The organism is Ensifer adhaerens (assembly GCF_002940685.1).
GTDB lineage: Bacteria > Pseudomonadota > Alphaproteobacteria > Rhizobiales > Rhizobiaceae > Ensifer > Ensifer adhaerens_E.
Window position 1 is genome coordinate 452,301 of record NZ_PNFP01000004.1, and the last position, 55,501, is coordinate 507,801.

Annotated in this window: 53 protein-coding genes, 1 pseudogene and 1 riboswitch (1 of these 55 running past the window's edge); of the genes and pseudogenes, 28 read left to right on the forward strand and 26 right to left on the reverse strand. The window is 63.4% G+C overall.

The genetic code is table 11. The features are described from left to right. The 3 genes from C1A35_RS10735 to C1A35_RS10745 form a co-directional block, all read right to left on the reverse strand. Window positions 1-620, reverse strand: partial view of a cobyrinate a,c-diamide synthase gene (locus C1A35_RS10735; protein ID WP_104664299.1) — the 5' end (the start) only. Its footprint begins 685 nt before the window's first position; the window shows 620 of its 1,305 coding nt (coding positions 1-620); its start codon is at window positions 618-620; its stop codon lies beyond the left edge, outside the window. Further along, entirely contained in the window at window positions 617-1,456 is an 840-nt protein-coding gene (gene cobA / locus C1A35_RS10740) for a uroporphyrinogen-III C-methyltransferase (protein WP_440271519.1), read from the reverse strand. Before cobA ends, C1A35_RS10735 begins: the two co-directional genes overlap by 4 nt. A gap of 130 nt (window positions 1,457-1,586) precedes the next feature. Next, complete coding sequence (locus C1A35_RS10745) at window positions 1,587-2,051, reverse strand: cobalamin biosynthesis protein (protein WP_104664301.1); 465 nt, start codon at window positions 2,049-2,051, stop codon at window positions 1,587-1,589. A gap of 457 nt (window positions 2,052-2,508) precedes the next feature. Between C1A35_RS10745 and C1A35_RS10750 the strand changes: the two genes are divergently transcribed. The 4 genes from C1A35_RS10750 (at window position 2,509) to C1A35_RS10765 (ending at window position 5,821) form a co-directional block, all read left to right on the forward strand. After that, on the forward strand, window positions 2,509-3,294 hold the full coding sequence (locus tag C1A35_RS10750) for a TSUP family transporter (protein ID WP_104664302.1): 786 nt from the start codon (window positions 2,509-2,511) through the stop codon (window positions 3,292-3,294). A 247-nt stretch (window positions 3,295-3,541) separates the two neighbouring features. Continuing rightward, window positions 3,542-3,766 carry a hypothetical protein gene (locus C1A35_RS35885; RefSeq protein WP_158665044.1) on the forward strand — a complete coding sequence of 75 codons (225 nt, stop codon included), beginning with the start codon at window positions 3,542-3,544 and terminating at the stop codon, window positions 3,764-3,766. Window positions 3,767-4,734: 968 nt separating this feature from the next. Beyond that, window positions 4,735-4,950 (forward strand): hypothetical protein, encoded by a 216-nt coding sequence (locus C1A35_RS10760; protein WP_104664304.1) that lies wholly within the window; start codon window positions 4,735-4,737, stop codon window positions 4,948-4,950. Between the two features lie 277 nt (window positions 4,951-5,227). Next, on the forward strand, window positions 5,228-5,821 hold the full coding sequence (locus tag C1A35_RS10765; protein WP_104664305.1) for a methyltransferase family protein: 594 nt from the start codon (window positions 5,228-5,230) through the stop codon (window positions 5,819-5,821). 656 nt (window positions 5,822-6,477) lie between these two features. Here C1A35_RS10765 and C1A35_RS10775 read toward each other — a convergent pair. The 5 genes from C1A35_RS10775 to cobU form a co-directional block, all read right to left on the reverse strand. Then, the gene (locus C1A35_RS10775; protein ID WP_104664307.1) at window positions 6,478-6,903 is read right to left on the reverse strand and encodes an EamA family transporter; all 426 of its coding nucleotides are present in this window, start codon (window positions 6,901-6,903) and stop codon (window positions 6,478-6,480) included. Further along, a complete protein-coding gene (gene cobO / locus C1A35_RS10780) occupies window positions 6,903-7,547 on the reverse strand; it encodes a cob(I)yrinic acid a,c-diamide adenosyltransferase (RefSeq protein ID WP_104664308.1) in 645 nt (214 codons plus the stop codon). Before cobO ends, C1A35_RS10775 begins: the two co-directional genes overlap by 1 nt. 148 nt (window positions 7,548-7,695) lie before the next feature. After that, window positions 7,696-11,505 carry a cobaltochelatase subunit CobN gene (cobN, locus tag C1A35_RS10785; RefSeq protein ID WP_104664309.1) on the reverse strand — a complete coding sequence of 1,270 codons (3,810 nt, stop codon included), beginning with the start codon at window positions 11,503-11,505 and terminating at the stop codon, window positions 7,696-7,698. Window positions 11,506-11,607: 102 nt separating this feature from the next. After that, the gene (gene cobW, locus C1A35_RS10790; RefSeq protein ID WP_104664310.1) at window positions 11,608-12,672 is read right to left on the reverse strand and encodes a cobalamin biosynthesis protein CobW; all 1,065 of its coding nucleotides are present in this window, start codon (window positions 12,670-12,672) and stop codon (window positions 11,608-11,610) included. Between the two features lie 3 nt (window positions 12,673-12,675). Next, the gene (gene cobU / locus C1A35_RS10795) at window positions 12,676-13,200 is read right to left on the reverse strand and encodes a bifunctional adenosylcobinamide kinase/adenosylcobinamide-phosphate guanylyltransferase (RefSeq protein ID WP_104664311.1); all 525 of its coding nucleotides are present in this window, start codon (window positions 13,198-13,200) and stop codon (window positions 12,676-12,678) included. A gap of 136 nt (window positions 13,201-13,336) precedes the next feature. Continuing rightward, a riboswitch (cobalamin riboswitch) is annotated at window positions 13,337-13,742 on the reverse strand. A gap of 53 nt (window positions 13,743-13,795) precedes the next feature. Here cobU and C1A35_RS10800 point away from each other — a divergent pair. Next, a complete protein-coding gene (locus tag C1A35_RS10800) occupies window positions 13,796-16,174 on the forward strand; it encodes an adenylate/guanylate cyclase domain-containing protein (protein WP_234822846.1) in 2,379 nt (792 codons plus the stop codon). A gap of 49 nt (window positions 16,175-16,223) precedes the next feature. Here C1A35_RS10800 and C1A35_RS10805 read toward each other — a convergent pair whose 3' ends face one another. From C1A35_RS10805 to C1A35_RS36365, 3 genes and pseudogenes are all read right to left on the reverse strand, one after another. Further along, entirely contained in the window at window positions 16,224-16,850 is a 627-nt protein-coding gene (locus C1A35_RS10805; protein ID WP_104664313.1) for a class I SAM-dependent methyltransferase, read from the reverse strand. 98 nt (window positions 16,851-16,948) lie between these two features. Further along, the gene (locus C1A35_RS10810) at window positions 16,949-18,406 is read right to left on the reverse strand and encodes a cobyric acid synthase (protein ID WP_104664383.1); all 1,458 of its coding nucleotides are present in this window, start codon (window positions 18,404-18,406) and stop codon (window positions 16,949-16,951) included. Window positions 18,407-18,986: 580 nt separating this feature from the next. Further along, window positions 18,987-19,631, reverse strand: a pseudogene (locus tag C1A35_RS36365) (alpha/beta fold hydrolase); the annotation flags it as partial. A 791-nt stretch (window positions 19,632-20,422) separates the two neighbouring features. On the opposite strand from C1A35_RS36365, the gene C1A35_RS10820 reads away from it, so the two are divergent. From C1A35_RS10820 to C1A35_RS10830, 3 genes are all read left to right on the forward strand, one after another. Next, window positions 20,423-21,421 (forward strand): ABC transporter substrate-binding protein, encoded by a 999-nt coding sequence (locus C1A35_RS10820; protein ID WP_104664315.1) that lies wholly within the window; start codon window positions 20,423-20,425, stop codon window positions 21,419-21,421. 293 nt (window positions 21,422-21,714) lie between these two features. Then, window positions 21,715-22,626, forward strand: a complete 912-nt coding sequence (locus C1A35_RS10825) for an ABC transporter permease (RefSeq protein ID WP_104664316.1) — start codon at window positions 21,715-21,717, stop codon at window positions 22,624-22,626. Beyond that, on the forward strand, window positions 22,619-23,665 hold the full coding sequence (locus C1A35_RS10830; RefSeq protein WP_104664317.1) for a quaternary amine ABC transporter ATP-binding protein: 1,047 nt from the start codon (window positions 22,619-22,621) through the stop codon (window positions 23,663-23,665). The genes C1A35_RS10825 and C1A35_RS10830 overlap by 8 nt, the downstream gene beginning before the upstream one ends. Before the next feature lie 300 nt (window positions 23,666-23,965). Here the strand turns inward: C1A35_RS10830 and C1A35_RS10835 are convergent, their stop codons facing one another. Further along, window positions 23,966-24,832, reverse strand: a complete 867-nt coding sequence (locus C1A35_RS10835; protein ID WP_104664318.1) for a D-alanyl-D-alanine carboxypeptidase family protein — start codon at window positions 24,830-24,832, stop codon at window positions 23,966-23,968. Window positions 24,833-25,199: 367 nt separating this feature from the next. Here C1A35_RS10835 and C1A35_RS10840 point away from each other — a divergent pair, with 367 nt between their 5' ends. Next, entirely contained in the window at window positions 25,200-26,543 is a 1,344-nt protein-coding gene (locus C1A35_RS10840) for an O-antigen ligase family protein (protein WP_104664319.1), read from the forward strand. Window positions 26,544-26,626: 83 nt separating this feature from the next. Next, the gene (gene bmt, locus C1A35_RS10845) at window positions 26,627-27,643 is read left to right on the forward strand and encodes a betaine--homocysteine S-methyltransferase (protein ID WP_104664320.1); all 1,017 of its coding nucleotides are present in this window, start codon (window positions 26,627-26,629) and stop codon (window positions 27,641-27,643) included. A gap of 89 nt (window positions 27,644-27,732) precedes the next feature. On the opposite strand, the gene C1A35_RS10850 is transcribed toward bmt, so the two are convergent. The 3 genes from C1A35_RS10850 to C1A35_RS10860 form a co-directional block, all read right to left on the reverse strand. Beyond that, entirely contained in the window at window positions 27,733-29,700 is a 1,968-nt protein-coding gene (locus C1A35_RS10850; RefSeq protein ID WP_104664321.1) for an acyltransferase family protein, read from the reverse strand. Between the two features lie 170 nt (window positions 29,701-29,870). Next, window positions 29,871-31,001 carry an aminotransferase class I/II-fold pyridoxal phosphate-dependent enzyme gene (locus tag C1A35_RS10855; RefSeq protein ID WP_104664322.1) on the reverse strand — a complete coding sequence of 377 codons (1,131 nt, stop codon included), beginning with the start codon at window positions 30,999-31,001 and terminating at the stop codon, window positions 29,871-29,873. A 102-nt stretch (window positions 31,002-31,103) separates the two neighbouring features. Then, window positions 31,104-31,739, reverse strand: a complete 636-nt coding sequence (locus C1A35_RS10860; RefSeq protein ID WP_104664323.1) for a helix-turn-helix transcriptional regulator — start codon at window positions 31,737-31,739, stop codon at window positions 31,104-31,106. A 242-nt stretch (window positions 31,740-31,981) separates the two neighbouring features. Between C1A35_RS10860 and C1A35_RS10865 the strand changes: the two genes are divergently transcribed. After that, the gene (locus C1A35_RS10865) at window positions 31,982-32,329 is read left to right on the forward strand and encodes a hypothetical protein (protein ID WP_104664324.1); all 348 of its coding nucleotides are present in this window, start codon (window positions 31,982-31,984) and stop codon (window positions 32,327-32,329) included. Window positions 32,330-32,616: 287 nt separating this feature from the next. Here C1A35_RS10865 and C1A35_RS10870 read toward each other — a convergent pair whose 3' ends face one another. The 7 genes from C1A35_RS10870 to C1A35_RS10900 form a co-directional block, all read right to left on the reverse strand. Continuing rightward, entirely contained in the window at window positions 32,617-34,659 is a 2,043-nt protein-coding gene (locus C1A35_RS10870; RefSeq protein WP_440271515.1) for a vWA domain-containing protein, read from the reverse strand. Window positions 34,660-34,661: 2 nt separating this feature from the next. Continuing rightward, window positions 34,662-35,189 carry an RNA polymerase sigma factor gene (locus C1A35_RS10875; RefSeq protein WP_104664325.1) on the reverse strand — a complete coding sequence of 176 codons (528 nt, stop codon included), beginning with the start codon at window positions 35,187-35,189 and terminating at the stop codon, window positions 34,662-34,664. A gap of 126 nt (window positions 35,190-35,315) precedes the next feature. Beyond that, window positions 35,316-36,065, reverse strand: coding sequence for a phosphodiester glycosidase family protein (locus C1A35_RS10880; RefSeq protein ID WP_104664326.1), 750 nt, complete (start codon window positions 36,063-36,065; stop codon window positions 35,316-35,318). 331 nt (window positions 36,066-36,396) lie between these two features. After that, a complete protein-coding gene (locus C1A35_RS10885; protein ID WP_234822847.1) occupies window positions 36,397-36,834 on the reverse strand; it encodes a DUF805 domain-containing protein in 438 nt (145 codons plus the stop codon). A gap of 46 nt (window positions 36,835-36,880) precedes the next feature. Beyond that, window positions 36,881-37,432, reverse strand: a complete 552-nt coding sequence (locus C1A35_RS10890; RefSeq protein ID WP_158665045.1) for a hypothetical protein — start codon at window positions 37,430-37,432, stop codon at window positions 36,881-36,883. Window positions 37,433-37,561: 129 nt separating this feature from the next. Then, window positions 37,562-38,266 carry a 4Fe-4S dicluster domain-containing protein gene (locus C1A35_RS10895; RefSeq protein ID WP_104664329.1) on the reverse strand — a complete coding sequence of 235 codons (705 nt, stop codon included), beginning with the start codon at window positions 38,264-38,266 and terminating at the stop codon, window positions 37,562-37,564. Window positions 38,267-38,373: 107 nt separating this feature from the next. Next, window positions 38,374-39,948: a trimethylamine methyltransferase family protein gene (locus C1A35_RS10900; protein ID WP_104664330.1), complete on the reverse strand. Its 1,575-nt coding sequence runs from the start codon at window positions 39,946-39,948 to the stop codon at window positions 38,374-38,376. A gap of 336 nt (window positions 39,949-40,284) precedes the next feature. Here C1A35_RS10900 and C1A35_RS10905 point away from each other — a divergent pair, with 336 nt between their 5' ends. Further along, a complete protein-coding gene (locus C1A35_RS10905) occupies window positions 40,285-40,980 on the forward strand; it encodes a corrinoid protein (protein WP_077960905.1) in 696 nt (231 codons plus the stop codon). A gap of 171 nt (window positions 40,981-41,151) precedes the next feature. Here C1A35_RS10905 and C1A35_RS10910 read toward each other — a convergent pair whose 3' ends face one another. Beyond that, complete coding sequence (locus C1A35_RS10910) at window positions 41,152-41,310, reverse strand: entericidin (protein ID WP_104664331.1); 159 nt, start codon at window positions 41,308-41,310, stop codon at window positions 41,152-41,154. Between the two features lie 39 nt (window positions 41,311-41,349). On the opposite strand from C1A35_RS10910, the gene C1A35_RS10915 reads away from it, so the two are divergent. Then, window positions 41,350-41,970, forward strand: a complete 621-nt coding sequence (locus C1A35_RS10915) for a DUF1638 domain-containing protein (protein ID WP_104664332.1) — start codon at window positions 41,350-41,352, stop codon at window positions 41,968-41,970. Here the strand turns inward: C1A35_RS10915 and C1A35_RS10920 are convergent. Beyond that, complete coding sequence (locus C1A35_RS10920; protein WP_158665046.1) at window positions 41,953-42,660, reverse strand: hypothetical protein; 708 nt, start codon at window positions 42,658-42,660, stop codon at window positions 41,953-41,955. The two genes, C1A35_RS10915 and C1A35_RS10920, sit on opposite strands and share 18 nt — an antisense overlap. Before the next feature lie 119 nt (window positions 42,661-42,779). Here C1A35_RS10920 and dmeF point away from each other — a divergent pair, with 119 nt between their 5' ends. From dmeF to C1A35_RS10995, 14 genes are all read left to right on the forward strand, one after another. After that, window positions 42,780-43,760 carry a CDF family Co(II)/Ni(II) efflux transporter DmeF gene (dmeF, locus tag C1A35_RS10925; RefSeq protein WP_104664334.1) on the forward strand — a complete coding sequence of 327 codons (981 nt, stop codon included), beginning with the start codon at window positions 42,780-42,782 and terminating at the stop codon, window positions 43,758-43,760. 25 nt (window positions 43,761-43,785) lie between these two features. Beyond that, window positions 43,786-44,061, forward strand: coding sequence for a metal/formaldehyde-sensitive transcriptional repressor (locus C1A35_RS10930; RefSeq protein WP_043619696.1), 276 nt, complete (start codon window positions 43,786-43,788; stop codon window positions 44,059-44,061). Window positions 44,062-44,110: 49 nt separating this feature from the next. Beyond that, window positions 44,111-44,881 (forward strand): pyrroline-5-carboxylate reductase, encoded by a 771-nt coding sequence (locus tag C1A35_RS10935; RefSeq protein ID WP_104664335.1) that lies wholly within the window; start codon window positions 44,111-44,113, stop codon window positions 44,879-44,881. A 389-nt stretch (window positions 44,882-45,270) separates the two neighbouring features. Beyond that, complete coding sequence (locus C1A35_RS10945; RefSeq protein WP_158665047.1) at window positions 45,271-45,438, forward strand: hypothetical protein; 168 nt, start codon at window positions 45,271-45,273, stop codon at window positions 45,436-45,438. A 56-nt stretch (window positions 45,439-45,494) separates the two neighbouring features. Then, the gene (locus C1A35_RS10950) at window positions 45,495-46,295 is read left to right on the forward strand and encodes a formyl transferase (RefSeq protein ID WP_104664338.1); all 801 of its coding nucleotides are present in this window, start codon (window positions 45,495-45,497) and stop codon (window positions 46,293-46,295) included. A 238-nt stretch (window positions 46,296-46,533) separates the two neighbouring features. Continuing rightward, on the forward strand, window positions 46,534-46,836 hold the full coding sequence (locus tag C1A35_RS10955) for a virulence factor (protein WP_060520592.1): 303 nt from the start codon (window positions 46,534-46,536) through the stop codon (window positions 46,834-46,836). Further along, window positions 46,829-47,431: a methylenetetrahydrofolate reductase C-terminal domain-containing protein gene (locus tag C1A35_RS10960; RefSeq protein ID WP_104664339.1), complete on the forward strand. Its 603-nt coding sequence runs from the start codon at window positions 46,829-46,831 to the stop codon at window positions 47,429-47,431. Before C1A35_RS10955 ends, C1A35_RS10960 begins: the two co-directional genes overlap by 8 nt. Next, window positions 47,428-48,519: a methylenetetrahydrofolate reductase gene (locus C1A35_RS10965; protein WP_104664340.1), complete on the forward strand. Its 1,092-nt coding sequence runs from the start codon at window positions 47,428-47,430 to the stop codon at window positions 48,517-48,519. Before C1A35_RS10960 ends, C1A35_RS10965 begins: the two co-directional genes overlap by 4 nt. A gap of 94 nt (window positions 48,520-48,613) precedes the next feature. Beyond that, a complete protein-coding gene (locus tag C1A35_RS10970) occupies window positions 48,614-49,579 on the forward strand; it encodes a methyltetrahydrofolate cobalamin methyltransferase (protein ID WP_104664341.1) in 966 nt (321 codons plus the stop codon). Between the two features lie 36 nt (window positions 49,580-49,615). After that, window positions 49,616-49,918, forward strand: a complete 303-nt coding sequence (locus C1A35_RS10975; RefSeq protein ID WP_104664342.1) for a hypothetical protein — start codon at window positions 49,616-49,618, stop codon at window positions 49,916-49,918. Between the two features lie 47 nt (window positions 49,919-49,965). Then, window positions 49,966-50,298 (forward strand): hypothetical protein, encoded by a 333-nt coding sequence (locus C1A35_RS10980; protein ID WP_104664343.1) that lies wholly within the window; start codon window positions 49,966-49,968, stop codon window positions 50,296-50,298. Window positions 50,299-50,452: 154 nt separating this feature from the next. Then, complete coding sequence (locus C1A35_RS10985; protein ID WP_104664344.1) at window positions 50,453-52,525, forward strand: ASKHA domain-containing protein; 2,073 nt, start codon at window positions 50,453-50,455, stop codon at window positions 52,523-52,525. Between the two features lie 358 nt (window positions 52,526-52,883). Beyond that, complete coding sequence (locus C1A35_RS10990) at window positions 52,884-53,195, forward strand: hypothetical protein (protein ID WP_058327027.1); 312 nt, start codon at window positions 52,884-52,886, stop codon at window positions 53,193-53,195. Window positions 53,196-53,416: 221 nt separating this feature from the next. Then, window positions 53,417-53,626 carry a hypothetical protein gene (locus tag C1A35_RS10995; RefSeq protein ID WP_104664345.1) on the forward strand — a complete coding sequence of 70 codons (210 nt, stop codon included), beginning with the start codon at window positions 53,417-53,419 and terminating at the stop codon, window positions 53,624-53,626. A 170-nt stretch (window positions 53,627-53,796) separates the two neighbouring features. On the opposite strand, the gene C1A35_RS11000 is transcribed toward C1A35_RS10995, so the two are convergent. Beyond that, the gene (locus C1A35_RS11000) at window positions 53,797-54,282 is read right to left on the reverse strand and encodes a BA14K family protein (RefSeq protein ID WP_104664385.1); all 486 of its coding nucleotides are present in this window, start codon (window positions 54,280-54,282) and stop codon (window positions 53,797-53,799) included. A gap of 219 nt (window positions 54,283-54,501) precedes the next feature. Between C1A35_RS11000 and C1A35_RS11005 the strand changes: the two genes are divergently transcribed. Then, window positions 54,502-54,879, forward strand: a complete 378-nt coding sequence (locus tag C1A35_RS11005) for a hypothetical protein (RefSeq protein WP_104664346.1) — start codon at window positions 54,502-54,504, stop codon at window positions 54,877-54,879. Between the two features lie 10 nt (window positions 54,880-54,889). On the opposite strand, the gene C1A35_RS11010 is transcribed toward C1A35_RS11005, so the two are convergent. Beyond that, window positions 54,890-55,357, reverse strand: coding sequence for an SRPBCC family protein (locus C1A35_RS11010; RefSeq protein WP_104664347.1), 468 nt, complete (start codon window positions 55,355-55,357; stop codon window positions 54,890-54,892). Window positions 55,358-55,501: the final 144 nt, after the last annotated feature.

The window sequence follows — 55,501 nt, forward strand, 5'->3', positions numbered from 1 at the left end:
TCGGCGGCGGCTTCGATGAAACCTTCCAGCGCCCCATGTTCGCCGGCCTGGACCAGCCCGAGATGGCGTTCCGGCAGTTGCAGCGCCTTGTCCTGCCGGAGCACACCGAGGACAGGCATGCGCACCTTGCCGAGCGCATCGCGCAGCATCATTTCATGCCGGTCGCTGCCGACCTTGTTGAGGATGACGCCGACGACCCGGATATCGTCGCGATGATCCGCATAGCCGCGCACGAGCGCGGCGACCGATTGGGACATGCGGGCGCAGTCGACGACCAGAATGACCGCGAGGTTCAGCGTTGCGGCAAGGTCCGCGGGCGTGCCGGAGCCGTCGGCAGCGCCGTCATGCAACCCCATCATCGCTTCGACGATCAGGGTGCGCCCTCCGGAAGCGGCGTGCGACGCATTGGCAAGCAGCAGCTCCGGCCGCATAGCCCAGGGATCGTAGTTGAAGCAGGGCTCCCCGGTCGCAGCCGCGTGGAACGCGGGGTCGATGTAGTCAGGCCCCGCCTTGCCGGGCGCAATCGCGACGCCGCGCTTCTTCAAGGCACGCATCAGCCCCAGCGTCACCGTCGTCTTGCCGGAGCCCGACGAGGGGGCGGCGATCAAAAGACCGCTCATGCCGGGTTCCTGAGAATGCGATTGGCGAAGGGATCGGCTGCAAGCTTTTTCCCGTCAAGCGCGCCGATCCAGTCGAGAGCCGCGCGAAGCCGCACCACCTCGCCGACGACGACGATCGCCGGCGGCTCAAGGCCCGCCGCCGCGACATCGGCCTCGGCGCGCGAAAGCGTCGTTTCGAGCACCGCCTGGTCCGCCGTTGCCGCGTTGCAGACGAAGGCAACCGGCTCGTCCGGCGAGCGGCCGCCGGCAATGAGATTGGCGGTGATCGCGCCGATGTGCTTCATCGCCATGTACATGACGATCACCGGCGAGCCGCTGGCGATGCCCTGCCAGTTGATGCGGTCCGGCACCAGACCGGAGGAATCGTGCCCTGTCAGGAAGGTGACGGCGTGGTTGACTTCGCGATGCGTGACCGGAATGCCGGCGTAGGCAAGGCCACCGATGCCGGCGGTGATGCCCGGCACGATGCGAAACGGCACCTGGTGCTCGACCAGCGTCAGTGCCTCCTCGCCGCCGCGGCCGAAGACGAAGGGATCACCGCCTTTGAGCCGCAGCACGCGGTTGCCGGCGCGTGCGAGCTCGACGAGGCGAAGCGAGATGTCGCGCTGCTTCGGCGATGGCTTGCCGCCGCGCTTGCCGGCAAATTCGAGCACCGCGCCCGGCCGCGCCAGCTTCAGGCAGTCCTCGTTGACCAGCGCGTCATGCACGATCACATCCGCCTGGCGCAGTGCGTTGGCCGCATGCAGCGTCAGAAGGCCTGGATCGCCCGGCCCGGCACCGACCAGCCAGACCGAACCTTTCTCGAGCGCCGGCAATCCGGCAAAGAGGTCGTCGATCATGCGTGCTGCCTCACCCTTACACCGGCGCCGCCCGAAGGTGCGCCTGACGCGATCCCTGAACATCCGGATTCCCCTTCAGAGCAAACCCGGACAAAATATTGATTCAATTCAATAACATGGAAGCCCATCAGACGATCTCCGCCGCCTGGGTGCGCTTCTCGACGCGCAAGCTCGCCGGTCCGGCAAGTGCGGCCGTTGCGTGCGCGGAGACGATCTTCGGCACGATCAGCACGGCTGCGCTGCCGGCGCCGACCAGCGCCGCCCCCTCGGCAACCCCATGACAGCCCGTATGGGCAAAGACGATCTTTGAGGGCGTGGCGAGGCGCGCGGCCTCGGCTTCGAGCGTGGCGGCATCGTAGAAGGCCGCCGGCACCGCGAAATGTCGGGCCGCAGCCAGGATCGCCGGCTCCCTGGCGCGCGCATCGAGCGAAGCGACCAGCCCAAGGTCCCCCGCGCTCGCCCCGGCATCCGCGAGCGCGCGCTCGGCAAGGGCGATCACCTCGTCGGCGGGCGTGCCGCGCTCGCAGCCGAGCCCGAGGACCAGTCCGGTTCCTGCTCTTGTCGTCTGTGCAGATTGTTGGCCCGATGCCATCGGCGGCCGGCTCCCTTCGTCGGTTTTCCTTAACGAAGCGCCGGCCGGAACGGACGTCCCGGGCCGATCTGGACAGCACCGGCTGGAGGCCCCCTACTTGGGTCGGCCGCACCGGACGCTCTTTCAGTCCGCCAAAGCGGACGCCGTCGCATGTCCGTCATTTTTACCGGAGCGCGCAAGACCGGTCAAACCGGATTGCGCCATGGCGATGTCGCCTTTGGGGAAGACGGTCACTAGCCCGCCGTACCGTTACAACCGCCTTTTCCGGCCATCACGCGATAGAAAGCGCCTCTATCCGGAAACACAGCGACTCAGGGCAAGATTTTGAATCCTTGAAAGATTTGACCTCTTCCGGCCCCACTCCTCAACCACGCCGCGACAGAAGGCTTTGCAAATCGCGCCCGGCTCTGACACAAGGCGCCAAAGCCCCAAACCTCTCCCTCCCTTGAGTCCTCCCGTGCAAGACCTCGCCTTCCACCTGCTCGCCTTCCTGTTCGTTGCCGCCTTCATCGCCGGCTTCATCGATTCGATTGCCGGCGGCGGAGGCATGATCACTATTCCGGCCATGCTGATCGCCGGCATTCCGCCGCTACAGACGCTCGGCACCAACAAGCTGCAGGGATTGTTCGGCTCCGGCTCGGCAACGCTCTCCTATGCGCGCAAGGGCCACGTGAACCTGAAAGAGCAATTGCCGATGGCATTGATGTCGGCGGCGGGTTCGGTGCTTGGCGCGCTGCTTGCCACCGTCGTTCCCGGCGACGTGCTCAAGGCGGTGCTTCCCTTCCTCTTGATCGCGATCGCGCTCTATTTCGGCCTGAAGCCGAACATGGGCGATGTCGACCAGCACCGCCGCGTCACGCCCTTCGTCTTCACGCTGACGCTGGTGCCGCTGATCGGCTTTTACGACGGCGTCTTCGGCCCCGGCACCGGCTCCTTCTTCATGCTCGGCTTCGTCACGCTCGCCGGCTTCGGCGTCCTGAAGGCGACGGCACACACGAAGTTCCTGAACTTCGGCTCGAACGTCGGCGCCTTCGGCGTCTTCCTCTTCTTCGGCGCCATCCTCTGGAAGGTTGGCCTTTTGATGGGCCTCGGCCAGTTCCTGGGCGCTCAGGTCGGCTCGCGTTACGCCATGGCCAAGGGCGCCAGGATCATCAAGCCGCTGCTCGTCATCGTCTCGATCGCACTTGCGATCCGCTTGCTTGCCGACCCGACGCATCCCTTGCGGATCTGGCTGGGGCTCTGAGGCGAGGCGCCTTCAACCAGGCCACAAGAAGTCAGCGATATCCGCCGGCAGGGCGAGGAACGGTGCCGGCTGTCCCGCCCGCGGACCGAAGATCGTCTGCTGACCCTGCCCTTTCTGCCTATTCCTTTTTGACTGCCACCCCTACCACCGAAGGGCTATCGACACTTCTCCGGGGCCGCACGATGTAGGTTTTCAGACCGCATCGGAATGTTTCGTTTCGCCATAGCCACGCCCAAGCCCCGTCAAAATGACCTCAGAAGACGCAGAACCCCGCAGGAAATACACTGTCCGCTACCCGAGCGGCGTGACCGCCGAGGAAGGCATCGCCCTCCTGGAGCAGACATGCGCCGATATCGCCCCGCATCTCACCCTGAGCGAGATGGCCGACGGCGCCACGATCGAAGGCGAGCCATGGCAGGTCCTCTCCCTCTGCCTCGCCCTGCCGCTCTTCGAGATGAACGAGGTGCGTTAGGCCAGCCGAAACTGGCGGGTGGCCTGGATTGCGGACCGGCGGCGCGTTGGCACCCTTCATTGGCAACCTGAAGCTTCACCCAATTGGGGGATGCAAGCGCTCTACACTCCAGGTGTATCATACTCAAAACTCAACCATTAAGTGAGGCGGATAGACCGCAAGGGAGCGATCCCGTCACAACAACAAGCCCGGAGGCGTTACATGAAGACGTGGCAAGCACTTCTGATTTCTGCATCCCTAATCGCCGGCGGAATACTCGCGTCAGCAAAGCCTGGCATGACAGACGCAGGGGCCTGGGAAACCGTTTCCGGGGGTGCCGGATTCTTTTACAACACCCAAACAAGAGAAATGATCTGGTGCGAGGTCAAGACGTCAAAGGGCTATTGCGGGAAGGTTGCCGCATTCTAGGATTGGCCGGATCAGAACCGTATTTATAGCGACCGCCCTGCGCGTAGACGACGGTCCTTGGGTGGTCGCGCTTGCCCAGTCGGGGTCTATCTGCATTTTCCAGGCCAGCCTATCCAGGCGATGGTCGCGCGCTCTGCCTCCTTGTGCTCACATTCGAGGGCTGAAGTAGGCCATGGACAAAGCCGGCGTCGCCTTCCTCGTGCTCATCTGCATTCTCGTTGTCTTGGTATTGAGCATCCTAATGTTCGAACCGGGGGTCGAGACAGCACCACCGGAGCTGCCGGCGATGGTCCCAAGCAACTAAGGCCTTCTGCCTAGAAGCGCGCGCCCTGCGCATCGCGCCACGTCTAATCTGTCGCCGGTTTCATCCACCTCTCCGGCGGGAGGCAAAGGTCGCCATTGGAGTGGCGCTGGATCTGAAACCGTCGGTAAATCATGGTCGACATTGCGGTTGTAGTGCTATCGGAAAACGCAACCTACCATATTGCATTTTCTCAGCGCTCGTCCTACGCGATGACTCTCGCAACTTTTGCGGGAAAATCACACATGGGAGACTACTAATGAAGTTCGTTATTACCGCAGTGGCATCGCTCGCTCTTGCCGGTTCTGCCTTCGCCGCCGTTCCCTCGACGGCCGTCCAGAAGAAAGCCGGCGTGAAAGCAGCCGATCAGATTGAAGTAGCCGCCGGCCAAAATCGGAGCCGAAACGCTACCGGCACGGGCAACAATGGTCCCAGGAAGGGCAACACCCCCTCAAGAGCAGCGCACATCAACTGACCAAAAAAGGGCGGCTCCGGCCGCCCTGATTTTCGGTAATAAGCGGCTAGGGCGGGAGGCGGTGACGTCCTCCCTAAGGCCCCACAAGCAACCCACGCCAACTCATCTCCGAAATCCGCTAACCAAGACCAAAGTTGAGCTTTCCCACCCCTTGAACCTCCAGTCACTAGAGATTGCAAGGTGACGCTAGTGCTTCTCCAACAGGCAGGCGGCGGCCGCGCGGACCCGCCTGTACCGGCAAGCATCGTCCTGTTATTGCGCTCTCGTCGAGGTTCCGATGTCCACCGCCCTGCCCGCCATCCTGATGCTCGTCGTCGGCCTGTTCACCCTGGCGCTCGCGATCCTGCGCCGCGTGCAATCCGGCCGCTCGCCCGTGGTTCTGACCTATGGCGACGATGCGGAAGGCTTTGCCGGCAAGCTCTTTCGCGTGATCGTGGCGGCGCTGGTGGTGCATCTGCTGGCGATCGCCGCCTTCCCCGAAGCCGTCACCGCCGCATTCGGCCGGATCCCGGCGCTCGATATGCCCATCCTTCAAGCCGTCGGTATCGTGCTGATGGCACTTGGCGGTGGGCTGACCATGCTTTCGCAATGGGCCATGCGCCATTCCTGGAAGATCGGCATCCCCGAAAAGCAGGACGCGCCGCTCGTCACCTCCGGCCTCTATGCCTTCTCCCGCAACCCGATCTATGTCGGCATGGTCGCAGCACTGATCGGCACCGTGCTGGCCGTGCCCAACGTCGTTTCGGTGGCGCTGGCGCTTTCCGCCTGGATCTCGATCTCCTACCAGATCCGCATGGAGGAAACGCACCTCGCCCGTTCGTTCGGCGAATCCTACATCGCTTACTGCAGGAGTGTTCGCCGGTGGGTCTGACTGGAGGAAGAGCACGCATCCGGCCTCCCTTGCTGTCTTTCCGCATCACCCACAACGAGCTCGATCTCTGTAAGCCCTGAACAAAAAGTATGCAGTCCCCGACATCGCATACGCTGACGTCATGTTAATGAGCATGATCAATGCATAAAGGACCGACGCGCCCGCGATATCACACGAGATCCTGAGCAGTACTGGAATAACAAATACCTCATCGCTCAACAACATTACCAAAAATGGAGCGATAAATATTATTCCAAATATAAAAACGCCCATAAATAACATAGAATCCAATTTATACGAACAATACAAAGACGAAACAAAGCTAATAAATACAGAAACAGATAGAATCGTGTGCGCAATGTAAATCGAATTTGCAATCCAATAGGACGCACTCACACAGGTATCGAGACTCAATCCCTTGATTCCGAACCGTCTAACAACATCATGGCCGTCGAAAAGGGTTACATAAAAATAGACAAAGACGGTCGCGAGAAGAAAACCAAATGCAAGGAGTGCCGCATAAGGACCAAATGCCTTTCTGAGGTCAAGATCGCTGTAGTTCAATTTGCAAACACCACTCTAAACTGAACAAAACTCTCTTCTTGGGGCATGGCAGCTGTCACCAGTTCATGCGTTCAGCTAGCCGATGCTGAACGTCAAAACACCGCCAGCAGCAGTGCCCCAGCAGCAATGAAAACGACGCCGAGCCAGTTCATCAGGCTGAGCTTTTCGCCGAGGAAAAGCACGCCGAAGATCGCGACCATGACGATCGAGAGCTTGTCGATCGGCGCGACACGGGCCGCGTCGCCGAGTTTCAGCGCGCGGAAATAGGCAAGCCACGAAGCGCCGGTCGCAAGACCGGACAGGGCTAGGAACAGCCAGGTGCGGCCCGGGATCTCGGACGGCTTTTGCCATTGCCCGGTCGCGGCCACGATGCCGGCGAGCACAAGTAAGATGACGACGGTGCGGATCAGCGTCGCGAAGTCTGAATTGATCTGCGCGACCCCGACCTTGGCGCACACCGCCGTCAGCGCAGCAAAGGCCGCCGAAAGCAGCGCCCAGAACTGCCAGCTCTGGCTCATCAGAACTCCACGCCCTGCTGCGCCTTGATGCCCGAGCGGAACGGATGCTTGATCAGCTCCATCTCGGTGACGAGATCGGCGATCTCGATCAGGTCCTCCTTGGCGTTGCGGCCGGTCAGAACCACATGGGTCATGTGCGGCTTTTCTTCCTTGAGGAAGCGTACGACTTCGGCAACGTCGATGTAATCGTAGCGCAGCGCGATGTTGATCTCGTCGAGCAGCACCATCGAGTTGCGCTCGTCGCGGATCAGCTCCTTGGCCTTTTCCCAGGCCTTCTCGGCCATCGCCACGTCGCGGGCGCGGTCCTGCGTTTCCCAGGTGAAGCCTTCGCCGAGCGTGTAGAACTGGCAGACGTCGCCAAAGTGCTTTTCGATCAGTTCGCGCTCGCCGGTCACCATCGCGCCCTTGATGAACTGCACGACGGCGCAGGGCATGCCGTGCGCAATGTGGCGGAAGATCATGCCGAAGCCGGCGGTCGACTTGCCCTTGCCCTTGCCGGTGTTGACGATGATCAGACCCTTCTCATCGGTCTTCGTCGCCATGATCTTTTCGCGCGCCGCCTTCTTCTTCGCCATCTTCATGGCGTGGCGGGCATCGTCCTTCTCGGCGGGGGCTTCGCCGCTGTTTGTGATCTCTTCGCTCATGATAACTCCCTCAGGTCTTGAGTTCGCGGGATGGACAGCCGCCCTCGTCCCGCTTCGGTTCCTGTCCGCGTTGCACTGAACAGCGAAACGGAACCAGGTCTTTGCTTCCACGCAATTCCGGACGGAAAACCGTCACCCCGGAACCGCTCTATTGGTTGCCGGCGCGACGCCGGGTTGCTGCCGTGCCGATGCCGGCAAGTTCAAACCGCGCCGAGTTCGAGCGTGGCGTCCAGAGATTGCGGTCGATTGCTTCAAGCAGGCGTTCGGCAAGCTCGGCAAAGGCGGCCGGGTTCTTGTCGCGCATGAAGTCAGCCACGCGCTCGTCGACGATGAAGGCCTGATAGGCGGCCTCGAAATGATGGTCGCGCACCGCACCCGTGGTTGCAGCAAAGGCGAACATGTAATCGACCGTCGCGGCGATCTCGAAGGCACCCTTGTAGCCATGGCGCATGACGCCGTCGATCCACTTGGGATTGACGACGCGCGCCCGCACCACCCGGCCGATCTCCTCCTCCAGCGACCGGATGACGGGCTTTTCCGGGCGGGAATGGTCGTTGTGATAAATCGCCGGGCGACTGCCACCGAGATGTTCGGCAGCAGCACTCATGCCGCCTTCGAACTGATAGTAGTCGTCGCTGTCCAAGAGGTCGTGTTCGCGGTTGTCCTGGTTCTGCACCACCGCCTCGATCGTGCGCAGGCGCTCCTCGAACAGGTCGCGCTCGGCCTTGCCCTCCTCACCGGCGCCATAGGCATAGGCGCCCCAGGTGAGGTAAGCCTCGGCGAGATCGGCTTTGCTCTCCCAGCCCTTCTCGTCGATCAGCGCCTGCAGGCCGGCACCATAGGCACCGGGCTTGGCGCCGAAGACGCGATAGGAGGCGCGACGTGCGGCCTCTGCGGCTTCCACGCCCTCCGCCTCCAGCCGCCGGCTTTCCGCCCGCATCCGCGCGGCGATCATGTTGTCGGCGTCGTCCTCCTCCAGCGCACCGACGGCGCGGATCGCCTTGTCGAAGAGCGCGATCTGGTCCGGGAAGGCATCGCGGAAGAAGCCGGAAATGCGCAAGGTCACGTCGACGCGTGGCCGGCCGAGCATGGCAAGCGGCACGATCTCGTAGCCCATCACCCGGCGCGAGACCATGTCCCAGGTGGGCTTGGCGCCGATCAGCGCGAGCGCCTGGGCGATATCGTCGCCGCCGGTGCGCATGTTGGCCGTGCCCCAGGCGGTGAGCCCGAAGGAGGACGGCCATTCGCCGTGATCCTGCAGGTAGCGGCGGATCAGCAGTTCGGCGGATTTCTTGCCGAGTTCATAGGCCGCCGGCGTCGGCACGGCGCGGCTGTCGACCGAATAGAAATTGCGCCCGGTCGGCAGCACGTCCGGACGTCCACGCGTCGGCGCGCCGGAGGGACCGGGCGCAACGAAGCTGCCGTCAAGGCCAGTGAGGAAGCCGGCCATCTCGGCAGCACCCGAGCCGGCGATCGAGGGCTTCAGGCGGCTGTCGATTTCATCGAGCACGGCACGGGTGTTGGTCCAGCCATCAGGGCAGGTCTGTTCGCCGGAGACGAACGTCGCCGCCAGCAATTCGATGCGCTCGACCGTATCGCCGGAGGTGCGCCAGGGGGCATCCGAGAGGTCGGCGAGGATGGATGGTTTCGGCCCCGTCCAGGCGCCCGACATGACGCAGTCGAGCGGGTCGAAGGATTGCCCGTCGGCGGTGACGCCATTCAACCCCGCATCCGCAGCGATCGCCCGCTGCAGGCTCTGGTCGCCGCCCTCGCCGAGACCGCGGGGAACACGGGCCAGAGCCACGGTCAGATCGGTCAGGAGCCGTCCCTCCGGGGCGACGCCGAAGATGTGCAGCCCGTCGCGGATCTGCATTTCCTTGAGGTCGCAGAGATAGGCGTCGAGCTTTTCCAGCGCCTTGTCGTCACTGTCCCCCCTGTCGATGCCGGCGTCGCTGTCGAGGCCGATGTCGCGCACGAGATCGAGGATCTGGCGGCTGAGCAGACGCAGGCGCCGCGGGTCGCCGCCGGCAGCGTCGTAATACTCGTCGACCAGCGCTTCCAGATCCTTGAGCGGCCCGTAGGATTCGGCTCGGGTCAGCGGTGGCGTCAGGTGGTCGATGATGACGGCGCTGGTGCGGCGCTTGGCCTGTGTGCCTTCGCCCGGATCGTTGACGATGAAGGGATAGATGTGCGGCAGCGGCCCGAAGATCGCCTCGGGATAGCAGGTTTCCGACAACGCCAGCGCCTTGCCCGGCAGCCATTCGAGATTGCCGTGTTTGCCCATGTGCACGATCGCCTGTGCGCCGAACTGCCGGCGCAGGAAGGCATAGAAGGCGAGATAACCGTGCGGCGGCACGAGGTCCGGCGAGTGGTAGCTTTCCTTCGGGTCGATGTTGTAGCCGCGCGCCGGCTGGATGCCGACGATGACCTCGCCGAAACGGGCAAGCGGCAGCGCGAAGGCGCCATCGAGGAAGAACGGATCGGCCTCCGGTGCGCCCCATCGCCCGGCGACTTCATCCTGAATACGTTTCGGAAGCGAATCGAAGAAAGCGTTGTAATCCTTAAGCAAAATCTGCTCGCGGACTTCGCGGTCACGGCTTGCCGCATTGGTCGGCCCGGCCATGAGGTAGCGCATCAGCGCGTCGCCGTCCTCGGGGATATCGCCGACGACATAGCCTTCGTTCGCAATCGCCCGCAGCACCTCGACGGTGCCGGCCGGCGTGTCGAGCCCGACGCCGTTGCCAAGCCGGCCGTCACGGTTCGGGTAGTTGGCCATGACGATGGCGATGCGCCGTTCGGACGGGCTGGCACGACGCAGCGTCGCCCAGTTGACGGCAAGGCTAGCTGCAAAACGCACCCGGTCTTCGAGCGGCTCGTGCCCGACGATATTGGCCTCGACCTTGGCATCGTAGATCGATGCCGCCTTGAACGAGACGGCGCGCGCAAGGATGCGGCCGTCGACTTCCGGCAAGGCCACGTTCATGGCGAGGTCGCGCGCCATCAGCCCCTGCGGCGAGGCCTCCCATTGCGCGCGCGACGAGCCGGAGAAGATCACCTGCAGCACCGGCGCACCGGTCGATTCCAGCACCGTCGGCTGCCGGTCGGCACCCGGCGAGGACACCGCAAAGCCGGTTGCGTTCATCACCACGTCGGGGGCGGCTTCGGCGAAGATCGCCTGCAGCGTCCCGACGGAGACCGCATCCTTGAGGCTCGAGACGAACACCGGCAACGCCCGGCCCCCTTGCGCCGCCAACGCGGCGATCAGTGCTTCCACCGGCCGCGTCTCGCCGCTCTGGACGAGAGCGCGGTAGAAGCAGATGGCGACTGTCGGGGGTTCGAATCCCTCCCCAGCTACCAATTGCGACCGCGCTTGCTGGATGCACTCCCGCCATTCCGAAACCCCGATCACGCCCCGGCCCGGCCACCAGATGCCGGCCTTGAGCAACGGCTTGGCCGGCTGCGGTTTATCAGTGCCCGTAACCAGCGCCTCGGCATAGTCGAGGAACAGGCCGGCATTGTCGGCGCCGCCTTCGGTGAAATAGGCCCAGAGGCGCTGACGGTCGTCGGCTTCAACGATCGAGAATGGTTCCAGCCCCGGATCCGGCTTGTCGTCGCCGGGCAGCACCGCGATCTGGAAACGGTGCGTGACGGCAGCGGCATGCAAAGCTTCCAGCAGATAACGGAAATAGCTGGCGCCACCGAGCGGACGGACCACGATCAGCTTGGCATGACGGGCCGTGCGCTCGACGTAAGTGTCGACCGACATCGGATGCATCAGGTTCATGAGGCTGGCGATGCGCAGGCTCGTGCCACCATCGCGGCGACCGTGGGCCGCAGCGATCGAGGAAAGCTCGGTGTCGGCCGCCGACAGGAACAGGATATCGGCCGGCGTTTGCCCGAGATCGATTGCCTCGTTACCGTCGGCGATCGTTCCCTTCTGGGCGAGAAGCAGATGCATTCGTCTTGTCCGTTCGGGCAATCCCGAACGGAACCGCGTGTCGCGACGTCCGTTCGGAATTGCATCATTTCAATGCGTTAGATCATTTCCCTCAAGAAATGATCAGACGAGCGCGGCGATCGCAGCGCGCACGGCCGCTTCGTCCATGTCGTGCAGACCGATGACGACGAGGCGCGTGCCGCGCTTCTCGCCGGCGGCCCAGGCACGATCATAATACTGGTCGATGCGGGCGCCGACCGCCTGGATCAGCAGGCGCATCGGCTTGCCGGGAACGTCGGCAAAGCCCTTGAGCCGCAGCACGTCGTGCTCCGCGATCACGCCCTTCAGGCGATCGATGAAGGCCGAGGGATCGGCGATCGCACCGAGCTCGACGACGAAGCTGTCGAACTCGTCGTGGTCGTGCTCCTCGCCCGCCTCATGCTCCATCTCGTGGTGCGACTTGCGGTTGGCGATATCGCCTTCGGTGCCGACGCCGAGGCCGAGCAGGATGGCGGAGGCGACCTCGCCGTTCTTCGCCTCGATCATCGCCGGCTTGCGGCTGGTGCGCGAGGATACCTCGTCGCGCACGGCCTTGAGGCCCGAAGCGTCGATGAGGTCGGTCTTGTTGAGAACGATGAGGTCGGCGGCGGTCAGCTGGTCCTCGAACAGCTCCTCGATCGGGCTTTCATGGTCGAGATTGTCGTCCTCGACGCGCAGCGCATCGACCTTGTCGTGGTCATCGGCGAAGCGGCCGGCAGCAACGGCGGCGCTGTCGACCACGGTCACGACGCCGTCGACCGTCACTTCGCTGCGGATATCCGGCCAGTTGAAGGCGGCGATCAGCGGCTGCGGCAGCGCGAGACCGGAGGTTTCGATGATGATGTGGTCAGGACGGTTTTCACGCTCGAGCAGCTTCGTCATGGTCGGGATGAAATCATCGGCAACGGTGCAGCAGATGCAGCCATTGGTAAGCTCGATGATGTCGTCCTCGCTGCAGGCCTCCGCGCCGCAGCCCTTAAGCACGTCGCCATCGACGCCGAGATCGCCGAACTCGTTGATGATCAGCGCGATGCGCTTGCCGTCGGCATTCTGCAGCAGGTTGCGGATCATCGTCGTCTTGCCGGCGCCGAGGAAGCCGGTGATGACGGTCGCCGGGATCTTGCCGTGGCTGGCCTTCGCAGTGGTCATTGTTCAACCCTTCATTTTCAGCGGCAAACCGGCCGCGACAAAGTAAACTTCAGCGGATTTCTCCGCAACGATCTGGTGAAGCCGGCCGGCATGGTCGCGGAACTCGCGGGCCATGCGGTTCTCGGGCACGATGCCGAGGCCGACCTCGTTGGAAACAAAGACGAGACGCGCCCGCGCCTCGGGCAGGTACGCGGCAAGGGCTGCGAACTCCGCGGCCATGTCGCGCTCTTCAAGCATGAGATTGGTGACCCACAGCGTCAGGCAATCGACAAGGACGACATGATTGGCGTCATCGATGCGCCTGAGCACGCCGACGAGATCGACCGGCTCCTCATGCGTCGTCCAGCCTTCCCCGCGGCTCGTCCGGTGATGGTCGATACGCGCGCGCATTTCGTCGTCCCAGGCCCGTCCCGTGGCGACATAATGTCTGGTGAGGCCGGACGCTTCGACCAGCCTCTCGGAAAAGCCGGACTTGCCGGAGCGGGCGCCGCCGAGGACCAGGACCGGTCCGGCGCTGAGACTGCTCATCGCCACCGCCTCAACACGCCGAAATCAGCGGCAGGCGGCAACGGCCGTGGGGCGCGCCGGCGGCGCGTTCTTGAAAACATCTGTGAGCCAAAACAACCTCCGTGATGGCGTTGGAGACGACAGGTCTCCTCGGGCGGAATGCCCATGCCGGATGGCAGGTCTCCTGGCTCACGGCGTCACGGGGCCCGGCATCGCCTCGCCCCGAAGGAGCGAGGATCCGATGTCAGGACCCGAGCGGCCCGCCTCACCTTCCCGGCGTTTTTCAAGTTCGTGAAAGGCGGACGATTCGTAGAAGAAGAGGCGTCCAGCCCGGCTGATCACGATGCCACGCCAGTGGCTTTTCCGGTTCCGTCCACGTCTGCCGCGATTGCACCATGCAAGCGCCTGGCAGGCCTGAGCCTGAACCCGATGGCGAACCCTGACCGTTCTACAGTCGCGGGGTCGGCTGCGATAAGGATGCCCGATTTGGGTCCATCCGTCACATTCCCAATTATTCCCCCATGTCGCCACGACAGGAGGGAACCATCCAACGTCCGATGATTAGGAAGCGGCCAGCCCAAAGTCAATCGACGCATGCGACGCCTCCCCGGCCGAGTTGCGCCACGCGACGATTTGTCGAGGCGGAAAGAGACCTGGAGCCGTCGAAGGGCAAAAGCAGCGCACCATCACAGCTAACTTTATTTTAGCAACGCTGGATATTGCGTTAAACTGGCTGGCCAAGGGGTTTCGATTATCCGGAAGGCAGATGGAACGCAGGCTCGCCGCCGTGATGATTGCCGACGTTTGCGGCTATGGATTGCTCACCCAGGCCGACGAAGAGGGTACCTGCGCCCGGTTTCAGACCGACCTGCACGACCTGTTTGAGCAGAGGATCACCGCCCACCGCGGTCGACTGATCAAGACCATGGGTGATGGCCTGCTGGTCGAGTTTCACAGTGTCGTCGAGGCGGTTCGCTGCGCGGTGGAGGTGCAGCGCGCCAAATCTGCAAGCCGCGGCGTCGACGAAGGGCGGCTGGAGTTCCGCATCGGCATCAATCTCGGCGACGTGATCGTCGAGGGCGACGACATCCAGGGCGATGGCGTCATCATCGCCGAGCGGCTGCAGAGCCTTGCCGAACCGGGCGGCATCGTCATTTCCGGCACCGCCTACGACCAGGTCGAGAAGCACCTCGATGTCGGTTTCGTCTTCCTCGGCGAGCAGCGCCTGAAACATGTCGAAAAGCCGGTCAGGACCTATCGCCTGTGGGTGGACCAAACCCGCCCGGCAAAGGCAAAGGTCAGCGCGCGCCACCCGAAGCGCTGGGCAGCGCTCGGCTTATCTGCGGTGGTATTGGCAGCGCTTGCCGCTGCAGCCTGGTGGCGACCATGGGCGCCACCGGCAAATACCATCGAGGATCAGCCGGTGAATCTGAGCATGGCGGACAAAGCCTCGATCGCCGTGCTTCCCTTTGCCAATGTCAGCGACGATCCCAAACAGGATTTCTTCGCCAATGGCATGACTGACGGCCTTGTCACGGAACTTGCTCAGGTGTCCGGCCTGTTCGTCATCGCGCGCAACTCGACCTTCACCTACAAGGGCAGGTCGGTAACGCCGAGGCAAGTGTCAGAAGAACTGGGTGTCAGATATGTGCTTGAAGGCAGCGTACAGCGCGCCGGAGAACAACTCCGCATCAACGCCCAGCTCATAGACTCAGTGAGTGGCGGAAACGTTTGGGCAGGAAGGTTCGACGGGTCCCTTTCCGATGTCTTTGCGCTGCAGGACAAGGTGATGCGCGGTATTGCCGAGGCACTGGCGCTTCGGCTGAACCCTGACCAGCAGATGGCCTCCGGCCGCAAGGAAACGACCGTGCCCGAAGCTTTCGATGCGTTCCTGCGCGGCTGGGAGCACCACCGACGCACGACCCCCGAAGACTTTGAAAAAGCGGTGCCGTATTTCGAGCAGGCAATTTCGCTCGATCCGGCCTATGGGCGTGCCTATGCCGCGGCGGCCATGGTCTATGCGCGCATCTACCTGTGGCGTTGGCACTACCAGCTGGGGATTTCACGGGTCGAAGCGCGCGCAAGGGCATGGCAATATCTGCGCACCGCGCAGAAGCACAAGACAGCGCTGGCCTTTCAGGCCACGGCACTCCTGTCGGAAGCGGACTGGCAGCATGCCGATGCGCTCGCCGAGCTCAGACAGGCGATTGCGCTCGAACCCGGCGACTCCTGGAGCTACGCGCTGACGGCCTTCGTGCTGACCTGCGCCGGCCGGCCGGCGGAGGCCCTGCCCTATATCCGCACGGCCATGCGTCTGGACCCCCACCCTCCGTCCTTTTTCGTCTACGTTCTCGCGCTCACTCAATTCAGCCTGGAGGATTTCGAAGCGGCCGCGGCGGCAGCCAGGGACAGTATCAGGCTCAATCCCAAGGACGACGGCTCCTTCCTCCTCCTTGCCTCGGCAGCCGGGCAGCTTGGCCACCGCACGGAGGCCGAGCAAGCGGTGGCGCGTTTCAATGCCCTGCGCCTCAGCCGCGGAGGCATTGCCGTCACGCTCTCAGCGTACCCGCCGCTGGACCTGCAAAATCAGCAGATCCGCGACCAGTTCCACGAAGGACTGCGGCTGGCCGGCGTGCCCGAGACCTTGATGGATGCCGACTCCAACCTCCGGAACCAGCTGGCGGTCGGCGAAGCCCGCTCCTTGTTCCTTGGGCACCAGCTGCGTGGCCGCTTGCTGGATTCGGGAGAGGAACATCAAGCTCTGGTTTCAACCGACGGCATAGCCACTCTGACCGGTGATTGGGCCTCACTCGGTGCGGGTCGCATGACCGATGTCGAAGTCAGATTCGAGAAGGACGCGGTTTGTTTCCTGTGGCTGAAGACGACGAACCTCTGTGGCGTGGTCCTGCGCAACCCGGGAGGATCAAGGGCCAGGGAAAACGAATTCATCTGGTACCACGGCGACAGGGCCTTCACGTTCTCGCAGATCCGCTAGCCTCACCGGGTCTGCCGTTGCCGCCAAGCACTGCGCAATTGGTTCTCATCTACTGCGCCACACGCTGAAACACACTGACCTGAAAGGCCTGCGTCGCGTTGCCGGGCGTGGTGTGCACATGCCGCAGCGCTTCGACCAGCCGGAAAGAGGACCCGATCACGCCCGAGAGCGCCGCCGCATCGTAGCGCACCACCGGCAAACCGCTGCATCGCTCTGGCCCATCGGGCGCAAAGGTGGCGATGATGGCGTGCCCACCCGGTTTGACAGCCGCGATCAGCCGTTCGACATAGGCGCCGCGGTCGCCGGCATCGGTCAGGAAGTGAAACGCGGCGCGGTCGTGCCAGATATCGTAGGTCCGATCCGACTCCCATTGTGTCACGTCGAGGGCAAGCCATTGCACCTGACCGGCACGCGCACCGAGCCTTGCCTTGGCGGCATCGAGCGCCGCTGGCGAAAGATCGAGGACGGTGATCGCTTTCATGCCCTCATCAAGCAGCACATCCACCAGCCGCGAGGCGCCGCCGCCGATATCGATCAGCGACGACGACGGATCGGGCGCATATTTCCGGATAAGATCGAGGGAGACGGCCGGCGTATCCTCAAACCAGCTGACGCCCACCTCGCCTTTGGCTCGATAGGCCGCGTCCCAATGGCTTCGTCTGGTTTCGTCCGTCATCGAAGGGGTCTGCCTGCCGTGTTTTCAACCGTCGAGCGCCGTTTCATCGCGTATTCTAGCGCGACACGATGAAGATCGTTCGGAATTTCGGGTCTTCCCTACTGTCCAAGCAACCCGTCCAGCCAGCGCCGATCGAGCACCGCCTCCAGCTCGCCTGCGACATCGTCGAGTGCGGCATCGACCGACTGGCGATAGTTGCTGCCCCCGCCCTCGATGCCAAAACTCTGCAAGAGTGCCGAGCGATAGGCGTCGCTTGAAAACAGGCCGTGCAGGTAGGTGCCCATCACCCGGCCATCGGCCGAGAGCGCGCCGTCGGCGCGGTTGTCGATCCGCACCGACGGGCGATCGCAATCGGCACCTTGCGTCTTGCCCAGGTGGATCTCGTAGCCCTCGAGCGCGACATCATGCTCCAGCGACCAGGCGCGGCTGTTGCGCACGGTCTTTTCCGGCGCCATCTCGGTTTCGACGTCGAGCAGCCCAAGACCTTCGACGTCACGTTCGCCGCCCTCGATGCCGAGCGGATCGCTGACGCGCCGGCCGAGCATCTGGTAGCCGCCGCAAATGCCGATGACCCGGCCGCCGCGACGCACGTGGCGCTCAAGGTCGCGATCCCAGCCCTGGGCGCGGAAGTCGATAAGGTCGCCGATGGTCGATTTCGATCCGGGGATGACGACGAGGCCGGCATCATCAGGAATGGGATTGCCCGGCCGGACGAAGACGAGATCGACCTCGGGCTCGGCTGAGAGCGGGTCGAGGTCGTCGAAGTTGGCGATGCGCGACAGCACGGGTACTGCCACCTTCAGCGCCCGCCCCTCGCCGCGCGTCAGCTTCTCCAGCACCACCGAATCCTCGGCCGGCAACCGTGCGGCCGCCTTCAGCCACGGGACGACGCCGAAGCAGGGCCAGCCGGTGAAGCGGTGGACGGCGGCAATGCCGTCGTCAAACAGCGTGACGTCGCCGCGGAACTTGTTGATGAGATAGCCGGTCACCATTGGCCGGTCTTCGTCGGACAGGATCGCATGCGTGCCGACCAGCGAAGCGATGACCCCGCCGCGGTCGATGTCGCCGACGAGCACGACGGGCACGTCGGCGCGGGTGGCAAAGCCCATATTGGCGATGTCGCCGGCGCGCAGGTTGATTTCGGCCGGTGACCCCGCTCCCTCGACCACCACCAGATCGGCACCCGAAGAAATCTGCTCGAAGCTCTCCATCACGGCGCCAAGCAGCCTGGGTTTGAGCGCCTGATACTCCCGCCCCTTCGCCTGCCCCGCCACCTTGCCCTGGACGACGATCTGGCTGCCGACATCGGATTGCGGCTTCAGAAGCACCGGGTTCATGTGCACCGACGAGGGCACACGCGCGGCCAGCGCCTGCAGCCATTGCGCCCGACCGATCTCGCCGCCGTCATCGGATACGGCGGCGTTGTTCGACATGTTCTGCGGCTTGAACGGCCGGACTTTCAGCCCGTAGTTGGAAGCAAGCCGGCAGAGCCCTGCCACGAGTACCGATTTTCCGACATCCGAGCCGGTTCCCTGCAACATGATTTTGCGTGTCATGGGACAACCGGTAACACTGAAACGGGCAGCGGCAAAGGTCTGTTTCGACACGATTTCGCCGCAATTGAACCTTGCCGCTCACGCATTGTTTCGCGCCTTCGCAAGGCTTGTCGAAAATGTCGCGGCGGGTAGCCAGAATGCGACATCGCGTGGCGAGTTTGGTATTCAGTTTTTCGCAGCGCACACCTATATCAGCGGCATAGCAACAAGCCCCGGAGCAAAGGCCTCCGGCCTCTCAAGGTTTACGTCCATGCTGTATATCTTCAGCAAGCCCAACTTCGTCCAGATCGCCTGGAACTCCAAGGTTCCTTCCAGCCAGTCGCGCGTGCGCAACCTCGTCGTCGACGCCCCCTTCGGCCCGCTCGGCGTCATCCGCACCTCGAACGTCGGCTAAGCCGCGATCGGCGGCACGCCCTCCGACTTGAGCTTCCTCCCAGAGCTCTCCTCCTGCCGCCCCGCAAGGGGCGGCTTTTTTGTGGGGTCGCCGGCCCGCAAGGGGCGGCCTTCGGTCAACGCACATGGTCAGGCGAGCTGTGCGGCGCCAGCGACGAATAAGCCTCTTCAGGATCGCGTTGACGACATCGGGACGCTCCAGCGGCACATAGTGGCCGCAGTCGGGCACGATATGCAGTTCGCCCATCCGCGCGGTGCCCGCCTGCTCCGCACTTTTCTGCGGCCCGGGCGCGCAGTCGTCGCCACCGCTCACGACAACGACCGGCCCCCGAAACGCGGAGAGAACCTCATCCCGGCTCGGCCGGCTGTGAAAGACGGCAACGCCGCGTGCGACATCGTCAGGCGTTTGAGCGAGCGCGATCCGCCTCGTTTCGGCGATGGCGCGCGCAGTCGCCCTTGGCGAAAGCAGTGGCGCCCAGAGAAGGCGATAGGCTTCCTCCAGCCCTTTTTCGGCAAGCAGGGCAAGAGCGCCGCTGCATAGGGCGGGTTCAGGCCGATGCCTGGCCTTGGTGCCGATGAGAACAAGCGCGGCCACCCGATCAGGCGCCAGCGCCGCCACCTCGAGCGCGCAGGATCCGCCAACCGAGCACCCGACGACGATGAGCTTTTCACCAGTCGCCTGGCCGAGCACCGCGCTCGCCCACGCCTGGATGCTGTCACCGTAACCATAGAGCGTCGGCGCGTAGGTCGCATCTGGAAGGAGCGTCATCTGGCCTTCCCACATCGAGCCATCGAGCGGGAGCGCGTGAAGCAACAGCAATTGCAGTTTCATGACCGGGCCCGCCCCCTTTCGGCATCAAATGCGACCAGGACGAGCCTACAGGATGGAGCGACAATCACCAGCGGCAGGGCCACGCCAGACCACGGAGGCCTGAAAATGCGAAGGCCGCATCGACCTCTCTGCGAGGGATGCGGCCGCCAAAAAACACCTGGTCACTTCGGAGTAACGCACCGAAGGTTCGCTGAAAGCCCGGGACGCTAGAACCTGATCCGGACCGGCGGCAGTCCCCCGCCGCGAGAAGAACAATTAGCCGGACATCGTTACCGGATGGTTATTGAGGATTTAACCAAAGATGAATTCCGGACTTTTTTGTAAATTTTTCGCGACATGCGCGCCCTTTGGCATGACGCAATCACGACAGGAAACGTCAGGATCTCGACAGGGTTTTGAGGTCCGTGGTGCCCAGCGCCATTTTTTGCGGCAAGAATTGTCGCTATTGCTTAAATTCAGGGTCTCTCACGCACAAAATGCGCGCTTCAGCGATGTCGCAGACAGAACGCACGAGACCCCGCGCCGGCCGCACATCCGATTGAAGAGGTTGATTTCTCAGCGAGAAACCTTAGGCTTGGGTGGCGGTATAAGAGGAGATTGGCCGGCGACAGGGTTCCGCGGCCAGGGCTGAAAACGAACTCCCGCACCGTCCGCAGCAAGGGTGAACCTTGGCTTGATTGATGCCGAACCCCCAGGCTGCATCGTTGTTTCGGGTGACGGAGGATGCGTCGCGTCCGCCGTACATTCCCGTTTGGATCTTGGCTGCAAATAAGACTGGGAGGTCTTGCAACATGAAGAAACTCCTCGCTTCCACCATTCTCGCCGCTGGCCTCTATGCCATGGCGGGTTCCGCGCAGGCTGCGGAATGCGGTGAAGTCAGCATTGCCGAAATGAACTGGGCTTCCGCCGGCGTCGCCGCCCAGGTGGACAAGTTCATTCTGGAAAACGGCTACGGCTGCACCGTGACGCTGGTGACCGGCGACACCATGCCGACCTTCGCCTCGATGAACGAAAAGGCGCAGCCCGACATGGCGCCGGAACTCTGGGTCAACGCCGTGCGCACGCCGCTCGACGCAGCGATCAAGGAAGGCCGCCTGATCGAAGCCGCCAAGATCCTGAGCGAAGGCGGCGTCGAGGGTTGGTGGATCCCGAAATTCCTCGCCGACGCCCATCCGGATATCAAGACGGTCCAGGACGCGCTGAAGCATCCGGAACTCTTCCCGGCGCCGGAAGATTCGTCCAAGGCCGCCGTTCACAATTGCCCGTCGGGCTGGAACTGCCAGGTCTCGACCGCCAATCTCTACCGGGCACTGAACGCGGAGAAGGACGGCTTCCTGCTGGTCGACACCGGCTCAGCCGCCGGCCTCGACGGCTCGATTGCCAATGCCTTTGAAAAGAAGACCGGCTGGCTCGGCTACTACTGGGCGCCGACCGCCATCCTCGGCAAATACGAGATGACCCGCCTCTCCTTCGGCGTCGATCACGACAAGGCCGATTGGGACGCCTGCACCGCCGTGCCGGATTGCCCGACCCCGAAGGTCAACTCCTATCCGGTTTCCGACGTTTACACCGTCGTGACCAAGTCCTTCGCCGACAAGGCGAGCGTCGCCATGGACTACGTCAAGGCGCGCAAGTGGGACAATGGCACCGTCAACAAGGTTCTCGCCTGGATGGACCAGAACCAGGGCACCAACGAGGACGGCGCCAAGCACTTCCTCGCCGAGTTCCCGGATATGTGGACACAGTGGGTGAGCCCGGAAGTGGCCGAAAAGGTCAAGGCAGCGCTCTGATCGAAAATGACGGCAGGCGGACCGTGGAATCGGCCGCCTGCCCGTTCCGGTTTTGATGCCGGGACAGGGAACGATGGGGCGTCCTTGCGGGTTTCGTTTGAACGTTCATCGTCCCAGAGGCGGCGAACCGGGAGCCTTCGCGTCGCTATCAGGTAAGCGGACGCCACATTTCGCTGCCACAGTTTAAGTGCCGGGACCCAAAGAGGTCACCCAAGTGTGCGCCGTCATCGACCCGTTCGATGCCGAGACGCGGCCGGCTTTTAAAAAAACTTCCGGCCAAGAAGGGGAAACAAATGGCCTCCATCTGCAGTGTCTTGCCAGCGATGCTCTGCAAGTTCCCTGCCATTGACGAGAGCACGATCCGGCTCGCGCGCAAGGCCGTCGACGATAGCTTCAAGGGCTTCGTGCGATCCTACGGCAACGCCATCGACACGGTGGTCCAGCCGCTCCAATGGTTTTTGAACTATCTTGAGAGCCTGTTCGTCAGTTCGCCCTGGATCGTCATCCTGGCGCTCATGGTCGCAGTCGTCTATTTCGGCAGCCGCAACATCGCCATCACCATCGGAACGGCGCTGTCGATGATCACCATCGGCCTCGTCGGTCTCTGGAACGACACCATGGTGACGCTCGCCATGGTCACCGTCTGTACGCTGATCTCCATCCTGATCGGCATTCCGATCGGTATCCTGATGGCGCGCTCGGACCGGGTTCAGGCCTTCGTCAATCCGGTTCTCGACGTCATGCAGACGATGCCGAGCTTCGTCTATCTGATCCCGGTCGTCATGATCTTCGGCATCGGCAAGGTGCCGGGCCTGATCGCCGTCGTCATTTATGCGGTGCCGCCGATGATCCGGCTGACCAATCTCGGCATCCGTCTCGTCGACAAGGAAGTGCTGGAAGCGGCCGACGCCTTCGGTTCCTCGACCTGGCAGAAATTGAAGAACGTGCAGATGCCTCTGGCGTTGCCGACCATCATGGCCGGCATCAACCAGACGATCATGATGTCGCTGGCGATGGTCGTCGTCGCATCGATGATCGGCGTCGGCGGCCTCGGCAAGAACGTGCTGCAGGCGATCGCCAACCAGTTCTTCACCGTCGGCTTCCTCAACGGCTTTGCCCTTGTCGGCATCGCCATCATTTTCGACCGTACCAGCCAGGCCTTCGGCAAGCGGCTGCAAAAGCACTCGGAGGTTATCCATGGCTAGTCACGCGATCGAGGTGAAGAACCTCTACAAGATCTTCGGCCCCAACGGCCGCGACTTCGTCGATGCCGTCAAGAAAGGCATGGGCAAGGCCGAACTCAACGAGACGCACGGCCACGTGCTCGGCCTGCAGGACATCAACATCTCCATGCCCGCCGGCGGCGTCATGGTGGTGATGGGGCTTTCGGGCTCCGGCAAGTCGACGCTGATCCGCCACATCAACCGGCTGATCGACCCGACCGCCGGCGAAGTGCTCTATGACGGCGTCGACGTCTGCAAGATGAACGACAATGATCTCAGGGAATTCCGCCGCCACAAGACGGCGATGGTGTTCCAGAAGTTCGCGCTTCTGCCGCACCGCACCGTGCTCGACAACACCGTCTACGGCCTCGAGATCCAGGGCGTCGAGCGCAAGGAAAGCGAGAAGCGCGCCCGCGGCTGGATCGAGCGCGTCGGCCTGAAGGGCTTCGAGAACCACTACCCGAACCAGCTCTCGGGCGGCATGCAGCAGCGCGTCGGCCTTGCCCGCGCGCTCACCAACGATGCCGATATCCTCCTGATGGACGAAGCCTATTCGGCGCTCGACCCGCTGATCCGCGTCGACATGCAAACGGTGCTGCTCGACCTGCAGAAGGAACTGAAGAAGACCGTCGTCTTCATCACCCACGACCTCGACGAGGCGCTGCGCCTCGGCGACAAGATCGCCATCCTGCGCGATGGCCGCGTGGTGCAGCAGGGCACCGGCCAGGAGATCGTGCTTTCACCGGCCGACGACTACATCACCGCCTTCGTCAAGGAAGTGAACCGTGGACGGGTGATCAATGTCGAGACGATCATGCGGCCGCTGTCGGGCAATGCCGAAGGCGTGCCGCTGGTCACGGGCACGGTGCTTGAATCGGCGGCCCGCACCATGACTGCCGCCCGCGTCGCAACCGCCCACGTCGTCGACGTCAACGGCCGCCCGCTCGGCGCCCTCGACCTCTCGACGGTCATCGCCGCCATGGTGACGCCCGTGAGCCACGAGGACCGCGCGGCGGCGTGAGACTTGGCTGAACCTGGTTGAGACCGGCGCCTGCCCCTCATCCGCCTGCCGGCACCTTCTCCCCGTCCTGACGGGGAGAAGGGACACGTGGCAATGCCGCGCTCCCTCTCCAACGTCCCAATCTCTGACAGGCTGCCCGGCGGTCGGTACCCGACGACATCCTGCGGTTTTCCGAACTCATCATGGCCGTCTCTGGCGGCGGCCAAGCAACCGACGGCGAGCAACAGCCCTCGTCCCCTCGCCCCGCCTGCGGGGAGAGGGTTAGGGTGAGGGGCAAATTTCAGACAGTCATCTGGAAGATCAGTTCGTCGTGGTCGTCACCGTAGCAGCTGCCGGTTCCGTGACGCTGGCCGCGCTTGCGTCTTCCTTCGGCGGCAGGAACTTGTCGAGCAGCGCGATCATGTCGTCGTCGCGCGATTGCGCCGTCTTGCCGCCCATGACGACGGCGACGAGGCGGGTGTCGCCGCGCTTGGCCGAGGTCACGAGATTGTAGCCGGAGGCGTCGGTATAGCCGGTCTTGATGCCGTCGACGCCCTCGTAGCGCTTCATCACGCCGTTGTGGCCGCGCAGCTTCATGCCGCGAAACTCGATCGTCTTGTTGGCGAAAAGCTGGAATTCCTGCGGGTAGTCGCGCATCAGCGCGAGACCGAGCGTCGCCATGTCGCGCGCCGTCGTCACCTGGGCCGGATCCGGCAGGCCGTTGGCGTTCTTGAACACGGTGCTGTTCATGCCGAGCGTCCTCGCCTTGCGGGTCATCATCTCGCCGAAGGCGGTTTCGGTTCCGGCAAGCGTCTCGCCGATCACGACGGCGGCGTCATTGGCCGAGAGCACCACCATGCCCATGACCGCTTCGCGCACGGTGATCTGGCGACCGGCGCCAACGGCGAGCTTGAAGGGCTCCAGGCTGTTTGCGTGTTCCGAAACCGTCAGCTTCTGGTCCCAAGTGAGCGTGCCGTTCCGCAGCGCCTCGAAGGCGAGATAGATCGTCATCATCTTCGTCAGCGAAGCCGGGAAGTTCAGTTCGTCGGCATTGGCGGCCTCGAGGATCGAGCCGGTCTCGGCATTGATGACGAAATGGGCCTGCCCGGCGGCGGCAAAGGATGCGCTGCCAAGCAGCAGGCTTACGGAGACCGCGGCGGACGCGACCATACGGATAAGGGACTGCATATCGTGTTTTCTCGTTTCGACGCTATCGAACGACCTCGGGACGAAAATCGTGATCGAATTATGGAAGACGGACCGCGAAATACGGCAAGGGCCGCGTTTTCCACACGGCCGACATACCCCTGCCTTTTAAGGGCAAGGCGGCCGGGCGGCAAGCACCTGCGGCAATCGGCGCGCCAGTTTCGAGGCAGGCGGCTTTGCAGACAGTAACCCCAGCCCGGGTGGACCCGTCCGCGGTTTCACCGAGGTTTAACCTGATTGCAGCAAGGTGTGGATCTCCCGAGACCGGCCCTGCCCGAACGGCAGGACGGCCAGGAGCCATGAACCAACGATGCCGAACCGCGTCCCAGTCATTCGTTTTTAAGCCGCCATGCACCCGAACACAGCCACGGCAGAGCCTTCCACCGCGCGCCAGCGCGTGCCGGCGGCGTTCGATGCCGGCCTGGCGGAACTCGTCAATGGTCTTGCAGCACTACTCTCGGGCCTCGGCCTGTTCCTCATCGTCTTCACGCTGATCCCGTTCCAGGGCGCGGTGACGACGGATCCGAACGCCGCCAACGAAGGCAACATTATCAACCAGGTCGGCTACCTGGTGCTCGGCGCGCTCTATCTCTTCGCCATGCTGCTCACCGTCGACCGGCGGGTGCTCGCTCGCCTCGTCTCTCCGGCCTGGATCGCGATCTTTGCCATCGCCTATCTCTCCTGCCTGCAATCCTACGACCCGGCCGCCTCCGCCCGCGGCCTGACGCTGAGCCTCGTGGCGATGATCATGGTCGCCGGCGTGCTGGTGCTGCCAAAGAGCGAGAGGGATTTCGTCAATGCCGGCGCCAATGCGATCCTGCTCCTGATCCTGATCGACTATGCAGCGCTCTTCGTGGCCCCGGACCGCGCCATCCATTCGGCCTTCGGCGACGAGCCCTGGCATGCCGGCTTCTGGCGCGGCCATCTCCTCCACAAGAACGTCTCGGCGCCGGTCTTCTCCATTCTCTGCATGTTCGGCATCTATTGCCTGCGCGCCGGAGCCCCCTTGCGCGGCTGGGCGATCACGCTGCTTGCCGCCAATTTCGTGCTGCATACAGGTTCGAAGACGACGATCGGTTTCCTGCCGATCGCGATCGGCCTCGTCTTTGCCGGCCGCGCGGTGCGCAGCCCCGGGCTGATGATCCTTGCCCACCTCGCCATGTCGGTGCTGGTCTTCGGCCTGACCCTCGGCACCATCTATTCCGACGCGCTGCTTTCGATCACCAGGGTGCTGATCGACGATGCGACCTTCACCGGCCGCGACGACATCTGGAAATTTGCGAGCGCCAGCATCGCCGAACGACCCTGGCTCGGCCAGGGCTATGCCAGCTTCTGGCTGTCGCCGGTCATCATGGGCCTGGAGGCGAATTTCGAGGCAAGCTGGGACGTGCGCGGCATCGTCACCGGCCACAACAGCTACCTCGACGCGGTGCTGATGTTCGGCCTGCCCGGCGGCATCCTGATGACGGCCCTGCTCTTCGTCAAACCGCTCTTTGACTATGTGCGCGCCTACCGTCAGCCGCAGGGCCGCATCTTCGCGGATTTCTGCGTCATGGTCGTGATCTTCATGACCTATAACGCCATGCTCGAGAGCTTCTTCCTCAATCGTGCCGATCCGATGTGGCTGCTGACGGCGCTTGCCGTCTTCGGGCTCGGGCTTGCCGGCCGCATGCGCATGCGCGCGCGACAATAGTTGCTCTCCCAACGCGAATGGCTTGCAAAGACATAAAGATATCTTTATATCTCTCTGCACTCCATTCCAGCCGGGAAAAACCGATGACCGCAGCCACCAATGCCCTGTCCGCCCTGCTTGCCGAAAAAGGCGTTCTCCTTGCCGATGGTGCGACGGGCACCTCGCTGTTTGCGATGGGACTGGAGGCCGGCGAAGCGCCCGAGCTCTGGAACGAGACCAAGCCGGAAAACATCACCAAGCTGCACCAGGATTTTGTCGATGCCGGCGCCGACATCATCCTCACCAACACCTTCGGCGGCACCCGCCATCGCCTGAAGCTGCACCAGGCGGACGACCGCGTGCATGCGCTGAACAAGCGCGCCGCCGAGATCGCCCGCGCCGTTGCCGACGAGGCGCCGCGCAAGGTGATCACCGCCGGCTCCGTCGGCCCGACCGGCGAACTGCTGATCCCGCTGGGTGCGCTCTCCTATGAGGATGCAGTTGCCGCCTTCGTCGAACAGATCGAGGGCCTGAAGGCCGGTGGCGCCGAAGTCGCCTGGATCGAGACCATGTCTTCGCCGGACGAGATCCGCGCGGCCGCCGAAGCCGCTGCCAAGGTCGGCCTGCCTTACGTCTATACCGGCTCGTTCGACACCGCCGGCAAGACCATGATGGGCCTGCACCCGAAGGATATCCACGGCGTTGCCAACGACTTCGGCGACGGCCCGGTCGCCGTCGGCGCCAATTGCGGCGTCGGCGCTTCGGACATCCTCTCCTCGCTGCTCGACATGACCGAGGCAGCACCCCAGGCAACCGTGATCGTCAAGGGCAATTGCGGCATTCCGGAATTCCGCGGCTCCGAGATCCACTATTCCGGCACGCCGCCGCTGATGGCCGAATACGTGCGCCTTGCGGCTGACGCCGGCGCGAAGATCATCGGCGGCTGCTGCGGCACCACCTGCGGCCACCTCGCCGCCATGCGCGTCGCGCTCGACGAACATGTGCGCCGCGAGCGCCCGACGCTCGAGCTGATCATCGAAAAGATCGGCCCGTTGCGCAACAAGACCGCCAACGAGACGGCAGCAGCGCCCACCCGCGAGCGCCGCAGCCGCCGCGCCTGATCAAGCCAGGCAAGGCAAATCGACAAGCGAACGCCCCGGCATCGAAAGATCCGGGGCGTTTGCGTTTGTGCTTCGATGTCGCGGTTGCCTTAAAGGGCGGCGTTGTCGAAGGCCTTGGCGTCCGTTGCCCGCACAGCCATCGGCCCGCTTTTCGCCGCCTGGGTGAAGGCGCGGTAGAAGTCGAAGGCGCGCCCCATCTGGCGGGATCCTTCCTTGGAGAAGTGCCCGAAGTCCTCGAAGAGCGCGACGCCCTTGTCCTCGATCTTGCAGCTGTCTTCGTCGCAGAGATAGTCCATGAAGCTGACGACAGGATACTCGTCGGCGATATCCGCAACCACGTTCAGCACGTCGCGGTGGTATTCGCGCGCGGTCTTTAGCGCCGGCTCGCATTGCTGGTCCGAAAGGCCGAGCAGACGGGCTCTTGCCACGCAAAGCCCGGTATCGCGGCCGTCATGCGGCGTCGGCGCGACGAAGACGGGTTCGAAGCCGTTCGAGCGCAACCAGGTAAAGGTTGCCCGCAGGCCGTCGATGAGAAGCTTCGTCTCGGTCGCCACCTCGTTTCGACCGTCGACCAGCACCTTTTCTTCCTTCAGGTACTGGCTGAGCTCCGACGACAGCACGACGTAACGGATCGACCGGTTGGCGAGCAGGAAACGGCGGACCTCGTCGTTGTAGCGGGCGCAATCGTCCGACCAGTCGCGGCCGAGCCGCGGCACGATCGGCGAAAGGTTCAAGAACGGCCCGCAATTGTTCTTGGCAAGCTGCACCAGCCGCACGTCTGGCTTCGACGCGATGATGCCGTCGACGAGGTGTCGGGCAAAGGAATCGCCCCAGACGGCGACCTCAGGGGTCGGGCTCGAGGCGCAGCGCAGGTCGGCGACGGCATCGCACTTCTTGCCAAGGCCGACACTCGGCTCGGTCAGTTGCGCAAGCGCGCGGTTCCTGGCGGCGAAACCGTCCGAGCCGTCGAGCGTGAAGCCAAACGCGATCGCCACCGATCCGGCGGCAAGGGTCGCCCCGAAGACCGCGCGGCGGCTGAAGCGGCCGGGCTTGCGGAAAGGCTGTTCGACGAAGCGCCAGCTGAGATAGGCAAGCACGAAGCACAGCGCGATCAGCAGCGCGTAGCCTTCGGCCGGGATTTCGTCGATCGCCCGCAGCCGCGCGAAGGCAAAGACCGGCTGGTGCCAGAGGTAGAGGCTGTAGCTCATGAGGCCGATTGCGACCAGCGGCTTCAGCGACAGCAGCCTGCCAACGGTGGTATCGCCGCGGGCAAAGGCCAGAACGAGCGCGGTACCGAGCACCACCGGCACGGTTGTCCAGCCGGGATAGAAGGCCGAATCCGCCACGAACACATAGCTCGCGACGATCGCCAGCAGACCGAGGGCTGACAGAAGCTCACGGCTGCCTTTCGAAAGATCGAGTTTTTCGACGCCGACGAGCGCCAGCAATGCGCCGACGCCAAGCTCCCAGAAGCGGCTCGGCAGCAGGTAGAAATTCGCGGCCGGGTCCAGGTTCGCAAGGACCTGCGTCGCGGCAAAACTCAGGAGCACCAGCCCCGCCACCACCTTTAGGAGTGTTGCCCGCGAGGAGCGGCGAAGGAGGAGCAGAAGCAGCGGGAACACGAGGTAGAACTGCTCCTCGACCGCCAGCGACCAGGTGTGCAGCAATGGAAGCAGCGCCGTGCTCGGCGCGAAGTATCCGGTCTGGTCCCAGAAGAAGAAGTTCGAGGCAAACAGGTTCACCGCGTAAAGGCTCTTGCCGAAGCTGTTGAGCTCTCCCGGCAGCATCCACATCAGCGCAAACGGAACAGAGACGGCGGAGATCAAAAACAGCGCCGGCGCGAGGCGGCGGGCGCGCCGCTCATAGAAACGCACGATGCTGAAACTTCCGTCGCCGATCTCGCGGTGGATGATCGCGGTGATGAGGTAGCCGCTGATGACGAAGAAGACATCGACGCCGGCAAAGCCACCGGAGACAAGGCCGAAACCGGCATGGAACAGGAGGACCGGCACGACGGCAAGCGCGCGCAGTCCATCGATTTCGGGTCTATATCGCATCAGCAGAGGAAACACTCGGGTGGCGGGGGCCGCTCGTTAACACAATCCTGACAATGGAACCATTGTCGCGCGGTCCGTATCCACATGCGTGCATTCTAAAGTTCCAGTGGCAAATGCCGCCGGAACAGGACCTGCCGGCACAAAGCAGGCCGAAGATGGCGAGACTGGGGCTATTTCAGAATATGCCGGCGCCAGGCATCGAGCCCGATCTCGATGTCCTTGCGCCCGAAGCCGACGCGGAAGCGGTCGGTGGCGACAGACAGAAGATCCGAAACGAAGAGGCTCGACGGCAAGAGCAGCACGCCCGCCTCTTCCACCAGTCGCCGGCAATGGCTCTCGACGCCATCGGCGCCGAGATAGCGGGCAAAGCCGACGCAGCCTCCGTCCGGCGCCCGCCAGTCATAAAGATCGGGGAACTCCCCGAAGAACGCGCCGAGCGTTTCGAGGTTGGCTGCAACCAGCGCGCGGTTTCGATCGAGGATCGTCGCACGCGCCTTGAGCGCGATCGTTGCCAGCACTTCCGACGGCCGCGAATTGCAGATGGACAGGTAGTGCTTCATCTTCTCCATGCGCTCGAGCAGCGCATGATCGCGGCAGGCGATCCAACCGATCCTCAGGCCCGGAAGCCCATAGGCCTTGGACATGACGTTGAGCGAGACGCCGCGCTCGAAGAGTTCGGCCGCCTGCGGCAGCCGCAGCGCAGGATCGCGCTCGAGGCCGCGATAGACCTCGTCGCTGAAGAGATGGATGCCGCGTTCGGCGCAGAGCGTCGAAAGCGCCGCAAACGTTTCCTGGTCGGCAATCGCACCGGTCGGGTTGTTGGGGAAATTGATGCAAATGAGCTTCGTGTTCGGCTTCAGCGCCGCCCTGACATCGGCGATGTCGAGCCGCCAGTCGTTTTCCGGGCGGAGCGGCACGCCGGTGACAGAACCGGCGATGGTGACCGGCAGGGTTTCCATTGACTGATAGTTCGGCACCGTCACGATCGCATGGTCGTCCGGCCCGAGCAGCGCCAGCATGGCGCAATAGAGCCCCTCCTCCGCGCCGGCAAAACAAAGGATGTCGGCCGCCGTGATCCCCTCATAGGTGGCGGCAATCGCTGCCCTCAGAGCCGGCGCGCCCCAGGTTTCGGTATAGCCGAGCGCGATGTTCTCCCAGGCGGCGCGGTCCTCGGCGTCGGCAAGCGCCAGAAGAGCGCTCATGCTCGTCGTCTGGCTGTCGCTCGCGGTCATATGGTGACGAGCGCTGAACTCCCAGCGGGAGAAATGGGTTTCAAGCCGAAAATCAGGCAAGGTCGTCATGGAAGTCTCCTCCTCACGCGGACAGAGGCGCGCGAACGATTATGGGTCAGGCAAGTCCCGGAGGGCCGCGAAGCGGTCTTCGTCCGAAGTTGCGCCCAGCAATCAGGGCGCCTCGCCGCGGGCGGCGGCGAGATAGTTGTAGATCGAGGCGCGCGAGGCGCCGATGAGGCCTGCGAGGTGATCGACGGCGTTGCGGGTCTGGAACAGGCCGCGCTCGTCGAGTGCCGCCACCAGCGCGACGCGATCGCCGCGCTTGAGCGCCGAGAGCGCCACCCCCTTCTCCTTCAGCCAGCCATGCAGGGTGGCGTTGATCTCCTCGCGCCAGTCGCGCGAAAACAGCGCCTGCGGCTTGGGCTGCTCGGCGCCGGCGAAAGCCGAGAGCAGCTTCACCGCCTGATCGATCATCGACATGTCGAGATTGATGCAGAGCAGACCGACCGCTTCGCCCGCCCCGTCGCGCAACACGGCGGAGATGGACTTGAAGCGCCGGCCGTCGGTGCCGCTCTTCTCGTAGGGCCCGAGCACCGCCTCGGTGCTGCCAAGGGCTGCGAACTCCTCTTCAATCAGCGAATCCTCGCCGACCGCGCGACCGGAAAAACAGTTCCATATCCCCGCGATCGTGCCGGCCTTGAGGTCGTGCAGAACCACTTCCCCATGCGGGTAAAGCAGAGCGCTGATTGCAGCGGCGGTCGGCGCGTGCGTGGCAAGGATGGAAGCGAAGGCGGGTGCAATGGTCATGCGCCGTTTATGCGCAAATTTGGACTTATTGTCAATATTGGACAATACGTTCATATTCAGCATATGCGCTTGCGCTTGCACACCGCTGACTGCTGGCCTATCCCCGATCTCGGGAAGATTCGCGGCTTGCCTGTTCGTGTCCGGCCCAGGGACGAAACCCTGCGGCGACAAAGGCGCTACAGCAGCCCCCGGCGTTTTCTCAAAACGTACGGCGCGATCGCAAATGCAGACGGGAGACTTACATGAACGCCGGCCCAGCCTCTTTTCCCGACCGGGACACCGTCGCCGAAAAACTCGGGATTTTCAGCGAGGCCGACCAGTCCTTCCTGCGCCTGCTGATGGAAAACCCGGAGCAGGACGAGCGGCTGATGGACGGCCTCTATCGTCACCTCGACATCGCCTCCGAGGCGAAGTTCCTGAATTCTCTGAAGCTCGAAAAGCTCGGGCAATGGCTCGGCAGCCACGCCCCCGCGCGCCTGCAGATGCGCCTGATGGAAGCCGGCCGCTCCAGCCAGCACGCCGCCTATCAGGCCTTCAAGGCGGGTCTCTCGAAGGCCGGCGGCCTGGACCGCGCCTTCCCGAAGGCTTGAGGCGACAGGTGACCAACACTCGCACGTGACGGGTGCCCCCTCACTGTCCTGCCGGACATCTCTCCCCGCAGGCGGGGAAAGAGCCGGTAGGCGCACCCTCCGGTGCCAGACCTCAACGTCAGCGACAATCTCAGCCTTCACGATGGGCGAAACGGTCGCCACTTGTTCCCTTCTCCCCGTCATAACGGGGAGAAGGTGCCGGCAGGCGGATGAGGGGCAAACCCTCACCGCATAGATAAGGGTACGTCCTCACCTCGCGGTTGAGGGCTGCCCCGCCCCACTCGACATCACTTCCCAGCGCCACCGAGCCCCTTCGCCAACCGCACCAGATTGACGAACTCAGCTCGATAGCCGAACGGGTCGGCGCCCTTGGCGGCTGATGCGAGATCGATGACTGTGTCATAGGAATAGTCGTCGAGCGCCGTCACGCCGGACAGCTTCTGTCCGAAGGCGGCGACGGCCACGGAGAAGCGCACGTCACCCGATGCCTGATCGAGCGACGGCACCGCATTGGCCTCGGTCACCGGCGTGGTGATCAGTTCGCTCCTGTCGCCGTCCGGCTTCTTGTAGCGGATCTTCAGGAAGGCGAGCTCGCCGCTATTTGCACCTGTCTCTGCCGCCGGTTTTTCCGCCTCCGCGTAGCGCAGGTCGTCGTTCAGCACCGCCGGGCTGCCCTTCGGCGTCACCTCGTAGATTGCCGTCACGCTGTGGCCGGAGCCGATGTCGCCGGCGTCCACCTTGTCGTTGTTGAAGTCCTCCCGCTTCAGCGCGCGGGTTTCATAGCCGATCAGGCGGTATTCGGCGATCGCGGCCGGGTTGAACTCCACCTGCAGCTTGACGTCCTTGGCGATCGCAAAGAGCGACGAGCCCGCCTCCTCGACCAGCGTCTTCTGCGCTTCGGCAAGCGTATCGATATAGGCGGCCGTGCCGTTGCCGTTCTGGGCGATCGTCTGCATCAGCGCATCGTTGTAATTGCCGCGACCGAAGCCGAGAACGGAGAGGAAGATGCCGCTCTTGCGCTTCTCCTCGATCAGCCGCTTCAGGTCCTCGTCGCTCGACGGACCGACATTGAAGTCACCATCCGTCGCCAGCATGATGCGGTTGACCCCGCCCTTGACGAAGGCCTTCTCGGCAAGCCCGTAGGCCGCGTCGATGCCTTCGGCGCCGGCGGTCGAGCCGCCGGGCTGCAAGGTATCGATGGCTGCAAGGATCTTCGCCTTGTCTTTCACCGCTGTCGGCTCAAGCACCGTCCCGGCATTGCCGGCATAGGTGACGATCGAGACCGTATCCTCCGGCTTCAATTTCTCGACCAGCAGCCGGAAGGCGCCCTTCAGGAGTGGCAGCTTGTCGGGCTCGTCCATGGAGCCGGAAACGTCGATCAGGAAGACGAGGTTCGCCTTCGGCGCTTCGGCCGGCACGACGTCGTAGCCCTTGATCGCCACATGCATCAGCCGCGTGCCGCCGTTCCAGGGGGTCGGCGTCACGGTCACAGTCGCCTTGAAGGGCTGGGCAGCGCTTTCCGGGCGCGGCCAGTCATAGGGGAAATAGTTGACCATCTCCTCGACCCTGACTGCGTCGCGCTCCGGCATCTGCCCTTCCATCAGCGAGCGGCGCACGAAGGCGTAGGATGCCGTGTCGACGTCGACCGAGAAGGTCGAGACCGGATCGGTCGCAACGCTCTTCACCGGATTGGCGTCGGCCTTGCCGAAACGTTCGCGGTTTTCCGATGGCGCAGCGATCAGCTCCTCCTGGACCACGGGGGCCGGCAGGTATGTCATCTGCGGCTGCGCACCGCCGACGGCCGAGAGCGGAGCGACGCTGTCGCGTGCAACACTGTTGGCCATCGCATCGGCCTGCGCAGCAGGGGCCGCAGCCTCGCTCTCGGCCTGTACGGTCGAGGGCGCCTCCACGGTTTTCGCTTCCTGCTGGCGGGCGCGTTCGTCGGCAGCCGCCTTCCTGGCAGCGACCTGGGGCTCTGGCTTCTGCCGTGCTTCTTCCTTGCTTATTTCCCCCTTCAGCGCGATCTCCTGCGCACACTCGCCGAAAGGCGCGCCGTCACGCGACAGCTCGAAGGTCAGGAAAGCGGCGGCGGGCACGACGAGAAGGGTTGCCAGTGCCGATCCGGCAAGCAGTTTCCGGTTCATGATGGGGCTCCATATCCGGTTGAAGATGGAGCTTTGACGAACCGGGAATGACGATCCTTGGGTGGCACTCGAATTTTTCTCGGCCTCGTCGAAAGATTGCATGGCGGCTGCCAGCGCGCGGGCGCGCGCTTCGGCGGAAGCCTTCGGCGGGATCAGCCCGGAGAGCTTTTCGAAATCGTCGCGCATGGTCACACTGCCTCCTTGCCCAGCAATGTCTTCAGGCGCTTGCGCGCCTCGTGCACATGCCAGGATATGGTTGCCTCCGAACAGCCGAGCACGTCGGCCGCAGCCTGATGGCTCAAGCCTTCGGCGTAGACGAGCAGCACCGCATCGCACTGTTTTTCCGGCAGCGCTCGCACCGCCGTCCACAGCGCCTCGCGCTGTTCTTCGTCCGGATCTTCAGGCGGTGCAACCGTCGCCTGCTCGCTGGCATAGGCCTGCATACGGCGATCGTCGCGCGTCTGCCGCCGCCTGTGGTCGCGCGCGGCATTCAGCGTCAGCGTATAGAGCCAGGTGCGAAACCGGCTGGTGCCGCGAAAGCCGCGGATCGCCGCGCCCAGCCGCAGGCAGACATCCTGGGCGATGTCGTCCGCATCCGACACGTTGCCGGACCAGCGCCAGGCGACCGCATGGACAAAATCATAGTGTCGTTCGACAAGCGCACCAAACGCCTGCCGGTCTCCACTTACCGCCTTTTCGACGAGTTCAGCGTCCAAATCCGTGCCCGCCCTCACCTCATTTGAACCTTAGACGTTGCAGGCCGATCATTCCTTGGGTGCAAGCGAAGATTTTTTTCCGGATGAGGAAAAGTGCGTGCGCCCATATCCCGCGCCCATGGAAAGTCAGCGCGGAAACTGTCCGACGACGGCGATGATCGGGCCCATGGGAAACAGCCGATCGTGGCGGTTGATATCAGGCGCATAGACGCTCGAAATCGTGCCGTCGAGGAAGAGCGCATTGGGACAATCGAGCGCATCACGGAACAGCGTCGCGAAGTCGTGGAAGCGCACCGGGCGCTTCGAGACGACGAAGACCACCTCGCCCTCTGCCGTCACGCCGACACCGTTGCGGGTCTTGAAGCTGGTGCTGTCAGCCAGGAAGCGCGGATGCAGCTTGCCGTCGATGACGAGCATCGGCCCGGATTGGGTGGCGTAACGCGGAGCGATCCTGGCATCGCGATAGGCGTCGGCCGCCATCACGCCCGCCTTGCCGTCCTCGACATAGAACACGCCGTTCGGCAGCAGGTGGAAATTGCCCCAGCCCGTATTGGTGTTGAGCGGCGCCTGCGCACGCCCCTCCTCGATATGCAGGCCGACCGGCGACAGGTCCTCGTGATACATGCCGCCATTCATGGCAAAGGCCATGTATTCGTCGCGATGGCGCAACTCCAGCGACAGCGCCCGGAACGAGCGGAACGGCACGCCCGCCTGGTCCTTGTTGTAGACGCGGATGTCGCTTGTCGCCGGATCGAAGCTGCAGGTCACATAGTCCTGCCCGAGATGACTGACATCGCGGCAGGCGCCGAGCGCCGGACCGGCAAGGCCCGCCGACAGGAAAGCACCGACGAGGAAGGGTTTTGGGAAAAGCGGCATGGCAAAAGGTCCAATCGAATCAGACGTCAAGCATGACGCAGATTAAGGCGGTTCTGGCGCAGGATCGGAAGCGAAGCACTGCAACCGCCATCGTCGCTGGACAAGTTCAGGTCGGAGTTCGCCGACGACTACGCCTGCGCCGATTGCTTGGCGAGGAAGAGGTGGAGAAACGGCTTCAATTGCCCCAAGTCCGCAGGCAACCGCGCCTGGCGGCTCCCCATTGGCTCCAAGATCACAGGATCGCGGCGGAAATCGCCGGAGGTAGCAATGCGACCGCTTGATCTCCGCAACGCCGAGGTTGCGCGCGAGGGTCATTATCGGCCGGGCTAGCCTAAACGGGCGCTGCAGCGGAGCCTGACACTTGGCCGAACCTGTTGGAGTTCTTCGAGCCAGGGGTAACGATGATTGCAACATGGACCGCCAGCACCAAGATGCCCGTGAGAATGGTTGCGATCAGGGAGTCAACTGCCTCGAAATGGCCGTGGACCAAGTGAAGCAAAAAGACCGAAGGGGTCCACCAGCCGCTCTGATCGAAGTCATGCAGTCGCCTCACCATCAAGCACAGGCTGGCGATGATAGCCAGCACATAGGTTAGGGCGACCATTCCATGAATCACTGAAAGCGCTTGTCGATCTCCGACCATCGCCATCAGGCGAGTGAGCGCGGATACCGCGACCGCAGCGATAGCGACAACTGCCACGTTGAACAGGAAATAGCGAAGACGATTAAGCCTACCCTGTAACGAGAATGTTTTGAGCATTGTACCCATTGCAACTGATCGAGTGAGGACCGGATGGCTGAGGCCAGACCTGCCGCTAGCCAGCCGCCAGCAGCCCCATCGCCATGACGAGGCCGTAACATCCGGCGGCGGCTGCAAGTCCGAAAATCACGCAGAGACAGGCAAAGCCGCCGACGCCGGACAGCAGGTATGATTTGGGGTCGCGGTTGAGCACATCCTGCGACAGTGACAAAAGCAGCCGCTTTTCCCTGAGCGTCGTTGCCAGCTTTACCGCGTGGCGCCTGGCTTCCTTCTGCACCAGACGAAAATTGCTGCCGATTGCCAGGAAGGTCAGAAACAGGCCGAGTGCGCTGACAGTGAGCGCGAACTTCCTGAGGATGTCGATCGCGCCAGGCAGAAGATCGCCGGCAAACACCGAACGATCGACCAGCGCGTCGAAGCCGGTGATGCAGGCGGCGATGACGGCCGCATGGCCGGCGCCGACCGCCAGCAGGCGTTTGTAGGCCTCGTTCAAAATCTGGCTGTTGGCCGCGTGAATGCTGTCAAGCCGAGAGATCTGCGCTTCCACATCCTCGCGCGACAGATGCGGAGGATAGTTGCTCACGGATACGACTGGGCTACCTCTCATACGATGGACTCCAACGCCACGCCGTCCAGATCGTTATAAATTCGATAATATTACCTTTCCACGACACCTCCAATTTTAGTCATTTTGGAGATTTGCACCATATTTGCGCGCCAAGGTGGAGGAGGACACTCAGAGTTCAAGCGCAGCCATATGGAAGCAAAGCTGTTCCGGCGGGTATCGGTGCGTGGCGCCGACCGGACAGGCGGCGCGCGAAAGACAGCCATGTGCGAGGCAACCTGCCCTGCCCGCATCCGTGCACAGATGGCCGCGACAGAGCCCGACATCGAAGCGTTCGCCGGCCAATGCTTCGGCCGGACAGGCTGACATGCAGGGTTTTGCCGAGCAGTTGTCGCAGGGATGTCCTGTCGCACGCTCGCCTGTTTCTCCAAGCGGCCTGTCGAACCCGAGCGCGCCGCGGTACCCATGCCAGAGCCCGTATCGCGGATGGATGAGGATGCCCAATGGCGACGGCTTCAGGCCTTCCGCCCGCATCGCCCACTGCTGAAACGGCTGCCAGGGCGGGTCGGAAGGAAAATAGGCGGTCGCACCGCAGGCTGCCGCAACCGGTTCGATCGTCGCCTTCGACCATGTGTCGAGCGGATCGGTGCTCTTGCCTTCCGGCTCGGTCTCGCGCCACGCGCTGAACGGCTGCCACAGCGAACCGCCGATATTGCCAATCAACACCACGCTTGCCGCCGGCCGGCCGTCACCGAGCAGCGGTGCCGCCTCGCCCGCTTCGAAATTCACGGTTCCGCGCAAAAAAAGTCCGTGCGGCGCGAGCGCCGCACGGATGATCTCGATCGTCTTGTCCGCAGTTGCGGAAGGCGCCGTCATTTCGGTTTCGGCCCCTGGTGTTCGTAATGCGGGCGCCAGACCTCTTTCTGGATCATGTCGGCCACCTGCGCCGCGCCGCCTTGCTCCCTGGCTCGCTCGGGACCCTTTCAGGTGAAAGCGTCCGGCATCGAATCCTTGCGGCTGGCGATAAAGGCCTTGAGCTTTTCGTCGATCTCCGGATCGAGGTAAGGCGCCTCGTAGTGCTCCAGCCAGCTGCGGCAGAGTGCATTGGCGCGCTGCTCGATGCGCTTTTCGCCTTCCACTTCCCACTGTTCGAAGGAATTGTTGTCAGCAAGCGGCGACCGGTAGAAGGCCGTCTGGAAATTGGCCTGGGTATGGGCGCAGCCGAGATAGTGGCTGCCCGGGCCGACTTCGCGGATCGCGTCGAGCGCCTGGGCGTTTTCCGAGAGGTCCACGCCTTCGGCCATCTTCTGCATCATGCCGAGCTGGTCCTGGTCGATCATGAACTTCTCGTAGGACGAGACCAGGCCGCCTTCGAGCCAGCCGGCCGCATGCAGCACGAAGTTGGTGCCGGCAAGAAGCGTCATGTTGATCGTATTGGCCGACTCGTGCGCTGCCTGCGCGTCCGGCACCTTGGAGCCGCAGAGCGAACCGCCGGTGCGGAAGGGAAGCTTCAGGCGACGGGCAAGCTGGGCGGCGCCATAGGAGACCAGCGACGGCTCCGGCGTGCCGAAGGTCGGGGCGCCCGACTGCATCGAGATCGAGGCGGCAAAGGTGCCGAACAGAACCGGCGCGCCCTTGCGGATCAGCTGGGTGAAGGAGGCGCCTGCAAGCACTTCGGCCAGAATCTGCGTCAAGGTGCCCGCAACCGTCACCGGGCTCATGGCGCCGGAGAGAATGAAGGGCGACAGCACGCAGGCCTGGTTGTGGCGGGCATAGACCTTGAGCGCGCCGACCATGGTCTCGTCGAAGACCATCGGCGAGTTGGCGTTGATGAGGTTGAGCGTCACGCAGTTGTTTTCGACGAACTCGTCGCCAAAGACGATCTTCGCCATGGCGATCGTGTCTTCCGCGCGCTCCGGTGCGGTCACCGAGCCCATGAAGGGTTTGTCGGAATATTTGATATGGCTGTAGACCATATCGAGGTGGCGCTTGTTGACGGGGATGTCGACCGGCTCGCAGACCGTGCCGCCGGACGAATGCATCGACGGCGCCATATAGGCGAGCTTCACGAAATTGCGGAAATCCTCGATCGTCGCATAGCGGCGATTGCCTTCCAGATCGCGCACGAAGGGCGGGCCGTAGACCGGGGCAAAGATCGTCGCCTTGCCGCCGACCTGGGCGCTGCGCTCCGGATTGCGGGCATGCCAGGTAAATTCCGATGGCGCCGTCTTCAGCAGTTCGCGGCAGAGTCCCTTAGGGAAATGCACGCGCTGGCCGCGCACGTCGGCACCCGCCTGCTTCCACAATTCAAGCGCCTCGGCATCGTCACGGAATTCGATGCCGATTTCCTCCAGGATCGTATCGGCGTTGCGCTCGATCAGCTGCAGGCCTTCCTCGTCGAGGACTTCGTATTCGCGAATCTCGCGCTGGATATAGGGCAGAGACGGCCCCGGGCCGCCGCCGGTGCGCGATGCGCGCCTTGCCGCTGCTCCCCGGCCCTCGCCGCGTGCGCGGCGACCGCCGCCCTCAACCGCGCCCTGATCTGTCACGTCGCTCATTCGCTCTTTCCTCTCCCGCGCATCACTTTTTGCGCCTTCAAGCATCATTTGACCTTAATGCTACCAAGCATCGGGGGCCTTGCGGGTCTCAATGCGCCAAGGCATGGCGCAACTCGAACACTACCGAGAAGCGACCACGGGACGACAAAAACCGCGTGGCGCGAATATATTGTTTTTGTTAACAATATGCAGGGGCCAAAAGAAGCCGCCCCGCCGTCGCTTTTTGTCATATGCGACGTCGCTTTCGAAAACAGATTTTTAGCTGTCGACCGCTATGGATGAATGGACGCGTCCGAAAATTTCGCGCGACCGTGCCAGGAACCGAGGAACCCCAATATGGCAGACGATGAAATCATTCTCGAGGACCTTTCCGACGAAGAACTCGTGCAGCAGATGCACGACGACCTCTATGACGGCCTGAAGGAGGAAATCGAGGACGGCACCAACATCCTGCTCAAGCGCGGCTGGACGCCTTACGACGTGCTGACCCAGGCGCTGGTCGAAGGCATGCGCATCGTCGGCATCGACTTCCGCGACGGCATCCTGTTCGTGCCGGAAGTGCTTTTGTCGGCCAACGCCATGAAGGCCGGCATGACGATCCTGCGCCCGCTGCTCGCCGAAACCGGCGCGCCGAAGCTTGGCAAGATGGTGATCGGCACCGTCAAGGGCGACATTCACGACATCGGCAAGAACCTCGTCGGCATGATGATGGAAGGTGCGGGCTTCGACGTCGTCGACCTCGGTATCAACAACCCGGTCGAGAACTACCTCGAAGCGATCGAGCGCGAGCAGCCGGATATTCTCGGCATGTCGGCGCTTTTGACCACCACCATGCCCTACATGAAGGTCGTGATCGACACGATGAAGGAAAAGGGCATGCGCGATGACTACGTCGTTCTCGTCGGCGGCGCGCCGCTCAACGAGGAATTCGGCAAGGCCGTCGGCGCCGACGCCTATTGCCGCGATGCGGCGATCGCCGTTGAAACCGCCAAGGACTTCATGAAGCGCAAGCACAACCGCCTGGCCGGCTGAGCTTCGGATCGTCCGAACTGAACAAGCCGGCCGCGTGGGTGAAATCCGCGGCCGGCTTTCCTATGTCTGGCGGGTCTGCCGGCCAGTCGAAGCACCGGACCGTAACCGTTCCTTGTTTCATCGAAACACCAAACGGCTACGTTCCGAGGAACGATCCGGTCCGGGACAGTGTCAGTTGACGGAGTTTGCCACCTTCTTGCCGGCCGACTGTGTCGCGTTGACCGTGTTTGCGGTATCCTGCCCGATGCCGCGGATGGTGTTGCCGCAGGCGGTAAGCGTCGAAAGGGCGACGAGAACGGCGCCGACGATTGCAAGGGTCTTTACTGTCATGGTCAGGGTCCTTCCCGCTGATAGCCACATGGAATCAAGATGGAAAAAGTATCGCCCGCAATAGAACGTGCACAACCGGAAAAAGTTCACGTGATCGGTTGTGGCGCCATCGCGCGGGAAATCCTTGCGGTCTGCGAGGCGAACGGGCTTGACCATATCGACCTCAACTGTCTGCCCGCCATCTGGCACAACACCCCGGACAAGATCACGCCGGGCATTCGCGACGCGATCGCCAAGGCGCGGGCTGAAGGCTTCAAGCGCATCTTTGTCGCCTATGCCGATTGCGGCACCGGCGGGCAACTCGACCGGCTGCTCGAGGAGGAAAAGGTCGAGCGCATCCCCGGCCCGCACTGTTATTCCTTCTTTGCCGGCAACGAGGACTTCGCCCGCCGCTGGGACGACGACATCACCGCCTTCTTCCTCACCGACTTCCTCGCCCGCCAGTTCGAGGCCTTCGTCATCGTGCCGCTCGGCCTCGATCGGCACCCGGAACTCCGGGACATGTATTTCGGCCATTACCGCAAGCTGATCTACCTTTCACAGCTGGAGGACGCGGCCTTGCAGGAAAAGGCGAAGAAGGCAGCGGAGACGCTAGGCCTTCAGTACGAATACCGCTTCACCGGCTATGGCGATCTGACGACGTCACTCAAGCGGGCTTGAGCCATCGAGCCCAGCCTTGCGCGGCGGCATTCGTTCCGAATGGTCATCTCCATCGAGGCAAATAGAAATCATCCGTCTTGGTGGCCTTTGTCGGTCCACCTCTCGCCGAGCCCGCTCACGCCCGAGCCACAGGCCGGCAGCCGCACCTATAGTCGGCAACACTCCGACGCCTGCGAGATTGTAGACCGGCAGAAGGACAGGATTTTCGAAAGGATTGCCCTTGACGCCAGTCGAGTCCCAGCCGACCGGCATCGGGACAAAAGCAATCCAGAGCACTGAAACCAACATCGGCAGACCGAAATGTCGATACGGGTTCCAGGGTTGCGATTGCGCCAGCGTGAACGGGTATCGTCGTCCCACACGGTAGCAGCGTACAGCGACGGCTATGGATGTGGCGCAAACGACGAGATAAGCGAAGAGGCTGGCGGAAAAATAGAAGTGGGTGTCTTCAAGGGGAAACTTTGCTTTGAAGTTTCTCGCCTCGAACCAGAATTTCGGCAGCACCGTCATCATGGCCTTGGGGCCTTCAAAGTCGAACCAGCGGCGCGGCAGCATCAGAAAGAAAATATAGGGGCCGTAGGTGAACGGCAACGTCCCCCATCCAACGAAAAACCGATAGAACCGCTGGAAAGGCGGGTCTTCTACACCATCGGCGATCTGCTGCACTCGCAACGTATTGCTGTTCGCCACCAAGGTCCCCAAGCAACGCAACTCAACGCAAGTCTTCCCGTAAGTTGCAACCAAAGTCCAGCCCGCTTGCACCTGCCAATTATATAGGGTACCCCCCTATATAATACGGGAGAGATCACATGGGCAATCACGACCATCATCACCACCGGCATTCGCACGACAACGGACGCGTGCTTGCGGCGCGCCACGATCATGTCTTCCTCGGCGGCAATCACGCGCGCAACGAGCGGCGGACCTGGATCGTCATCGCAGTGACCGCAACGATGATGGTGGTCGAGATTGCGGCCGGTGAGATCTTCGGGTCGATGGCGCTGGTCGCTGACGGCTGGCACATGTCGACGCATGCGGCCGCGATGCTGATCGCAGCGCTTGCCTATCTCTATGCGCGCAAGCACTCGAACAATCGCCGCTTCACCTTCGGCACCGGCAAGCTCGGCGATCTCGCGGGTTTCTCCAGCGCCATCGTGCTGGCGCTCATCGCGCTTCTGATCGGCTGGGAGAGCCTGAAGCGCCTGAACGCGCCGGTCACGATCGATTTCAGCGAGGCGATCCTCGTCGCCGTCGCCGGACTGATCGTCAATCTCGTCTGCGCCTGGCTGCTGAAGGACGATCACAGCCACCATCACGATCACCATGGGCATCATCACGGACACCAACAGGGCCACCATCGCGGGCAGGATCGCAACCTGCGCGCCGCCTATCTGCACGTGCTCGCCGACGCGCTGACCTCGGTTCTCGCGATCGTCGCCCTGGGCCTCGGTGCGCTCTATGGCTGGCTCTGGCTCGACCCCGCGATCGGCATCGTCGGCGCGCTGGTCATTGCCCGCTGGTCCTTCGGCCTCATCCGCGACACTGGTGCGACCTTGCTGGACTACATTCCCGATGGCGAGGACCTGCCAGAGGAGATCGGCGAAATCGTCGCCAGGGAAGATGCCGAGATTGTCGACCTGCATGTCTGGCAGCTCGGTCCCGGCCACCACGGCGCCATCGTCTCGATCGTCGCCGACAACCCGCGGGCGCCGTCCTATTATCGCGAGAAGCTTGCCGCCATTCACGATTTGTCGCATGTGACCGTAGAGGTGGAACCACGGGCCGCATAGTCGTCGCCCGAAACCGGAGCATCCGATGACCCATACGATCCGCGAGAAGCAGAAACTCATCAACCGGGTCCGACGCCTCCGAGGCCAGATGGAGGCGGTCGAGCGGATGCTGGAGGAGGAAAAGGGCTGCGCCGAAGTCATGCAGGTGATCGCCGGCATCCGTGGCGCGGTCAACGGGCTGATGGCGGAAGTGGTCGAAGACCATATCCACATGCATCTGGCCGCCGCCGACCTGTCGCAGAAGGATCGCGACGAAGCGGCAGCCGAACTGGTCGACGTGGTGCGCGCCTATATGAAATAGAGCGCGCATCGCGGTCGAACCCACGCATTTTCAGGTGACAGGAACTTCCATGAAACTTGGCTTCATCGGCACCGGCGCACTCTCCTCGGCAATCGTCACCGGCCTCAAGACGCTTCCCGGCGACACCACCTCCGTCATCCTCTCGCCGCGCAACGAAGCGATCGCAGCGGGCCTCGCCGCCCGCTTTGCCGACGTCACCGTTGCGGCCGACAATCAGGCGGTGCTCGACGCCTCGGACATGGTGATGCTCGGCGTGCGCCCGCAGATTGCCCGCGATGTGCTGCCGGGCTTGCGCTTTCGGCCGGATCATCACGTCGTCAGCCTGATCGCGACCTTCTCCTGCGCCGAGATCGCCGCCATGGTCGGTCCGGTGAAACGGCTGACCAAGGCCTTGCCGATGCCGATGATCGCCATTCGAAAGGGGCCGACAATCCTCTTCCCGCCCGATCCCGAAGTGGCCGCGTTCTTCGGCCGGCTCGGCAATGCGATCGAGGTGACAAGCGAGAGCGAGTTCGATGCCCTGAGCGTGGCGACCGCCACCTATGCCAGCTACTTCAAATACCTGGAAACGATCCATGGCTGGCTGAAGGACCACGGAGTCGAGGAAAACAAGGGCCGCGACTACGTATCCTCGCTTTCTGCCGCCCTGGGCCAGGCGCCGGAAACCACGCCCGAAAGCTTCGCGCATCTGGCCGCGGATTATGCAACGCGCGGCGGCATCAACGAACAGGTGCTGCGCGAACTGACGGAACACGGCACGTTCGAACGGCTGAAGGAGAGCCTCGGCGGGATTCATCGGCGGATTACCGCGGCGTCGTGAGGATCCGAAACGCTTGAGGAATGCCCCTCATCCGGCCTGCCGGCCACCTTCTCCCCGCAAGCGGGGCGAAGGAGATTCGCAGGCCCCACTCCGCCAACAATAAGCACCACGATTTCCGCCTGGCTGCGGCTTGCTTTCGCGAAACTAGGATCGGGGCACGTCCCCTCTCCCCCTGCGCGGAGAGGGCTAGGGTGAGGGGCAGCCCGACGCAATCATCGGCGGCACCAAGGTCCGGTCGGCGAGCCTCCCCACGAACCATCCGGCGACGGCAAAAAATCAGCTCTTCCTCAAACACGAATCCGCGCTAACCTGTAGACAGTCCAGCGCGCAACCGCTGGACCTAGAACGAGATGCAGGGCAACGGCCTTGCATCCACCTGGGGGACGCCGATGAAATTCCTCGCATACCTGCCTTACGCCATCGGCTGCACTGCCGGCCTGGTTCTGTCCCTGGTGATCGGCGCGGTTTGCGGCCTCTCGGACGACGTGAAGATGGTCGAGTCCGTGGCCCTCGTCGTTCTCGGCGGCGGCGTCGCCGAATGGTATTGGACCAGTTAAGCCGCCGGTAACGGGCAAGCCCTCATAACTCGGCCCTGTCAAAGCACGGGGCCGCCATGACCGACATCGCCAGCCAGAATCACATGGGCAAGCGTCCCGGCCGTGTCGTCGTCGTCACTGCGGGCGGCGAAAACCCGTGGATCATGATCAACGCGCTCTCGGCAAGCTTTGCCGACGTCACCGTCGTCGAGGAGCAGCCGGAATCGAAAGGCCTGTTTCTGCGCCGCCGCGCCCGCAGGCTCGGCTGGCCGACGGCGCTGGGGCAGCTTGCGACCATGGTCGCCTCGCGCTTCGGCAAGCGCTTTACCCGCAGGCGCGCAGCAGAGATCCTCGCCACCTACAAGGTTTCGGGAACGCCCGATCCGGCGATCCCCGTCAAACCTGTCGTTTCGATCAACGACGCCGAAGCCATCGCTCACATGCGCGCGCTGAAACCCGATGTCGTCTTCCTGATCAGCTGCCGCATGCTGAAGGCAGAGACGCTTGCGGCGATGCCCTGCACGGTCATCAATTTCCACGCCGGTATCAACCCCGCCTATCGCGGCCTGATGGGTGGCTACTGGGCGCTCGTCAACGATGACGCGGAGAATTTCGGGGCGACCGTGCATCTGGTCGACGCCGGCGTCGATACCGGCGGCGTGCTTTACCAGTCGCGCCCGAAGCCCGCTGCAACCGACAGCATGCACACCTATCCGCTGCTGCAGACCGCCGCCTCCACCGACATTGCGATTGCCGCGGTCGCGGACGCGCTCGACGGCAAGCTCAAGCCTGTCGATGTCGCAGGCCCGTCACGGCAATGGTATCACCCGCCGATCTGGACATGGGTGTCGAACGGCATTCTTCGCGGCATCTGGTAGGCCGGCAAGCCGCCGCCTGCCCACATCCGACAACGGCTAAAAGCCTGAAACTGCGGGCAATCCGGGCCAACGGCTCTTGCCGGCAACAATCGCCTCAACTGCGACTTGCGCATTGCCCTCAGGACGTCTGATATGGCTTCCGCTTCAGCGTCGTTTTTGGACATATCCGACGTCGTGGCGAGATGAGCCCGCACGCCGGTACATGCGCATTGTCGCAGAACGAGGAGAACAACATCCCATGGCAGATCGCATTATCGTCTACTGGCGCGACATTCCGGCCCAGGTCATCATCAAGAAGGGCCGCACGACGGCCAAGCGCGAACTGTCGCTGCGCTTCACCGAGGCGATCGACATGTGCGCGATGCGCACCGGCGCCGCCGAAACCGACGACTATCTCGCCGAATGGCGCAAGGCCGACCCGGTTCCGGTCTCCGACGATCTGGAAACGGAAGCCGACCAGGCTGCCGCCGAGCTCGAAGCCGCCTATGACCGCGAACGCCTCGTCGCCCTCGTGAAAGCCGGGGGCCGCGACAATGGCTGACGCCAAACCGCCAGGCGAACCGAAGATCATGAAGGGCAACGCGGCCCCGGCCGCCAAGGCCGCGACCGGCGCGTTTACGCCGTCTGGCGTCTCGCCGAGCCGCCGCTCGCGCCACAAATACACCGTCCGCCTCTGGGCGGTCAGGAATTCCCGTTTCCTCGAGTGGTTCTACAACCGCTTCGCCGACCTGTTCCTGCTGCTGCATCCGCTCTGGAACGCCATCGGCTACGGCCGAGTGGAGCGCCCGGTGACCTTCGTCGAGCGCCACGTCAAGGGCTTCCTCTTCGACTGTCGCATGTGCGGCCAGTGCGCGTTGTCCTCGACCGGCATGTCCTGCCCGATGAACTGTCCGAAGCAGCTGCGCAACGGCCCCTGCGGCGGCGTGCGCGCCAACGGCAATTGCGAGGTCGAGCCGGACATGCCCTGCGTCTGGGTGCAGGCCTGGAAGGGCTCGCAGAACATGGAGAAGGGCAATGCCATCATGAACGTGCAGAAGCCGGTCAACCAGTCGCTGCGCGAAACCTCGTCCTGGCTGCGCGTGACGGCGGAAGCAGCAGCCCGCCGTGAAGCGGCATCCAAGGAAGGCCAGGCATGAGCCCCGACATCAATCCCTTCGATCCAGGTGCGCCGCTCGAGCCCCTGCCCGGCCATTCCTCACGCGGCCGGCTCGAACGTGTTCTGCGCCGTGGCGAATTCGCCGTCACCGCCGAGCTCAACCCGCCAGACAGCGCCAATCCGCAGGACGTCTACGAACGTGCCGCGATCTTCGACGGCTGGGTCGACGGCATCAACGCGGTCGACGCATCGGGCGCCAACTGCCACATGTCCTCGGTCGGCATCTGCGCGCTTCTGACCCGCATGGGTTATGCGCCGATCATGCAGATCGCCTGCCGCGACAAGAACCGCATCGCCATCCAGGGCGACGTGCTCGGCGCGTCCGCCATGGGCGTGCAGAACATCATGTGCCTGACGGGCGACGGCGTGCAGGCGGGCGATCAGCCGGGTGCAAAACCGGTCTTCGACCTCGACTGCATGTCGCTGCTCGAGACCGTGCGCATCATGCGCGACAACTCGAAGTTCCTCTCGGGCCGCAAGCTGACGACGCCGCCGCAGGTCTTCCTCGGCGCTGCGATCAACCCCTTCGCACCGCCCTATGACTTCCGCCCCTATCGGCTGGCCAAGAAGATCGAGGCCGGCGCGCAGTTCGTGCAGAGCCAGTACTGTTTCGACGTGCCGATGTTCCGCGAATACATGAAGAAGGTGCGCGACCTCGGCTTGCATGAGAAGTGCTACATCCTCGTCGGCGTCGGGCCGATGGCGTCGGCCAAGACCGCCCGCTGGATCCGCTCCAACGTGCCGGGCATCCATATCCCGGACAGCGTCATCACCCGGCTCGAAGGCGCGCAGGACCAGAAGAAGGAAGGCAAGCAGCTCTGCATCGACATCATCAACGAGGTGAAGGAGATCGAAGGCGTCTCCGGCATCCACGTGATGGCCTATCGCCAGGAAGAATATGTCGCAGAGATCGTGCATGAATCGGGCGTCCTGAAGGGCCGCAGGCCGTGGAAGCACGAGACGCTGCCCGCGGATGCGGTGGTGGCGGAGCGCCTGGAGCACATTCGCGAAGGCAAGGAAGAGAACCAACAGCAGATGGCCGAAGCCGCGGCCCATCATCAGCATTGAAGACAACAAAGCCGGCGCCGGTCATTCGACGCCTATCATCGATTTCAAGGGCGTGATTACATAGCGCCCGCCGCTTGAGGACAAAGGACCCTTAATGACCCGCACCATCGTCGCCTCCGCCACCCGCGAGATCATCATCGGCTTTGACCAGCCCTTCTGCGTCATCGGCGAACGCATCAACCCGACCGGCCGCAAGAAGCTTGCCGCCGAGATGATCGAGGGCAACTTCGACACCGTCATCAAGGATGCGCTGGAACAGGTTGCCGCGGGCGCGACCATGCTCGACGTCAACGCCGGCGTCACCGCCGTCAACCCGAACGAGACCGAGCCGCCGCTCTTGGTCAAGACGCTCGAAATCGTCCAGGGCCTCGTCGACGTGCCGCTGGCGATTGACAGTTCCGTCACCGCCGCGATCGAGGCGGCACTGCGCGTTGCCAAGGGCCGACCGCTGGTCAATTCCGTCACCGGCGAAGAGGAGAAGCTCGAGGCGATCCTGCCGCTCGTCAAGAAATACGACGTACCGGTGGTTGCTATCTCCAACGATGAAACCGGAATCTCGATGGACCCGGACGTGCGCTTTGCCGTCGCCAAGAAGATCGTCGAGCGCGCCATGGATCACGGCATCAAGCCGCACGACATCGTTGTCGATCCGCTGGTCATGCCGATCGGCGCCCTGGGCGACGCTGGCCGGCAGGTCTTCGCGCTGCTGCGGCGCCTGCGCGAGGAGCTGAAGGTCAACACCACCTGCGGCCTTTCCAACATCTCCTTCGGCCTGCCGCACCGCCACGGCATCAATGCCGGCTTCATCCCCATGGTCATCGGCGCCGGCATGACGTCGGCGATCATGAACCCCTGCCGTCCGCAGGAAATGGAGGCCGTGCGCGCCGCAAACGTCCTGAACGGCACCGACCCGAACTGCACCCACTGGATCAAGACCTACCGCGACCACAAGCCGGCCGAAGGTGGCCATGTCGTTGCAGCAGCACCTGCGGCAGCCGCCGGCGGCGGACGTCGCGGTGGCCGCGCGGCCCGCACGGGTGGTGCGGCTGCAAGCGAATAGCTTCCCGCCAACGGGTAATCGAAAGGGAGAAAGACGATGAGAAGCCAGCTGCGCCTCTTCGCCGTCATTCTCCCTTTACTCCTCGTCGCCCGGTACACATTGTTTGACGATGCGGCCGAGTTTCAACGGTTCTACGACGTGCTGCGAACGCATGTCGTCCCGGTCTTGTTTGTCGTTGCGGCGGTGGTTTTCGCTGTCATGATCGCCACTGTCACGAAGAAGGTCTATCTCGGACCCGAGGAGCGGGTGATCAACGCCCTCGCCTGGGGCAGCTCGGCCGTCGCGGTAGCAGCCTTTACCTACGCATTCGCAGTCGTGAAAATTGCCGGGGCGCCGTAGCAACGGACGTCGGTTCATCCATCTGCCAACGCAAAGTGGAGATCACCATGACACGCCGCCTTCGCCTCGATGCTGCATCCCTCTGGTTTGAAGCCCCCTTCGTCATTGCCGTCCGCCTGCAGGAGATGCAGATGGCGGCGCTGACCGGCAAGTCGCAGGACGTGGCCGAGCTTCAGCGCATGATCTCCGAGAAGATTGCCGCCACAGCCGAGAGCGTCGTCGCCGTCAATGTCGCGCTGTGGAAGGCCGCCTTCGACAACACGATGCGGCTGATGACCGGCGGCACGGCTTCGGGCCACGGAACGGCGATTGCTTCGGCAGCGCTCAGGCCCTATGGCAAGCGGGTGCGCAGCAACGCCCGGCGGCTGTCGCGCAAGTAAGCCCGACGCGCCGCCGAGCCCCAGACCTAACTGTTTGAAACAGATGCTTCCATGTCGGGATTGGACAACTATCGGGCGCCGTTCCGGTGCAGTCTGAAACCGTTTACCCGTGCTTCGCTGCCCTCGCGAAGCGACCTGATGAAAGACCCCGAGCATGCGCATCGAAGGTAACGCCGAGATCGAGACCAACATGACCGAAGCCGCGCAAAAGGAACCTCTGGTGCTGTTCATGCCCTCGGGCAAGCGCGGCCGCTTCCCGGTGGGCACCCCGGTGCTCGATGCGGCGCGCAAGCTCGGCGTCTATGTCGAAAGCGTGTGCGGCGGGCGCGCCACCTGCGGGCGCTGTCAGATCGAGGTGCAGGAAGGCAATTTCGCCAAGCACAAGATCGTCTCCTCGCTGGAGCACATCTCGGAAAAAGGCGCCAAGGAAGAACGCTACGAAAAGATCCGCGGGCTGCCCGATGGCCGCCGCCTCTCCTGTTCCGCCCAGATCCTCGGCGATCTCGTCATCGACGTGCCGCAGGATACCGTCATCAATGCCCAGGTCGTGCGCAAGGCCGCAACCGACCGGGTGATCGAGCGCAATGCCGCCGTCCAGCTCTGCTATGTCGAGGTGGACGAGCCCGACATGCACAAGCCGCTCGGCGACCTCGACCGGCTGAAGGTGATGCTGGAGAAGGATTGGGGCTGGAAGGATCTCCTGATCGCGCCGCACCTGATCCCGCAGGTGCAGGGCATCCTGCGCAAGGGCAACTGGGCCGTCACCGCCGCCATCCACCGCGACATGGATAGTTCTCGCCCCTTCATCGTCGGCCTTTGGCCGGGCCTCAAGAACGAGGCCTATGGCGTCGCCTGCGACATCGGCTCGACGACGATCGCCATGCATCTGGTGTCGCTGCTTTCCGGCCGCATCGCCGCTTCCTCCGGTGCCTCCAACCCGCAGATCCGGTTTGGCGAAGACCTGATGAGCCGCGTCTCCTATGTGATGATGAACCCGGATGGGCGTGAGGCGATGACCAAGGCCGTGCGCGAGGCCGTCAACGGCCTCATCGGCAAGGTCTGCGCCGAGGGCGAGGTCGACCGCCACGACATTCTCGACATGGTCTTCGTCGCCAACCCGATCATGCACCACCTGTTCCTCGGCATCGACCCGACGGAACTCGGCCAGGCGCCGTTTGCACTCGCCGTATCCGGCGCACTGCAATACTGGGCGCATGAACTGGATATCGACGTCAACCGCGGTGCGCGGCTCTACATGCTGCCCTGCATCGCCGGCCATGTCGGCGCCGATGCGGCCGGCGCCACGCTTTCGGAAGGGCCTTATCGCCAGGACAAGATGATGCTGCTCGTCGATGTCGGCACCAACGCCGAGATCGTGCTTGGCAACAGGGACCGCGTCGTCGCCGCCTCCTCCCCCACGGGCCCCGCCTTCGAGGGCGCGGAAATCTCCTCGGGCCAGCGCGCCGCCCCCGGCGCGATCGAGCGCGTGCGCATCGACCCGCAGACGCTGGAGCCGCGCTTCCGCGTCATCGGCGTCGAGAAGTGGTCGGACGAGGAAGGCTTCACTGAAGCCGCAGCCTCTGTCGGCGTCACCGGCATCTGCGGCTCGGCGATCATCGAGATCGTCGCCGAAATGTATCTCTCCGGCATTATCTCGCAGGACGGCGTCGTCGATGGCGGAATGGCGGCAAAGAGCCCGCGCATCATCCCGAACGGCCGCACTTTCTCCTACCTGCTGCACGACGGCGAGCCGCGCATCACGGTAACGCAGAACGACATCCGCGCCATCCAGCTTGCCAAGGCAGCGCTCTATGCCGGCATCAAGCTCCTGATGGAAAAGCAGGGCGTCGACCATGTCGACACCATCCGCTTCGCCGGCGCCTTCGGCTCCTTCATCGACCCGAAATACGCGATGGTGCTGGGGTTGATCCCGGACTGCGACCTGGAAGACGTAAAGGCCGTCGGCAACGCCGCCGGCACCGGCGCGCTAATGGCGCTGCTTAACCGCGGCCACCGCCGCGAGATCGAGCAAACCGTCAGCAAAATCGAGAAGATAGAGACGGCTCTTGAATCAAAATTTCAGGAGCATTTCGTCAACGCCATGGCGATGCCGAACAAGGTCGACGCCTTCCCGAAGCTCTCGACTGTCGTCACTTTGCCGGAGCGCAAGGTGGGCGGCGACGACGGTGAAGGCGGCGGACGCCGGCGGCGGAGAAGCCGGGAGTAGGCTCGAAGTCGTTCGGGACGCCGTCGCGTTCGTGCCTCTCCCAGAGGGCCGGGCGTATGCCCCTCACCCTGGCCCTCTCCTCGCAGGCAGGGAGAGGAGACGAGGTCGCGGCACCGGTACCAGGCGACGGCAACGATCGAGATTGCGGCGGCTCCAAACGGATCACGGATACGTGCGGGCGAGGCATGCCCCTTCTCCCCGCGCGCGGGGAGAAGGTCGCGGCAGCGGGATGAGGGGCGGGCGTTCGAGCGGCCTTACGCTGCACCAGACGTGGACACTCGATATTTCAGCTTGCCTAAATTCCGGCGGCGGGCGACGGTCTGATGAAACCTATTCCTTAAACTGGCATCCAGAACCCATGAACGACAAAATTCTCGATACCCTGACCGGCATGTACTTCACCGTCGATGATCCCGATGGCACCTACGGCACCGGCCAGGTCATCCGGCTTGCGGCCGAAGGCATCTACTTCATTCGCTACGACGGCAACGAGGTGGAACTGCCGATGGAGCTCGTCTCGCTCGGAGAGATGCTGCAGACCACCGAGGAAGATTACAAGCTCTGGCGGTTCTTCGACACGATCGAGGAACGGGACAAGTGGATCGAGTGGCTGGACGCCCCGTCAAAGCCGCGCGTCGTGACGCTGGTGCGTCCGACACCGACGAAGTAAGCGCCAGATCCAAGAGTTTCCGACACCTCAGTTCCGAGGCGACGCCCACCCTGGAGACACCACGGTGGGCGTCCTGCGTTTAATCTGCAGCTAACCATTTCCGCTTTTGGCGGCGCGGCGGCGGGTCGAAATACGCCAACTGCCGTATGTCCCGCTACCCCAGGCAGGGGTACGCCAGGGTTCCTGCCGCGTGCAGGTGGTTTGAACCCAGGAGACATCACATGAAGATCGTTATCGCCATGGCGGCGTCGCTCGCATTCGCGGGCGCCGCCGTCGCTGCCATTTCGCCTGCGCCCGCCCAAAAGCAGCCCTTAGCCACAACCAGCGGGGCATTGGAGCTTGCCGGCGGGGTTAACAAGCCCGGGAACCCCGGAAAACATGGCAAAGCCAACGAGAACCGCCAAAGGGGCAGGATCTCGAACCACGATTGAGATCATCGAGGGCGGTTGGGGCCGTCCTCGATATCCTACGCTGGTCGCGATTCCGACGCGCCTGAATACTCGTCACGCAAAGCGCCGATCGATCGACGAGCCCGCCTCACCCGATCTTCAGAGGCCATCGCCGTACCAAAGCGATGGCTGCCCTCCGATGGTCGTCCCGCTCAGTAATACGGCGACACGCATTCCTGGCGCGGCCCGTAATGGGGCTGGAACGAGTTGTCGTAGGCCCGGTACGAGCGATAGCGGTCGTAGCACCATTCGACATGGGCAGACGGCGCATTGGAATAGACCCTGCGGGGTGGCTGCGCGATCGCGCCGCCGATGACCACGCCGGCGCCGAAGGCCGCCAGGGGATACCACCAGCCGTCACTGTGTCGACGGTAGCCGTCGCGACGGTAACGGTATCCCTCATAGCCATTGTAATAGCCGTATCGTGGGCCGGCATTGTAACGCTTGCCGCTGTAGCGGTAGCCGTCATATCCGCGCTTGTGCGGCGGGCCACCGTAATGACCGGGCTTGTGGTGGATCAACTCGACCGGCTGGGAAACCGCCTGCCCGGCCGAAACGGGGGACATGGGCACGGCCTGGGCCGAGACCGCCGACAGCGCCGTGGCAGCAGCCACGAGGACTGCACCTATTCTTTTCATCATCTCATCCAACTGTTTTTCGTCGGCCCATTTTCCGGCCCACGCATGAACCTGGGATGAACATGGAGGGCTTGGCCACCAGACATTCTCCCTTAGCACCTGCGAACTTTCGGCACCCTCCTGAGCCCGACCGCTCGGCATCACCGCCACAGCTTGCATTTGCTTCGGCCTTGCGTGAACCTTGGGTTGGGCAAGCGGAAGGGGCGGAAAGGGCAGCAAATGACGAACACGCGGACTGCAACGCTGTTGGTGGCGGTAACGCTCGCGCTCTCAAGCGGAAATGCGAATGCCGCCAGGAACGGCATTCTTGTCTATGGCTGCACCGCCGACAAAAAGCCGGCGCGCATGCGCGTCGTTGCTCCGCTCAAGGACAAGGGCGCGATTGAGTCAGGGTTTCGCCAGATGATCCGCACGAAAACCTCGCAGTGGTTTCTTGCCCAGAAGAAGGCGCTCGATCTCACGGAGTTCGAGCAGGCGCTCGCGGCGGTAACGCGTTCCAGCGGAGGCAGGCTTCCGGAACAGAACCCTCACGGCGTTGCAAGGTCGGTCGAGATCGGCAAGCGCGCAGCGTCGATGAAGCTCTATTGCGGCGGCTAGCGCCCGCCCCTCAACCGGCCTTCGCCGCAAACGCCCCGAGCAACCCTGCCCAGCCGCCCTCGGAATCGAGCGACGCGCGGGCGACTTCCGCCTTGGCGCCGTAGCTTGCGAGATCGCGATGCTCCAGCCGCACGGTGGTGCCGCCCTCGGCCGTCGGTTCGAACCTCACCTCCACCTCGGTCTGAAACTCCGGATCGAAAACCCAGTCGGCGTTGAGCTGCCAGACAAAGAGGATGCGCTTCGGCGGCTCGCAGGCGAGCACCCGCCCCCATTCCCTCTCCTCGCCCGAAGTGCCGATCTCATACCAGCGGCCGCCGGCGGCGGGCTCGACGACGACGGTCTTCTGGCCGCTTTCCGTCAGGCTGTGGGTCTTCAGCCACCAGTCGCCCATGCGGGCCGTGAAGATCTCGAAGGCGCGCTCCGGCGGCACGCTGACAGTGACGGATTTCTGCACTGGGGCCGGCTCGATCCTCTGCATGTTGGGTCTCCCCTCCGATCGTCAACGATCGCAAGTCCGCCGATTGTACGGTCATCGCCGCTGCCCCGGTCGCGTCCCCACAAGTGGTGTAGCTGGGCGGTAGCGAAGCCGCTCGCGAGCGCGCCCTCGACAGCGCCGTAGCGA

Coding starts and splice junctions, on each gene's coding strand:
- C1A35_RS10745 (WP_104664301.1), bottom strand. CDS start 2,051: ATGGCATCGGGCCAACAATCTGCACAGACGACAAGAGCAGGAACCGGA.
- C1A35_RS35885 (WP_158665044.1), top strand. CDS start 3,542: ATGACCTCAGAAGACGCAGAACCCCGCAGGAAATACACTGTCCGCTAC.
- C1A35_RS10760 (WP_104664304.1), top strand. CDS start 4,735: ATGAAGTTCGTTATTACCGCAGTGGCATCGCTCGCTCTTGCCGGTTCT.
- C1A35_RS10765 (WP_104664305.1), top strand. CDS start 5,228: ATGTCCACCGCCCTGCCCGCCATCCTGATGCTCGTCGTCGGCCTGTTC.
- C1A35_RS10775 (WP_104664307.1), bottom strand. CDS start 6,903: ATGAGCCAGAGCTGGCAGTTCTGGGCGCTGCTTTCGGCGGCCTTTGCT.
- cobO (WP_104664308.1), bottom strand. CDS start 7,547: ATGAGCGAAGAGATCACAAACAGCGGCGAAGCCCCCGCCGAGAAGGAC.
- cobN (WP_104664309.1), bottom strand. CDS start 11,505: ATGCATCTGCTTCTCGCCCAGAAGGGAACGATCGCCGACGGTAACGAG.
- cobW (WP_104664310.1), bottom strand. CDS start 12,672: ATGACCACTGCGAAGGCCAGCCACGGCAAGATCCCGGCGACCGTCATC.
- cobU (WP_104664311.1), bottom strand. CDS start 13,200: ATGAGCAGTCTCAGCGCCGGACCGGTCCTGGTCCTCGGCGGCGCCCGC.
- C1A35_RS10805 (WP_104664313.1), bottom strand. CDS start 16,850: ATGACGGACGAAACCAGACGAAGCCATTGGGACGCGGCCTATCGAGCC.
- C1A35_RS10810 (WP_104664383.1), bottom strand. CDS start 18,406: ATGACACGCAAAATCATGTTGCAGGGAACCGGCTCGGATGTCGGAAAA.
- C1A35_RS10820 (WP_104664315.1), top strand. CDS start 20,423: ATGAAGAAACTCCTCGCTTCCACCATTCTCGCCGCTGGCCTCTATGCC.
- C1A35_RS10825 (WP_104664316.1), top strand. CDS start 21,715: ATGGCCTCCATCTGCAGTGTCTTGCCAGCGATGCTCTGCAAGTTCCCT.
- C1A35_RS10830 (WP_104664317.1), top strand. CDS start 22,619: ATGGCTAGTCACGCGATCGAGGTGAAGAACCTCTACAAGATCTTCGGC.
- C1A35_RS10835 (WP_104664318.1), bottom strand. CDS start 24,832: ATGCAGTCCCTTATCCGTATGGTCGCGTCCGCCGCGGTCTCCGTAAGC.
- C1A35_RS10840 (WP_104664319.1), top strand. CDS start 25,200: ATGCACCCGAACACAGCCACGGCAGAGCCTTCCACCGCGCGCCAGCGC.
- bmt (WP_104664320.1), top strand. CDS start 26,627: ATGACCGCAGCCACCAATGCCCTGTCCGCCCTGCTTGCCGAAAAAGGC.
- C1A35_RS10850 (WP_104664321.1), bottom strand. CDS start 29,700: ATGCGATATAGACCCGAAATCGATGGACTGCGCGCGCTTGCCGTCGTG.
- C1A35_RS10855 (WP_104664322.1), bottom strand. CDS start 31,001: ATGACGACCTTGCCTGATTTTCGGCTTGAAACCCATTTCTCCCGCTGG.
- C1A35_RS10860 (WP_104664323.1), bottom strand. CDS start 31,739: ATGACCATTGCACCCGCCTTCGCTTCCATCCTTGCCACGCACGCGCCG.
- C1A35_RS10865 (WP_104664324.1), top strand. CDS start 31,982: ATGAACGCCGGCCCAGCCTCTTTTCCCGACCGGGACACCGTCGCCGAA.
- C1A35_RS10870 (WP_440271515.1), bottom strand. CDS start 34,659: ATGCGCGACGATTTCGAAAAGCTCTCCGGGCTGATCCCGCCGAAGGCT.
- C1A35_RS10880 (WP_104664326.1), bottom strand. CDS start 36,065: ATGCCGCTTTTCCCAAAACCCTTCCTCGTCGGTGCTTTCCTGTCGGCG.
- C1A35_RS10885 (WP_234822847.1), bottom strand. CDS start 36,834: ATGGGTACAATGCTCAAAACATTCTCGTTACAGGGTAGGCTTAATCGT.
- C1A35_RS10890 (WP_158665045.1), bottom strand. CDS start 37,432: ATGAGAGGTAGCCCAGTCGTATCCGTGAGCAACTATCCTCCGCATCTG.
- C1A35_RS10895 (WP_104664329.1), bottom strand. CDS start 38,266: ATGACGGCGCCTTCCGCAACTGCGGACAAGACGATCGAGATCATCCGT.
- C1A35_RS10900 (WP_104664330.1), bottom strand. CDS start 39,948: ATGAGCGACGTGACAGATCAGGGCGCGGTTGAGGGCGGCGGTCGCCGC.
- C1A35_RS10905 (WP_077960905.1), top strand. CDS start 40,285: ATGGCAGACGATGAAATCATTCTCGAGGACCTTTCCGACGAAGAACTC.
- C1A35_RS10910 (WP_104664331.1), bottom strand. CDS start 41,310: ATGACAGTAAAGACCCTTGCAATCGTCGGCGCCGTTCTCGTCGCCCTT.
- C1A35_RS10915 (WP_104664332.1), top strand. CDS start 41,350: ATGGAAAAAGTATCGCCCGCAATAGAACGTGCACAACCGGAAAAAGTT.
- dmeF (WP_104664334.1), top strand. CDS start 42,780: ATGGGCAATCACGACCATCATCACCACCGGCATTCGCACGACAACGGA.
- C1A35_RS10930 (WP_043619696.1), top strand. CDS start 43,786: ATGACCCATACGATCCGCGAGAAGCAGAAACTCATCAACCGGGTCCGA.
- C1A35_RS10935 (WP_104664335.1), top strand. CDS start 44,111: ATGAAACTTGGCTTCATCGGCACCGGCGCACTCTCCTCGGCAATCGTC.
- C1A35_RS10945 (WP_158665047.1), top strand. CDS start 45,271: ATGAAATTCCTCGCATACCTGCCTTACGCCATCGGCTGCACTGCCGGC.
- C1A35_RS10950 (WP_104664338.1), top strand. CDS start 45,495: ATGACCGACATCGCCAGCCAGAATCACATGGGCAAGCGTCCCGGCCGT.
- C1A35_RS10955 (WP_060520592.1), top strand. CDS start 46,534: ATGGCAGATCGCATTATCGTCTACTGGCGCGACATTCCGGCCCAGGTC.
- C1A35_RS10960 (WP_104664339.1), top strand. CDS start 46,829: ATGGCTGACGCCAAACCGCCAGGCGAACCGAAGATCATGAAGGGCAAC.
- C1A35_RS10965 (WP_104664340.1), top strand. CDS start 47,428: ATGAGCCCCGACATCAATCCCTTCGATCCAGGTGCGCCGCTCGAGCCC.
- C1A35_RS10970 (WP_104664341.1), top strand. CDS start 48,614: ATGACCCGCACCATCGTCGCCTCCGCCACCCGCGAGATCATCATCGGC.
- C1A35_RS10975 (WP_104664342.1), top strand. CDS start 49,616: ATGAGAAGCCAGCTGCGCCTCTTCGCCGTCATTCTCCCTTTACTCCTC.
- C1A35_RS10980 (WP_104664343.1), top strand. CDS start 49,966: ATGACACGCCGCCTTCGCCTCGATGCTGCATCCCTCTGGTTTGAAGCC.
- C1A35_RS10985 (WP_104664344.1), top strand. CDS start 50,453: ATGCGCATCGAAGGTAACGCCGAGATCGAGACCAACATGACCGAAGCC.
- C1A35_RS10990 (WP_058327027.1), top strand. CDS start 52,884: ATGAACGACAAAATTCTCGATACCCTGACCGGCATGTACTTCACCGTC.
- C1A35_RS10995 (WP_104664345.1), top strand. CDS start 53,417: ATGAAGATCGTTATCGCCATGGCGGCGTCGCTCGCATTCGCGGGCGCC.
- C1A35_RS11000 (WP_104664385.1), bottom strand. CDS start 54,282: ATGAAAAGAATAGGTGCAGTCCTCGTGGCTGCTGCCACGGCGCTGTCG.
- C1A35_RS11005 (WP_104664346.1), top strand. CDS start 54,502: ATGACGAACACGCGGACTGCAACGCTGTTGGTGGCGGTAACGCTCGCG.
- C1A35_RS11010 (WP_104664347.1), bottom strand. CDS start 55,357: ATGCAGAGGATCGAGCCGGCCCCAGTGCAGAAATCCGTCACTGTCAGC.